This window comes from Pseudomonas sp. BF-B-15, from assembly GCF_019946675.1.
Taxonomy (GTDB): domain Bacteria; phylum Pseudomonadota; class Gammaproteobacteria; order Pseudomonadales; family Pseudomonadaceae; genus Aquipseudomonas; species Aquipseudomonas migulae.
Window position 1 is genome coordinate 1 of the sequence record NZ_JAGYFZ010000014.1, and the last position, 54,893, is coordinate 54,893.

Genomic DNA, 54,893 nt, shown 5'->3' on the forward strand with positions numbered 1-54,893 from the left:
GCCGGCTCCTACATTTGATCTTCACAGGTATTGAATCTGTAGTTCTGTTCCGGATTGCGGTGGTATTTGAGATGAGACCCAGACCGGACCTCCCCGCCAATCTTCTGCAAGCCCTGAACCCGTGGCGCAATGCTGCGAAATGGCACATCGCCTTCTCCGGTGGACTCGACTCCACGGTCCTTTTGCACCTTCTCGCCCATCTCGCCAAAACCGAACACCTCCCTGAGCTGAAAGCTATCCACATTCATCACGGCCTCCAGTCTGTGGCCGATGCGTGGCCGGAGCATTGCCAGTCAGTCTGTGATGCGCTGGGAATACCGCTACAGGTCGTTCACGTCCAGGTTCAGCCCGGCGCCAGCCTTGAGCGTGCAGCCCGTGACGCGCGCTATGGCGCGTTCATCGAGGCTACTCAAGCCAATGAAGTGCTGTTGACCGCCCAGCATCGTGATGATCAGGCGGAAACCCTGTTGTTCCGATTGCTGCGTGGGGCAGGGGTGAGAGGGCTGTCAGGGATGCCGCGCCAGCGTGTGTTGGGCAAAGGGCATCTGGCGCGACCCTTGCTCGATGTCACGCGAACAGAGTTGGAGGGTTACGCGAACCAGTACTCATTGAGCTGGATCGAGGATCCTTCCAATCAGGATCGACGTTTCTCGCGTAATTACTTGCGCAATCAGGTGTTCCCGGTGCTGACCGAGCGCTGGCCTCAAGCGATGGCGACTATGGCTCGCAGCGCCGCGCATCTGAGCGAAGCGCAGGAACTGCTCGATGAGTTGGCGCAAATCGATCTGGCCCAGGCCAGCTCCATCAGTGAATTCGATTGGCTGGGTGTGCCGTCACTTGAGCTTTCTACGCTTGCCAGCCTGTCCGCCGCTCGCCAGCGAAATGCAGTGAGTCACTGGCTCTCGGCATTGACCCGTTTACCGGATAGCGACCATTGGTCGGGTTGGGAAGATTTTCGTGATGCTGCCGCGGATGCCTCTCCGGTCTGGCGCTTGGCCGATGGGGAATTGCATCGGGCGAACGGGCGGATCTGGTGGTTGTCGGGCTGCTGGCTGCGAACGCCGCCGCCCGCGCCTGATTGGCCTTATCCCTCGAGATCACTGGCGTTGCCAGATAACGGCGTGCTCTCGCTCACCGGTCAAACCCCCGATGGCCCGCTGCATATCCGCTATCGTGAAGGGGGTGAGGTCATGAGTCTGCCCGAGCGCGGCCATCGTGATCTGAAGCGTTTGCTCAACGAACGTGGGGTCCCGGGCTTCGTCCGTGGCAGATTGCCGTTGCTCTATCAGGGCGAGCAATTGCTGGCGGTGGCGAGGCTGCAAGGTTTGAATGGCAGTGAGCAGGACGGCTGGAATTTGCATTGGCAGCCACCGAACGAAGATCAAGGTTTGAGCTGAAAGGGGCTTTCCGGTAGACTACGCTCCCTTCTTGATACAACTTCTGTGGATTCGCCTGAATTGCAGGAGTTGCCGATTACCAAGCAGTCTTTGCTGGGCGATTCCAAAAAATGTGTAGCGAGCAACGTACCGGTGTTTCATCTTCCGGTCTGTCCCAACGCGGCGGTTTTTTTGAAAGGTGCACTGTGATTAATGCAGGTGATCGGGGGCTTCGGCCTTCCTTCGCTTTCCCCGGCGGCTCGGACCGCTTTAACGCAGACTTCTAGGGTTTTTCATGACGCGCTACATATTCGTCACGGGCGGTGTTGTTTCTTCATTGGGGAAAGGCATTGCATCGGCTTCATTGGCGGCCATCCTGGAGGCGCGGGGACTTAAGGTCACCATGCTGAAGCTGGATCCGTACATCAACGTCGATCCGGGCACCATGAGCCCGTTCCAGCACGGTGAAGTGTTCGTCACCCACGACGGCGCCGAGACCGACCTGGACCTGGGTCACTACGAGCGGTTCATCCGCACGACCATGACCCAGAACAACAACTTCACCACCGGCCGTGTCTACGAACACGTCCTGCGCAAAGAGCGCCGTGGTGATTACCTGGGCGCGACCATCCAGGTCATTCCGCACATCACCGACGAAATCAAGCGCCGGATCATCAAGGGCGCCGGCGATGCCGACGTGGCCATGGTCGAGATCGGTGGCACCGTGGGTGACATCGAATCCCAACCGTTCCTCGAAGCCATCCGCCAGCTGCGTTTCGAAGTCGGCGCCAAGCGCGCGATGCTGATGCACCTGACACTGGTGCCGTACATCGCCACTGCCGGCGAAACCAAAACCAAGCCAACCCAGCACTCGGTCAAGGAGCTGCGCTCCATCGGCCTGCAACCTGACGTGCTGGTGTGCCGCTCCGATCACCCGATCGACATCTCCTCGCGTCGCAAGATCGCGCAATTCACCAACGTTGAAGAACGTGCGGTGATCGCGCTGGAAGACGCCGACACCATCTACAAGATCCCGGGCATCCTGCATTCGCAAGGCCTGGATGATTTTGTGGTCGAGCGTTTCGGCCTGCAATGCGGCGGTGCCGATCTGTCCGAGTGGGAAGCCGTGGTTGACGCCAAGCTCAATCCTGAGCACGAAGTCACCATCGCCATGGTCGGCAAGTACATGGAATTGCTGGACGCCTACAAGTCGCTGATCGAAGCGATGAGTCACGCCGGCATCAGCAACCGCACCAAGGTCAACCTGCGCTACATCGATTCCGAAGACATCGAAAACCAGGGCACCGCGCTGCTGGAAGGCGTCGACGCGATCCTGGTGCCTGGCGGCTTCGGTCTGCGCGGCGTGGAAGGCAAGATCACCGCCGTCCAGTACGCTCGCGAAAACAAGGTTCCGTACCTCGGCATCTGCCTGGGCATGCAAGTGGCGGTCATCGAGTTCGCTCGTAACGTCATGGGCTGGAAAGACGCCAACTCCACCGAGTTCGATCGTGCAAGCGGTCACCCGGTCGTAGGTCTGATCACCGAGTGGGAAGACGCCACCGGCGCCGTCGAAACCCGTACCGAAACCTCCGATCTGGGCGGCACCATGCGTCTTGGCGCGCAGGATTGCCTGCTGGAGCCGGGTTCCCTGGTTCACGGCTGCTACGGCAAGGACGTGATCGTCGAGCGTCACCGTCACCGCTACGAAGTGAACAACAACCTGCTGCCGAAAATCATGGAAGCCGGTCTGAAAATCTCCGGTCGCTCCGGTGATGGCGCGCTGGTTGAAGTGGTCGAAGCCCCGGATCATCCATGGTTCGTCGCTTGCCAGTTCCACCCTGAGTTCACCTCGACGCCACGCGACGGTCACCCGTTGTTCAGCGGCTTCGTCAAAGCAGCTTTGGCTCAACACCAGAAGAAGGCTTGAACCTTATGGCGCAGAAGATCATCCGCGTAGGCGATATCGAGATTGCCAACGACAAGCCAATGGTGCTTTTCGGTGGCATGAACGTGCTGGAAAGCCGCGACATGGCGATGCAGGTCTGCGAAGAGTACGTGAAGGTTACCGAGAAACTCGGTATCCCTTACGTGTTCAAGGCCAGCTTCGACAAGGCCAACCGTTCCTCCGTGACCTCTTACCGTGGCCCCGGCCTGGAAGAGGGCATGCGGATTTTCCAGGACATCAAGCAAGCCTTCGGCGTGCCGATCATCACCGACGTCCACGAGCCTGAACAGGCTGCGGTCGTCGCTGAAGTCTGCGACATCATCCAGCTGCCGGCCTTCCTGTCGCGCCAGACCGACCTCGTGGTCGCGATGGCCAAGACCGGCGCGGTGATCAACATCAAGAAAGCCCAGTTCCTCGCACCTCAGGAAATGAAACACATCCTGAACAAGTGCGTGGAAGCGGGTAACGATCAGTTGATCCTCTGCGAGCGTGGTTCGAGCTTCGGCTACAACAACCTGGTGGTCGACATGCTCGGCTTCGGCATCATGAAGCAGTTCGAGTACCCGGTGTTCTTCGACGTGACCCACGCGCTGCAAATGCCTGGCGGTCGTGCCGATTCCGCCGGCGGTCGTCGCGCCCAGGTCCTCGATCTGGCGAAAGCCGGGATCAGCCAGTCACTGGCCGGTCTGTTCCTCGAAGCACACCCGGACCCGGACAACGCCAAATGCGACGGCCCTTGCGCCTTGCGTCTGGACAAACTGGAGCCATTCCTGGCCCAGCTCAAAGCTTTGGACGAACTGGTGAAGAGTTTTCCGACGGTAGAAACCGCGTAATCCTCATTTCTCCGGTAAAGTACCGCACGATTTGTTGCTCAGGCCCTCGGGCCTGAGCCTTATCGTCCGCAAGTCTGCCCGTTGCACATCACTTGCCGGCGATAAAAGATTTCCTTCAGCTGCGTCGTTTTCGTCAACTTTGGAGTGTTTACAACAATGGCAAAAATCGTCGACATCAAAGGTCGTGAAGTTCTCGACTCCCGTGGCAACCCCACCGTGGAAGCGGACGTGCTTCTCGATAACGGCATCATCGGCAGTGCTTGCGCGCCGTCCGGTGCTTCCACTGGCTCGCGTGAAGCGCTCGAGCTGCGTGATGGCGACAAGAGCCGTTACCTGGGCAAAGGCGTTCTGAAAGCCGTCGCCAACATCAACGGTCCGATCCGCGACCTGTTGAAAGGTACAGATCCAAGCGACCAGAAAGCGCTGGATCACGCGATGATCAAGCTGGACGGTACTGAAAACAAAGGCTCCCTGGGCGCCAACGCGATCCTCGCCGTTTCCCTGGCTGCGGCCAAGGCAGCAGCTCAGGACCAGGACCTGCCGCTGTACGCACACATCGCCAACCTGAACGGCACCCCGGGCGTTTACTCGATGCCGGTTCCGATGATGAACATCATCAACGGTGGCGAGCACGCCGATAACAACGTCGACATCCAGGAATTCATGGTTCAGCCGGTTGGCGCCAAGTCTTTCTCGGAAGGTCTGCGCATGGGCACCGAGATTTTCCATCACCTCAAAGCTGTGTTGAAGGCTCGTGGCCTGAGCACTGCCGTCGGTGACGAAGGTGGTTTCGCACCGAACCTGGCTTCCAACGAAGACGCTTTGAAAGTGATCTCCGAAGCCGTGGCCAACGCCGGTTACAAGCTGGGCACCGACGTGACCCTGGCACTGGACTGCGCGGCCAGCGAGTTCTACGAAGACGGCAAGTACAACCTGTCCGGCGAAGGCCAGGTGTTCACCGCTGAAGGTTTCGCCGATTACCTGAAAGGCCTGACCGAGCGTTACCCGATCATCTCCATCGAAGATGGCCTGGACGAGTCCGACTGGGCTGGCTGGAAAATCCTCACCGACAAGATCGGCGAGAAAACCCAGCTGGTAGGCGACGACCTGTTCGTGACCAACACCAAGATCCTGAAAGAAGGCATCGATAAAAAGATCGCCAACTCGATCCTGATCAAGTTCAACCAGATCGGCACCCTGACAGAAACCCTGGAAGCCATCCAGATGGCCAAGGCCGCTGGTTACACCGCCGTGATCTCGCACCGCTCCGGCGAAACCGAAGATTCGACCATTGCCGACCTGGCTGTGGGCACTTCGGCTGGCCAGATCAAGACCGGCTCCCTGTGCCGTTCCGATCGCGTTTCCAAGTACAACCAACTGCTGCGTATCGAAGAGCAGTTGAACGGCAAAGCCAAGTACAACGGCCGCAGCGAGTTCCGCGGTTAAGCTGTAGAAGGTAAAAAGACACCGGATTGTGTCGGAAAAATCGCGACAGCGACGTTTTTGCCACTAATCTGATGCCTTAAGAGCACAAGCCTGGATTTTCCAGGCTTCGTGCTATCAGAAGCTTCAAAGTTTTGGCATGGCTGTCTTTTTTCACTGGATACCTGATATTCGATGCGCAGTCCCAATTGGTTGTTCCTCGTCTTGCTCTTGTTGCTGGCTGGCCTGCAATACCGCCTGTGGGTGGGTAATGGCAGTCTGGCGCAAGTGGCCGAGCTGACTCAGCAGATCGCGGATCAACATGCTGAGAACGAAGGCCTGCTGGAACGCAATCGGGTCATGGACGCCGAAGTCAGTGAATTGAAAAAAGGCATGGAGACCGTTGAAGAGCGGGCTCGCCACGAGTTGGGCATGGTCAAGGACGGTGAAACCCTTTACCAGTTGGCTCAATGAATTCCTCGTTACCGGCCTTCTGGGCCGTTATCCCTGCCGCGGGCATCGGTGCCCGTATGGCCGCAGACCGTCCCAAGCAATACTTGCACCTGGGCGGGCGCACTATTCTTGAACACAGCCTTGGCTGTTTCCTTGATCATCCTTCCCTGAAGGGGCTGGTGGTCAGTCTGGCTGTTGATGATCCTTATTGGCCCAACCTGGCATGCGCCAGCGATTCGCGTATTCAACGCGTTGACGGTGGCGCCGAGCGTTCCGGGTCGGTGCTCAATGCCTTGCTGCACTTGCATGCGTTGGGTGCGGACGATGAGGATTGGGTGTTGGTCCACGATGCTGCGCGACCGAATCTGAGCCGCGATGATCTGGACAAGTTGCTGGTTGAACTGGCTGACGATCCGGTCGGCGGGCTGCTGGCGGTTCCGGCACGCGATACCCTGAAGCGGGTCGACAAGCACGGTCGTGTCCTAGAAACCGTGGATCGCAGCGTGATCTGGCAGGCGTATACGCCGCAGATGTTTCGACTTGGCGCGTTGCATCGGGCGTTGGCGGACAGTCTGGTGGCGGATGCTGTTATCACTGATGAAGCGTCGGCGATGGAGTGGGCTGGTTCATCGCCACGCCTTATCGAAGGGCGTTCCGACAATCTCAAGGTCACACGTCCCGAAGATCTTGAATGGTTGAGACAACGCTGGGCCAATCGCCGCTAGAGTGCTTTCATCATTCTGAAACCGCGTCGCGTCCTTCGCGAGCAAGCCCGCTCCCACATTCGGTCGCATTCTTTTTCTGAAGGAACTCGGTGAACTGTGGGAGCGGGCTTGCCCGCGAAAGCGGTAGTCCAGACAGCAAATCCGGCAATGATTTACATCAGCTTCGGTACTCCGGTCTTTGTGCCAACCCTTCCTTCAAATAATCCACCAACTTGCGCACCTTCGGCGACAGATGCCGCTGCTGTGGATAAAGCGCCCAAACGGCAGTGTTCGGCGGCTGATGAGCCTCCAGCAGCGAAATCAAATCCCCGCTTTTCAGATGCTCCAGCACGTAGTAATCCGGCAACTGACAGAGCCCGACGCCCTGTAACGCCGCATCCAGCACCGCTTGCCCACTGTTGCAACGCCAGTTTCCCTGCACCCGCTGGGAAAATTCCCGCCCGTTCTGTTCCAGTTGCCACAGGTCCGAACTACCGATGAGGCAGTTGTGGCGGCTCAATTCCGACAAGCTATGTGGGCGACCATACCGTTCCAGGTAGGACGGCGACGCACACAAATACATGCGTCGCGGTGCCAGTCGCGTGGCGACCAGTCGTGAGTCCTGAAGGCGGCCGAGACGGATCGCCAGGTCCAGGCCTTCATGCACCAGATCGAGTTGCCGGTTGCTCAGTTCGATATCAATCCGCAGTTGCGGATAAAGCCCCATGAATCGCGTCACCAGCGGCACGATAAAGCGCTCGCCGTAGGCCACTGCGCAGGTCATGCGCAACATGCCTTTGGGCTCGCTGGTCAGGTCGCCGACGGCTCTGAGTGCCTCTTCACGACCGTCCTGCAACCGTTGGCAATGCTGCAAAAACGTTTGCCCGGCTTCGGTCAGCGTGACTCGCCGGGTGCTGCGGTACAGCAGGCGCGTCTGAAGGCGTTCTTCGAGGCGTACTATTTGGCGACTGATGTGGGAGGAAGACACCCCAAGGCGCTCCGCCGCCGCCGTAAACTGGCTGCACTCGGCCACGGCGACGAACTCGTCGATACCTTCCCAGCGGTTTTCGGACATTAACGATTATCCCTGTGTAGCAATAATGTTTTGCTTTTGTCCGGATTATTCACCGTAAGGCGCTGTATTACACTCACTGTCTCGTTTTATTCACTGGAGAACCAACATGATCAAGTCGCGCGCCGCCGTTGCCTTCGAGGCCAAGAAACCCCTCGAGATCGTTGAAGTCGATGTCGCCCTGCCCAAGGCCGGTGAAGTTCTGTTGCGTGTGGTTGCCTCCGGTGTCTGTCATACCGATGCCTACACCCTGTCGGGCGCAGACCCGGAAGGTATCTTCCCGTCGATCCTCGGCCACGAAGGTGGCGCGGTTGTTGAGGCGATTGGCGAGGGCGTGACCTCGGTCGCTGTCGGCGATCATGTGATCCCGCTGTACACCCCGGAATGCCGCCAGTGCAAATTCTGCCTGTCGGGCAAGACCAACCTGTGCCAGGCGATTCGTGCGACCCAGGGCAAAGGCCTGATGCCAGATGGCACCACGCGTTTTTCCTACAAGGGCCAGCCGATTTTCCACTACATGGGCACCTCGACGTTCTCCGAATACACCGTGCTGCCGGAAATTTCCGTCGCCAAGATTCCTAAAGAAGCGCCACTGGAAAAAGTCTGCCTGCTGGGCTGCGGTGTCACCACCGGCATTGGCGCGGTACTTAATACAGCCAAGGTAAAACCGGGTGATACCGTGGCGATTTTCGGTCTTGGCGGTATTGGTCTGTCGGCGGTCATTGGCGCGGTAAAAGCCAAGGCTGCGCGCATCATCGCCATCGACATCAACCCGGCCAAATTCGAGATCGCCAAACAGTTGGGTGCAACCGACTGCGTGAACCCGAAAGACTTCGACCGTCCGATCCAGGAAGTCATCGTCGACATGACCGATGGCGGCGTCGACTTTTCCTTCGAGTGCATCGGCAATGTCCAATTGATGCGCGCCGCACTTGAGTGCTGCCACAAAGGCTGGGGCGAGTCGGTGATCATCGGCGTCGCCGGTGCCGGTCAGGAAATCGCTACCCGCCCATTCCAGTTGGTCACCGGTCGCGTCTGGCGCGGTTCGGCGTTCGGCGGTGTGCGCGGTCGTACCGAGTTGCCGAGCTATGTCGAAATGGCCGAGACCGGCGAAATCCCGCTGGATACGTTCATCACCCACACCATGGGCCTGGAAGATATCAACAAGGCTTTCGACCTGATGCATGAAGGAAAAAGCATCCGTTCCGTCATTCATTTCTGAGGTCGGTCATGAGCCTGGAAAATATCTCCTGCCAGAAAAGCTTCGGCGGCTGGCACAAACGCTACCGGCATCGCTCCGACGTGCTCGGTTGCGACATGGTGTTTGCCGTGTATCTGCCGCCGCAAGCGGAGCAGGGCGGCAAACTGCCGGTGCTGTACTGGTTGTCCGGCCTGACCTGCACCGACGAAAACTTCATGCAAAAGGCCGGCGCCATGCGCATGGCCGCCGAGCTTGGGTTGATCATCGTTGCCCCGGACACCAGCCCGCGCGGTCCCGATGTGCCGGGTGATCCGGACGGTGCCTGGGACTTCGGCCTAGGCGCCGGGTTTTATCTGAATGCCACGCAGGAACCCTGGTCGCGGCACTATCGGATGCATGACTATGTCGTGCAGGAATTGCCGGCATTGGTCGAAGCCCATTTCCCGGCTTCGGACAAGCGCGGTATCAGCGGCCACTCCATGGGCGGTCACGGCGCGCTGGTCTGTGCGTTGCGCAATCCGGGGCGTTATCAGTCGGTGTCGGCGTTCTCGCCGATCAACAATCCGATGGATTGCCCATGGGGTCAGAAAGCCTTTTCCCGTTACCTGGGCGAAGACCGTTCGAAGTGGCGCGAGTGGGATGCCTGTGCGCTGATTGCCGAGGCTGACGAGAAGCTGCCGCTGTTGGTCGACCAAGGTGATCGAGATGATTTTCTCGCCACCCAGCTCAAGCCTGAAGCCCTGCAACAGGCGGCCAAACTGGCCGGTCATCCGCTGACGTTGCGCTTGCAACCGGGCTACGACCACAGCTATTTCTTCATCGCCAGCTTTATCGATGAACACTTGCAGCATCATGGACGTGCTCTAAGCGCCTAATGACTGACAAAGCAGGTAGAATCACGCCCTGACAAAAATCGGGGCGTTTTTTTATGCGTATTGGCCACGGCTATGATGTGCACCGTTTCGCTGAAGGCGATTTCATTACTCTGGGCGGCGTGCGCATTGCACACGGCTTCGGGCTGCTCGCTCATTCCGACGGTGACGTCCTGCTGCACGCCTTGAGCGATGCCTTGCTCGGCGCTGCTGCGCTGGGTGATATCGGCAAGCATTTCCCGGACACCGACCCGACATTCAAGGGTGCCGACAGCCGTGTGCTGTTGCGTCATGTCGTCGCACTGGTCCACGCCAAGGGCTGGAAAGTCGGCAACGTCGATAACACCATCGTCGCCCAGGCGCCGAAAATGGCCCCGCATATCGAATCGATGCGTGCGCTGATTGCCGCGGATCTTCAAGTTGAGTTGGATCAAGTGAACGTGAAAGCTACCACCACCGAAAAGCTCGGCTTTGTCGGTCGCGAAGAAGGTATTGCCGTGCACTCCGTTGCCTTGTTGCTGCGCGCATGAACGAACTGCAATTGCTTGGCCCGCGTGCCTATGGTGAAGCCCTCGGCACGGCTGTACTGAAAGCTACGGCGGAAGATTTCCAGGTCGATGAAGTCCTCAATATTCCGCTCAGCGGCGACGGCGAGCACCTGTGGATCTGGGTGGAAAAACGCGGCCTGAATACCGAAGAGGCAGCACGTCGAATCGCCAAGGCGGCGGGCGTGCCGTTGCGCACCGTCAGTTACGCCGGTCTCAAGGACCGTCAGGCGCTGACGCGTCAGTGGTTTAGCGTGCAACTGCCGGGCAAGGCCGACCCTGATCTGTCGGCGGCGGAAAACGATACGCTGAAAATCCTCAAGACCGGTCGGCACAAACGCAAGCTGCAACGCGGTGCCCACTCGGCCAACGGTTTTACTTTGCGCCTCACGCAATTCGCTGGCGACAAAGCGGCGATCGAAGCGCGTCTGCAACTGATCGCCAAACAAGGTATTCCGAATTATTTCGGCGCCCAGCGTTTCGGCTTTGACGGTGGCAACGTGGTCGATGCCCGTAGCTGGGCCGCGCGCAAGGCCTTGCCGGAGCAGCGCAACGTGCGTTCGCGTCTGCTTTCCACCGCCCGCAGTTTTCTGTTTAACCAAGTTTTGGCGGCACGCGTCGCTGATGGCACCTGGCAGCAAGCGCAGGTTGGCGATCTGTTGGCGTTTACCGACAGCCGCAGTTTTTTCCCGGCCGGTGAGGCCGAGTGCAGCGACCCGCGACTGGCGATTCTCGACCTGCACCCGACCGGCCCGCAGTGGGGTGAAGGTGACTCGCCGGCGATGGGCGCTGTCCATGAACTGGAGCAGGCAATCGCCGCCCGCGAAGCAGACCTTCGCGATTGGTTGATTAATGCCGGAATGAGCCACGAACGTCGCATCCTGCGGCTGCCCATTGGTGGGTTGACGTGGCATTATCCCGAGCCTGACATTCTGCAACTGGAATTCGTCCTGCCGGCCGGATGCTTTGCCACTGTATTGGTGCGCGAGCTTGTTGATCTGGTGCCGGTGGGGCAGACGGACAGCCCATGCGTATTCTGATTTCTAACGACGATGGGGTAACCGCACCCGGTCTCGCCGCGCTTTATGCTGCGCTGGCGGATTACACCGAATGCGTGGTTATCGCCCCGGACCAGGACAAAAGCGGCGCCAGCAGTTCGCTGACGCTCGATCGTCCGTTGCACCCGCAAACCCTGGCCAACGGCTTTATCAGCCTTAATGGCACACCGACCGATTGCGTGCATCTGGGCCTCAACGGCTTGCTGGAGCGCGAAGCGGACATGGTGGTTTCCGGCATTAACCTGGGCGCCAACCTGGGGGACGATGTGTTGTATTCCGGTACCGTGGCAGCGGCCCTCGAGGGGCGTTTCCTGAAGCGGCCATCGTTTGCCTTTTCGTTGGTCTCACGGCAGGTCGAGAACCTTCCCACAGCCGCTTACTTTGCGCGCAAACTGGTGGAAGCCCACGCTGACCTTGACCTGCCACCGCGCACGGTGCTGAACGTGAACATTCCCAATTTGCCGCTGGACCACATCCGCGGAATCCAGCTGACGCGCCTCGGCCATCGCGCCCGCGCCGCGGCACCGATGAAAGTGGTCGACCCGCGCGGCAAGTCCGGCTACTGGATCGCCGCCGCAGGGGACGCCGAAGACGGCGGCCCGGGCACCGACTTCCATGCGGTGATGCAAGGCTATGTATCCATCACGCCGCTGCAACTGGATCGCACCTTCAATGATGCTTTCGCAAGTCTCGACGGCTGGCTGGAGGGACTGCGCTGATGGCTCGTGAACAAGACCCGATGCATCGCGGTATCGGGATGACCTCGCAACGTACCCGCGAGCGCCTGATTCAGCGGTTGTACGAGGAAGGCATTTCCAACACCAAGGTGCTGGAAGTGATCCGCCTTACGCCACGACACCTGTTTGTCGACGAAGCGCTGGCGCACCGTGCCTACGAAGACACGGCGTTGCCGATCGGTAACAACCAGACGATCTCCCAGCCTTACATGGTGGCCCGCATGAGCGAGCTGCTGCTGGAAGCGGGGCCTCTGGACAAGGTAATGGAAATCGGCACGGGCTCGGGTTATCAGACCGCAATCCTGTCGCAACTGGTCGAGCGGGTTTTTTCCGTCGAACGCATCAAGGTTCTGCAGGACCGGGCCAAGGAACGCCTGGTTGATCTGAACTTGCGCAATGTGGTTTTCCGCTGGGGCGATGGTTGGGAAGGCTGGCCTGCGCTGGCGCCGTACAACGGCATTATCGTGACGGCGGTGGCGACCGATGTACCTCAGGCCTTGCTCGATCAGTTGGCACCTGGAGGGCGACTGGTCATACCGGTCGGTTCGGGTGAAGTGCAACAGTTGATGCTGATCATCCGCGAAGAACACGGGTTTTCCAGGCGTGTTCTGGGGGCGGTGCGTTTCGTTCCATTGCTCAACGGCCCCCTGGCCTGAGCATTTGTCCGGGCGCTGTGAATTCTCTTCGATTACCTCTGTCTTACAGCGGCGTCGATCGGTTAAACGGGTTTCATCGTCAGGTAGCAAACGTGTGCTTCGCTTCATTAAAGGTAAAGCCTGCACAGCCCGTTATACTGGTGACACTTCATGCCGGGAGCGCGGCAATTCAATATTTCAGCCACCACAAAGGGAGCGGCGGGTGAGTCTCACAGTCATTGCGCAGCGAATGGGTATAACGAGCTTTCAGCGCCTGGTGACTGGCCTAGTCTTGAGTACCTTGCTGGTCGGTTGTTCCAGCAACAAGTCGAGCGACGTACGCGTCGTCGATCGCAACAATGCCGTGGCCCAGCGTCCGGCAGTGACCACGGGTCAGTATGTGGTTCGACCTAAAGACACCTTGTTTTCCATCGCCTTCCGCTACGGCTGGGACTACAAAGCCCTCGCCGCACGCAACAACATTCCTGCGCCTTACACGATACATCCGGGTCAGACGATTCGCTTTGACGGTCGCACCGGTTCAACGCCTACGGCGGTGGCCAGCCCGGCCGATTCGACGCCTTCATCGTCGAGTAAAACCACAGTAATCCGGCGCCAGCCAAATGGCGCAACTACGACGACAACGGTGGTTGCACCGTCCGTCGCCAACAAGCCAGCACCCGCTCCGATGCCTCCCGCAGGCCCGGCCCCGACCGGCTGGGGGTGGCCTTCTAATGGCATTCTCATTGGAAAATTCTCTTCAAACGGTAGTTTGAATAAAGGAATTGATATCGCCGGGGATTTGGGACAGCCTGTTTTAGCTGCGTCTGATGGGACGGTGGTATACGCCGGGAGTGGCTTAAGGGGCTACGGCGAATTGGTCATCATCAAACACAGCGACACCTACGTCAGTGCCTACGGTCACAACCGCAGGCTGTTGGTTCGGGAGGGGCAGCAGGTCAAGGTCGGACAGACAATTGCCGAAATGGGGTCAACGGGTACAGACCGGGTGAAACTGCATTTTGAGATTCGCCGACAAGGTAAACCTGTAGATCCGCTGCAGTTCCTGCCACGTCGTTGATTTGTTACCAGCCTGTTCCGTCACGTAGAGGGAACAGGCTCCAGCGTTGCCAAGGATAAAGGCGCCGCTTGAGCCTGAGGTCGAACTCACCAAAGGACTATAACAATGGCTCTCAGTAAAGAAGTGCCGGAGTTTGACATCGACGATGAGGTTCTCCTGATGGAGACCGGCATCGGTACGGATTCGATGTCGAATGATGAAGGGGCTGCTCCACCTTCCGTTCGTGCCAAATCCAGACACTCCGCCTCGTTAAAGCAACACAAGTACATCGATTACACGCGTGCGCTCGATGCCACGCAGCTGTACCTCAATGAAATCGGCTTTTCCCCTCTGCTGTCCCCCGAAGAAGAAGTTCACTTTGCACGCTTGTCGCAAAGTGGCGATCCGGCCGGGCGCAAACGCATGATTGAAAGCAACCTGCGGCTGGTGGTGAAAATCGCCCGACGCTATGTCAATCGTGGCTTGTCGCTGCTGGACCTGATCGAAGAGGGCAACCTCGGACTGATTCGGGCGGTAGAAAAGTTCGACCCCGAACGTGGCTTCCGCTTTTCGACCTACGCAACCTGGTGGATTCGTCAGACCATCGAGCGCGCGATCATGAATCAGACCCGGACCATCCGGTTGCCGATCCATGTGGTCAAAGAGCTTAACGTGTACCTGAGGGCCGCACGGGAGCTGACGCAAAAACTCGATCATGAACCCTCACCCGAAGAAATCGCCAACCTGCTGGAAAAACCGGTGGGCGAGGTCAAGCGCATGCTGGGCCTGAACGAGCGGGTTTCTTCGGTCGATGTCTCACTGGGTCCGGATTCGGATAAAACCCTGCTGGACACCCTTACCGACGACCGTCCGACCGATCCATGCGAACTGCTGCAGGATGACGACCTGTCCCAGAGCATCGATCAATGGCTCTCGGAACTGACCGACAAGCAGCGCGAGGTGGTGATACGCCGCTTCGGTCTGCGCGGTCATGAGAGCAGCACACTGGAAGATGTAGGCCTGGAAATTGGCCTGACCCGGGAACGCGTCAGACAGATTCAGGTTGAAGGCCTGAAGCGTCTTCGGGAGATTCTGGAGAAAAATGGCCTGTCGAGTGAGTCGCTGTTCCAATAAGCAAATCGCTTGAGCGGCATGCAAAAAGCCCCGACTGTTTCGGGGCTTTTTGTTGTCTGGCTGATGCTCCTGCAATGACGATATGTTTGTAGTCTTGCGGTGTAAGTCTTGGCTTACTCTTGCGTAAGTGTTCGCTATTTTTACACCCTGGAAGACGACTACTGTTCGCCGATGATTTTTTTAATGCTTTGATTTTTATAGGTATTTATAAAAATCAGGAGCATGTGACAGCGGATTTTTGCCGCGGAGGGTGATTGCTCTTGCTCGGGAATTCTCTAGTATTCAGGTTGTGTCGACGGACAGACACGCCCTTCAAGGATGAGGGGAAAGGACATTGCAGGATGCGATTCATCAGGACGATGAAAAGGAACACAGGGAATAGGGAAAAAATGTGGGCGGGTCAAACCGCCCCTTTTTTTGTCTTTTTTTTGGTTTGGGTGCCACATTATTTTCGAGTTGTGCGTGGTCTCCCTTGTAGGAGCTGGCTTGCTAGCGATGGCGGCCTCTGGGCCGACCAATCTCTTGCTGGTGGTGTACATATCCATTCCTGCGGTAACGGCGGCTATTGGTTTCGCCCTTGCGGCGAGTCACTTGGAAGAGCCCCAAGTAACCAAGGGCTCTTGCCCCTTTCGTTCGGTGCCTCGCTAATGCTCGGCATGCCCTCGCTCCGGTCCTGCTCCGTGGGCCCGCCGCCATCGGCCATCCATGGCCGGGGGCGGCTAACCCGGCATCCATGCCGGGTTGCCCACTGCGCAGAACCTCCACTCGGCCTCTCGAGGGGGCGTGTACCTCAAGATCAAAAGCTGAAGGCGAGCTAACGCTCGGCCTGATGAGTGGTGAAAAGCAAAAGCAAACGCGATTCCCTGTAGGAGCGAGGCTTGCCCGCGAAAAACGACCGGACAACGCGTGCTGTCTGAATAGGCGCGGCGCACTTGAATCCATCGCCAGCAGGCTGGCTCCTACAGGAGTGGCGTGATCCCGGTTCTCTCACACGACACAGAATCTGTAGGAGCTGGCTTGCCAGCGATGGTCGTCAACGATAACGCGTGCTGCCTGGATAGACGCGGCGCACTTGAATCCATCGCCAGCAGGCTGGCTCCTACAGGAGTGGCGTGATCCCGGTTTTCTCACACGACACAGAATCTGTAGGAGCTGGCTTGCCAGCGATGGTCGTCAACGGTAACGCGTGCTGCCTGGATAGACGCGGCGCACTTGAATCCATCGCCAGCAGGCTGGCTCCTACAGGTTTTTGCGTTATCAACTTTTTGCCTGCACAAAAGCAAAAAGGCCCGCAAGGGGCCTTTTCGGGAACGCAGGGTCTATCAGCGTTCGAGGTCTTTGATCTTGCCTTTGACGCCATCCCACTCTTCGGCATCGGGCAGCGATTCTTTCTTCTCGGTGATGTTCGGCCAGATTTCGGCCAACTCAACGTTCAGCTGAATGAATTCCTGCATCTCTTCCGGGACTTCATCTTCGGAGAAGATGGCCACGGCAGGGCATTCTGGTTCGCACAGTGCGCAGTCGATGCACTCATCCGGGTGAATCACCAGGAAATTCGGGCCTTCGTAAAAGCAGTCCACCGGACAGACTTCTACGCAGTCGGTGTACTTGCACTTGATGCAGTTGTCGGTGACGACGAAGGTCATTTCTAATTTTCTCCTCAGGCGGCGGCAGCGGAGCCCCTTCACGTTGGGGTCGCCAGGTTTGGGAGCGATAGTCTGCAGGCCAGGCTATTAGCCTGCAGCATCCCAAACCGCGCGAGATTCTAACAGCTTGCAGGCAAGTGCGTTAGATCCGTGTCTTTAGTGTATAGAGCATTTCTAGTGCACGACGCGGTGTCAGGTCGTCCAGATCCAGTTTGGCCAGTTCTTCGAGTACCGGATGCGGCAGGCTGGCGAACATGTCGCTTTGCTGTGGCGCGGCCGATTTGCCTTTGGCAGCCTTGGGCACTTCATGCGGCAGCGCGGTGGCTTCCAGTCGACCCAGGTGCTCGCGAGCGCGCACGATCACTTCGCTTGGCACGCCGGCCAGTTGTGCAACGGCCAGGCCATAACTCTGGCTGGCAGGCCCAGGCAGCACGTGGTGCAGGAATACAATGCGCTCGTTGTGCTCAGTGGCATTGAGGTGCACGTTGGCCACCAGCGGTTGCGCTTCCGGTAGCACCGTCAGTTCAAAATAGTGCGTGGCGAACAGCGTGTAAGCCCGCAGCTGCGCCAATCGTTCAGCCGCCGCCCATGCCAGGGACAGGCCGTCGAAGGTGCTGGTGCCGCGACCGACTTCGTCCATCAGCACCAGGCTGCGCTCGGTGGCGTTGTGCAGAATGTTGGCGGTTTCGCTCATTTCGACCATGAAGGTCGAACGCCCACCGGCCAGATCATCGCTGGAACCGATCCGGGTAAAGATCCGGTCCACCAGCGACAATTCGCAACTGGCCGCCGGCACGAAGCTGCCGATGTGCGCCAGCAGTACGATCAACGCGGTCTGGCGCATGTAGGTGGATTTACCGCCCATGTTCGGACCGGTGATCACCAGCATGCGCGTGTTGTCGTCGAGGCTCAGGTCGTTGGCCACGAACGGCGTGGTCAGCACTTGCTCGACCACCGGGTGACGACCCTGGCTGATGCGCATGCACGGCTCGTCGACGAAGCGCGGGCAGTTCAGGTCGAGGTTCAGCGCGCGTTCGGCGAGGTTGCTCAGCACATCCAGCTCGGCCAGGGCAGCAGCGGTGTCTTGCAGCGGCGGCAATTGGCTGATCAAGTCTTCGAGCAGCGCTTCGTAGAGCATCTTCTCGCGGGCGAGGGCGCGGCTCTTGGCCGACAGCGCCTTGTCCTCGAACGCCTTCAGTTCCGGCGTGATAAAGCGCTCGGCGCCTTTGAGCGTCTGGCGACGGATATAGTCGGCCGGCGCCGATTCAGCCTGCTTGCTCGGCAGCTCGATAAAGTAGCCGTGAATGCGGTTGTAACCGACTTTCAGGTGCGACAGACCGGTACGGGCCTTCTCGCGTGCTTCCAGATCAATCAGGAACTGCCCGGCGTTTTCGCTGAGCGATTGCAGGTCATCGAGTTCGCTGTCGTAACCGGTTTTCAACACGCCGCCGTCACGGATCACCGCAGGCGGGTTGTCGATGATGGCTTTTTCCAGCAGGGCCGCCAGTTCCGGGTAGGTGCTGGTGGTTTTCGCCAGTTGAATAATGTGCGGCGCTTCCAGCTCGGCCATCGCCACTTGCAGCTCGGGCAATGCGCCGAGGGCATCGCGCAGACGCGCCAGGTCGCGAGGACGCGCATTACGCAAACCGATGCGCGCGAGAATCCGCTCGATGTCACCGATTTCCTTGAGCTGCGGTTGCAGCTTTTCGAAACGGTAACCGTCGAGCAGGCAGGTGATCGAGGTCTGGCGCGCCAGCAAAACGTTCAGGTCCCGCAGCGGACGATTCAACCAGCGGGTCAGCAAGCGGCTGCCCATGGCGGTCTGGCAGCGATCGACCACCGATTGCAGCGTGTTGTCGCGGCCACCGGCCAGGTTGGTGTCCAGTTCCAGGTTGCGACGGCTTGCGCCATCCAGCACCACGGTGTCGTCCAGGCGCTCATGGCGCAGGCTGCGCAAATGGGGCAGGGCGGTGCGCTGGGTTTCCTTGGCGTAGCTGAGCAGGCAGCCGGCAGCGCCGATGGCCAGGGTCAGGTTCTCGCAACCAAAACCTTTCAGGTCCTGGGTCGAAAACTGCTGGCACAGACTTTTCAGCGCCGAGTCGCGCTCGAAATCCCACGGCGCCCGACGACGAACCCCACGGCGTTTCTCTGCCGGCAAATCCTTCGGCCAGTCATCCGGGATCATCAACTCCACCGGATTGACCCGCTCCAGTTCCGCCAGCAGGTTTTCCCAGCCCTTGATCTCCAGCACGGAGAAATTGCCGCTGGTGATATCCAGCACCGCCAGACCGAACAGGCGCTCGTCACCCAGCACCGCCGCGATCAGGTTGTCCCGACGCTCATCCAGCAACGCTTCATCACTGACCGTACCCGGCGTGATGATCCGCACCACTTGCCGATCCACCGGGCCTTTGCTGGTCGCCGGGTCGCCGACCTGTTCACAGATCACCACCGATTCGCCGAGCTTCACCAGTTTCGCCAGGTAACCTTCCGCGGCGTGGTAAGGAATCCCACACATCGGAATCGCCTGACCGGCCGACTGCCCACGGGCGGTCAGGGTGATGTCCAGCAACTTGGCGGCCTTCTTCGCGTCTTCATAGAAGATCTCGTAGAAGTCACCCATGCGGTAGAACATCAACTGGTCGGGGTGCTGGTTCTTCAGGCGCCAGTACTGCTGCATCATTGGCGTGTGAGAGGACAGATCGGAGAGTGCTTTATTCATCGGATAATCAGGCAAATTCGTTGAAAGGTGTAGGGCAAAGGAGGGACATCGGCCCGGCTTTTCCGCGATGGGCGCAAGGTTACCATGGGCGGTCCGCCCGACGCAGGCAACTAAAGCTGTGCGATACATTTCTGCTGTCTATGCATGAATTATGCAATTCTGCATTTGCCTCGGTAAAAAAGATCAAGCACTATGCGCGTTATGCAAAAACGCAATGTTTCTTCCGTCTTAAGAGCGCTGCTCGATCAGCACGGGATCTCCCCCACGGAGCTTCACCGTCGCACCGGCGTGCCTCAATCCACTCTCTCGCGGATCCTCGGCGGGAAGATTGTCGATCCTTCGGATAAGCACATTTCGAAGATCGCCGAGTACTTCGCCGTGAGCACTGATCAGTTGCGTGGCCGCGCGGATGTCGCGCCTGCCGCCCATTCCGGTCGCGATGAATTGCATTCCGAACTCAAGGACATAAGCCTGTGGGACGACGATACGCCTGTCGATGACGACGAGGTGTCGGTCCCCTTTCTTCGCGAGGTTGAATTGGCTGCTGGATCAGGAAGATTCGTCATCGAAGAAAGCGAGCGCTCTAGCCTGCGCTTCGGCAAGCGCAGCTTGCGCCATAACGGTGTGCAGTTCGACCAGGCCAAATGCGTGACGGTGCGTGGTAACAGCATGCTGCCGGTACTGCGCGACGGCGCCACCGTGGGGGTCAATGCCGGCAAGTGCGGGATCGGCGATATCGTCGATGGCGACCTTTATGCGATCAACCACAACGGTCAACTGCGGGTTAAACAGCTTTATCGCCTGCCCACGGGGATTCGCCTGCGCAGCTTCAATCGCGATGAACATCCGGACGAGGACTACACCTTCCAGGAGATCCAGGAAGAGCAGATTGTCATCCTCGGCCACGTCTTCTGGTGGGGCATGTACGCCCGCTAACCTCATCGCTGTCAGATAAAACCCGTCATCGTGCGGGTTTTTTTTCGCCTGCTGAAAACCGCCAACGCCTTTGTCTGTGGGGCTTCCATGCGTCAGCGCATTTGTAATGCATAAATAAATGCATTTGTGCATTGACTGTATATGCATACATGCATATTCTTTGTCTCAAGCCGCTCAACAAAGCAGCTCGAAACGAAGTTCTTTAGTTCCACGACAAAGGCAGCGATGAACCGGCCTCAACGGTTCAGAGGGTTGGCAACTGACCCGGGTGTGCAGCGTAAAGCACCAGAAGCAGTTATCCGGCGGGCAGGGACCGCGGTCGGAAAAACAATCTGAATGGACCCGTACCGCGCCAGTAGCGCCGAAAGGTCAACGCGAAGGACCGCATTACTGAAAAGCCCGGCAAGCGCCGGGCTTTTTGGAATGCCTACCTCGTATGAGGTCGATCAACCTCATCCACAGAAAGGATTCGACACAAGCCAGGAGGCGTCGTGATGTTGAAAGATTGCAGATGTGGGCAGTGCAAAAGACTGCTCGCCCGGGTGGGTGAGTACACCGAGCTCCAGATCAAATGCTCCCGATGCGGAACATTGAATCACGTGAAGGCCGCGAGCCTTGAGCGATCGCCGTTGAGCGACAAAGAAGCGGCACATGCCGCAACTTCCCAATTGGCATAGAGCTGTTGGGTTAATCGTTCAGGAGAAACATATGCAACGTTTTACAGGTGTAGCCCAATCGTTCATGAATGCGTGCGAAGCGATCGCACCCGTTGCGGGTGTGGAGATGGAGGATCTGGTCAAGAAAACCTTCAATCGTCCAGCGCAGGCAGAGGAGATGTTCCAATTCAAATTGCTGATGGACGGGGGTTATTTCTCCAACGAAGGCGTTGGCCCGAAGGGCACGCCACTTTATCAACTGACGTGGAAGGGTTATGCGTTGCTGCAGGCTATGCGCCGTAACGAAAACGTTTGATAGCGGGTATGCGATGGGGGCAACTCACCGGCATTGCCTGAGTTCTGCGCCCGGTAACGTGGTTGAAGGGCAGGCTTGTCGATGGGCAGGCCTGCTATCCGAAGCAAAATCAGGACGATGGTCTTCGACAGGTAGCGTGGAAAGACACGCGCCCCCTATTTATGGTCTCGTATTCGCGGGACCTTTTCGTTACGCAATTCACCCCAGGAGGCGAGACATGACAAACGAGCAACAAGCGTTGCTGGACATGCCGATCTGGCTGGTCATCGTGCTCGCCCTGGTGGGCGGGGTAACCGGCGAAATGTGGCGTGCCGACAAGGAGGGCGCTCGCGGCTGGTCATTGCTGCGGCGTCTGGCCCTGCGTTCCGGGGCCTGCATGATTTGCGGGGTCTCGGCCATCATGCTGCTGTACGCCGCCGGCCTGTCTATCTGGGCGGCCGGCGCGTTCGGCTGCCTTACGGCGATGGCCGGCGCCGATGTCGCCATTGGCCTTTATGAGCGCTGGGCGGCCAAGCGGATCGGTGTGTGTGAAGTGCCGCCGCGTGATTCCCGCCCGGATCAATAAAGCCAGGTCCCTTTGCCGTTCCGGCATCCCCGGTCCGCTGCATGAACCCACGCAGCCGGACGCCTCGAAATTTGAATGGAAGCCACTTATGTCCCTCGACATCGATAAGCCGTCGCGTCTGTTTTTTGCCATTGCCGACGCGCTGCGTGCAGTTGGCCCGGGTTTGAAGGTCGGAGGCCGTCAGGACTTCGACGGCACGTTCGATCAGGCGTGGGTCCTGATCGCCATCGAACGCAATGCACCCGGCGACCGCGCCCTTGATGGGCGCATCGCCCATGTCTTGACGGTTTCGATGCAAATCATTGTGCCGCCGACGCTGAGTAATCCGGGATTGGCCGCTGTTGATCTGGCGAGTGTCCTCAAGGGATTGGCCACGGATAACCGTTGGGGCCTGCCGGGTAGTCAATGCGACCTGCCCATGAACATCGATGCCTTGCCGTCGACGCTCATCAGCGGTTCGCAGGAGTACCTCGCCTGGACCCTCTCCTTTACCCAGACGATTTACCTCGGCGCATTGCTGCTGGAGGACCCGCTGGGCATCCCGAAATTCGCCAAAACCTGGGAAGTCTCGAACATCGACGACCCGGACCAATACACCGCACTTGAGGACTGAGCCATGTTCGATGCGCTTTTACGTCAGCAGCTTGGCCCGATCATTGAGCGTCTGGCCGAGATGGAGGCCGAACTTGAAGACGTGCACCGGCGCACAGACAGCCTGTGTCGTATCGGCGTGTGCCAGGAAGTTGATGCGGCCAGCAATACCTGCCGGGTCAGCCACTCAGGATTGCTGACGCCCGCCATCCGTTTTTTCAACCCCAGCGCCGGGGCGCAAAGCGAGTCGCGGATCCCCTCGGTCGGCGAGCAATGCCTGTTGCTGAACCATGGCGGCGGCGAGGGCGGCGCTCAATCCGTGGCGTTGTTCGGGCTTAACGGTAATCGGTTTCCACCCGCCTCGACCCAGGCTTCGCTGACGCGTCGCCTTTATCTGGACGGTACGGAAAGCGGTTACGACGACGCCCTTCATGCCTTGCACTGGAAGAACGGCCCGGCGGCGTTCAATGGCTCTCGCGAAGCGCTCGAGTTGAATCTCGGGCCGGCGAGACTTGCGATCACGCCTGAGGCCATCGAACTGCAACTGGGCGCGGTCGGCTTGCGACTCGACGCTTCCGGTGTGCACCTGAGCGGCCCGGTGGTGGATCACCAGGGACGCGTCATCAGTACCGCATAAAGAGTTTCCCATGATCGGAATCGAAAGAAACACCGGGGCGGCGGTCGATGACTGGCCGCAGTTTGTACAGCGCGCAACCCGAGCGCTGACCACGCCGTTGGGTACCCGGCAGAAGCGTCCTTTGTATGGCTCGCTGATCCCGGAACTGCTGGGCCGCAACCTCGGCGACGACTTGCTGATGCTTGCCCAGAGCCACGCGGCACAAGCGTTCTACAACCCGCAGAACGGCATCGATGATTTCCAGCCGCAGGTCATTGTGGCCAGCCGGCAAGGCGCCGGGTTGGTCCTGCGATTCGCCGGCACCTGGCAAAACCGCAAACAGACCTTCGAGGTGGTGACATGAGCATGTTGATACCCGGCCAGAACCAGTTGGCCGAACCTTCGATCGTCACCGTCGAAGCGTTCGAGGATTTGCTCGCCGAATTCAAGACGTTTGTCGTCGAGTACGTTGGCGCCCGCGCTCCCGAGTCTGCGGCAAAGATCAAGGTCAGCCTCGAAAACGAAAGCGAGTTGCTGACCCTGGCCCTTGAGGCCTTTTGTGTGCGCCTGCAAATCCACGAACGCAAATACAACGCCCGCATCAAGCAGATGCTGGCCTGGTGGGCGACTGGCAGCAACCTCGATGCCCGCCTCGCGGACATGGGGCTTGAGCGTCAGTTGCTGGACCCTGGCGACCCGGCGGCATTCCCGCCGATTGCGCCCGTGTACGAAAGCGACGACGACGCCCGGTTGCGTTATTACCTGGCGCCACACGCACCGGCTGCCGGTTCACGCATGCAATATCGCCGCGAGGTCTTCACCCTCGGCGAGCGTCCTGTGGTGAAGGTGGACACTCATGCCCCGGGCGAGGTGACGGTCACGTACACCTTCGACCCGGACGGCTACGCGGCGCAGGTCAAGGACGGCAATGGACGCCGCACCGCGCCCGGTGAGGTGATGGTCACGGTGCTGGCACGGGAGGGCGATGGCACCGCGTCCGATGAACTGCTCGACGGCGTGCGCCGGCACTTCGCCCGGCCTGACGTCCGACCGGAAACGGATCGGGTCACGGTGCAAAGCGCCCATATCAAAAACTACAAAATCCGCGTCGTCGCCCGAATCAACGCCGGCCCTGATTCGGGGTTGACCAAGGTTGCCGCGCAACAGCAACTGCAAGCGTATGCCCAGAGCTGTCATCGACTGGAAGGGCGGATCGATCCGAGCTGGATCGACTACACGCTGCATAGTGCCGGCGCGGTTCAACTGGACATTCTCGAACCGGTCGAGCCGATTGTGACGACGGCGTTTGAAGCGCCTTACTGCACCGGGGTCGAGGTCGAGGTGCTCACGCTATGAGTGACCAGACGCCGCGCCCGAGCCTGTTGCCAGCCAACAGCTCACCGTTGGAAAAAGCCCTCGATATCGGCTTCGGTGCATTGCTTGACCGCATCGCGCCGCCGTTCCCCGAGCTGATGAACCCGACCTCGACGCCTCAGGTATTTCTGCCTTATCTCGCAGCGGATCGTGGTGTCAGCGAATGGAGCACCGAGGCCGCCGAGGCGGAAAAGCGTTTGACCGTTGAACTGGCCTGGCCCACCGCACGGCAGGCCGGGACACGCCAGGCCCTGGAAAACGCCGCGAAAGGATTGCGGCTAATGCCTGAGGTGCGTGCCTGGTACGAGCAGACACCGCCGGGCGCGCCCTACAGCTTTTCCGTCAGGGCATTTACCGAGCAACCCTACAGCGAAGAAATCGACGCTCGTCTCGACCGGCGTCTGGCGGACGCCAAAAGCGAGCGCGACGTTCTGTCGGTGTCCGTCGGCTTGAGCGCATTCGGCAGTCACGTCATTGGCGCGGCGACGGTGTGCGGCGAACTCACCACGGTTTATCCGATTGTCATCGAAGGGCTCGAAGCCTCGGGGCAGGCCTTCATGGCCGCCGGGCTCTACGCCGTTGAAACATCCACTATTTATCCTCAGGGGTCCTAAATGGCCGACTATTACACCCTGCTTACCAATGCGGGGATCGCCTACGAAACTGCCTGCAAGGCGGCAGGCGTGCCGATCAAACTGTCGCAGATTTCGGTCGGTGACGGCGGCGGCGCGGTTTACAACCCGGCGGCAACCGCCACGGCGCTTAAACGAGAAGTGTGGCGCGGGCCACTGAATGCCCTGTTCCAGGACGAGAAGAACCCGAGCTGGCTGCTCGCCGAAGTGACCATTCCGCCAGAAGAGGGCGGTTGGTATGTGCGTGAAGCCGGGCTCTGGACCGACACTGGCATCCTCTACGCCATCGTCAAATACCCGGAGTCGTTCAAACCGGTGCTGGCGACCTCGGGATCGGGCAAAGAGTTCTACATTCGCTCGATTTTCGAGACCAGCAACGCGTCGCTCGTGACGCTGTTGATCGACGACACCGTGGTCAAGGCGACGCGGGCGTGGGTGATGGGTTATCTCGCCGACGAACTGGCGAAGCTCGATGGCAAGCAATCCGTTCGCGTGGCCACCACGGAAAACATCGTGCTCAGTGGCGCGCAGCAAATCGATGGCGTCGCGGTGCTGTCCGGGCAGCGCGTGCTGGTGACGGCGCAAACGCTGGCGAAGGATAACGGCCTTTATGTGGCGGCCAACGGCGCCTGGGTGCGGGCGACGGATGCCAATGCCAGCGCCAAGGTAACGCCGGGCCTGACGGTGATGGTCGAGGAGGGCGCGGCGAATGGTGATTCGCTTTGGCACCTGGTGACGAACGGGCCGATCACGCTGGGGACTACGGCGCTGAGCTTTGAAATGCTGGCCGGTAGAACGGGGATTCAGGCAGGGACTTACAAGAGTCTGACGGTCGATAAGTACGGCCGCGCTATTGCGGGTGCTAATCCGGAAACGCTGGCTGGTTTTGGGATCAAGGACACTTACACCAAGCCTGAAATCGAAGCGCTGATTGCACAGGCTTCGGCACTACCCGTCGGGGCTGTTGTTGCCTTTCCAAAGACCGCAGTGCCAGCGGGCTTCCTTGAAATTGATGGCAGTGTGCAGAGCATCGCGACTTACCCGGATTTGTTCGCGTACCTGGGGACTTCGTTCAATCAGGGCAATGAAGGTACGGGCAATTTTCGTCTTCCCGAATCGCGCGGCGAGTTCCTGCGTGGTTGGGACCATGGTCGCGGGGTGGATGCTGGTCGGTCAATCGGTAGTTGGCAAAAAGGGACATTTCATAGTGTTGGTGCCGGGCCGATTGCTGACGTAATTGCGGACTATGACAATACGAGTGCTGCGCCAGGAGCTTCATTGGCGCACAAAAATTTTGGTCTGGATGATTGCCTGTTGTCGGACTACCCGACAGCAATGATGTCTGTCCAAAATCCGACAGCGATCGTTACCCCGACCAGAAACGATGCTAGCTATGGAGTCACTCGTCCACGCAACTTGGCGGTGATGTGGTGCATCAAGGCCTGGAACGCCCCAATCAACCAGGGGCAGGTTGACGTCGGTGAACTGGTCAAGGAAGTGCAAAAGCTGAAAGCCGCCGTTCCAGTGGGCGCGCTTGTGCCGTTCCCATCGGGCACCGTTCCTCCCGGCTACCTTGAGGCGGATAACAGCCTTTTTGTGGATTCTGTTTATCCCGAGCTGGCTGCGTATCTGGACAAAAAATATAACGTGGCAGGAGATCCCGTCGGATCTACCCGACTGCCTGAGACTCGCGGCGAGTTCCTGCGAGGCTGGGATCATGGACGCGGAATAGATTCCGGTCGCGCTATCGGCAGTTGGCAGAAAGGCACGATGGGGGTTGCTGACACTACAGGTTCCGCAGACGGACTCGTAATGGCCGGCCTAGGCGGTGTTGCTGCTTCTCCGATTTCAACTTATGGGCTTGATTCAATTGCAGTATCAGATTATCCATCGCAAGTTGTTGTGACCGGGTCTGGTGTAGTCACAGGCGCGCTGACCGGTGTTTTTGCGGGTTCTACAAGACCTCGCAACCTGGCGGTGATGTGGTGCATCAAAGCTTGGAACGCCCCGGTCAATCAGGGAACCATCGACGTGGCGGGCCTGGCGGCACAAGTGGGAGGCCTGGAAGCCAGACCACGCGGCGTAGGTGATGGCCAGACCTGGCAGAACGTCACCGCCAGTCGCGTGAGTGGCACCGTCTACACCAACACCACCGGTCGACCGATTCAGGTTCAAGTGGCAATCCAGTCCGGCTCGGTCACAGCCACCTGTGGTGGTGTAACTCTCACGACCACAGGCTTTCACGCCGCCTTCGTTGTCCCGGTCGGAACCACTTATTCCGTGACCCTCTCAAGCCCTGTCAATGCTGTCTGGTCGGAGCTGCGCCCATGAAGTATTTCCACAATCCACAGACCGGTAACGTCAATGCTTATGAAGATGACGCTCCCGCGCACTTTATCTCTGCCGGGTTGGTGCCTATGTCTGATGAAGAGGTTCAGGCGTACATCCAGAGCGCAACAGCGCCCACGACCACGAAAGCGGACGATGAGCGAAAGTGGCGCGATGCCGAACTGGTTTCGCTGATGTGGTTACGTGAGCGTCATCGCGATCAGCGTGAAATCGGAGGGCATACCACGCTGACCGCAGAGCAGTTCGGTGAGTTGCTCGTGTACATCCAGGCACTGCGCGACTGGCCTCAATCACCGGACTTCCCCGATACCCAGCATCGTTCGGTCGCTCCGTCCTGGATCGCCGAACACACCCAATAAACGCCCCGCACCGCCGGGGCGTTTTCTTATCCGCAACACAAACACACACAACACCCGACAGCCCCTTACCCAAGGGGCTTTTTCGTTTATGGAGAAACAGAAATGGCAGAACGCCAAACGTACACCGTGCTCCTCCCATTCCCTACCGGGGGTGGCCACTGGTCGAGCATCGGCCAGGAACTGCAACTGCTCGATGTGGAGGCCAGTGCGCTACGCAGCGCTGGTCGTCTGGAGCTGAAAAAAGCCGAGGCTGCCGATTCGGCCTCTACATCCACCGCAGCGAAAAAAGCTGCTGCCAAGAAGGCTGAATAACCATGGCTGAGGTTTTGAACTTCGAGCACAACGGCATTACCGTCAATGCCACCGAATCCCCCGAGGCCATGGGTGGCCTGGGTGACAACGTCATCGGTCTGATCGGCACCGCGCCGAAGGCGGACCCGTTGATTCCACGCAATGCGCCGTTCCGCATCAACAGCTTCACCACCCAGGCGCTGCTCGATCCGACCGGCACCGAGGCAGGCACGCTGTATCACGCGGTCTTCCAGATCCTGAAAGTGGTCAAGGTGCCGGTCTACGTGGTCATCGTCGAAGAAGGCGCGACCCCGGCGGACACGCTGAACAACGTCATCGGCGGTGTCGATCCGCTGACCGGCCGCAAGCTCGGCCTCGCGGCACTGGGCAGCGTGCCCGAGGACCTGACCATCATCGGCGCGCCGGGCTTCACCAGCACCAAAGCCGTGGCCGGTGAGTTCGCGTCTTTCGGCAAGCGCATCAAGGCCCGTGTGGTGCTCGACGGCAAGGATGCCGCGGTCGCCGACCAGGTGACTTACAGCCAGGAACTGGGCGGCGCGGAACTGGGTTTCGACCGCTGCCTGCTGGTGCACAACATGCCATCGGTGTACTCCAAGGCAGCGAAGAAAAACGTGTTCCTGTCGCCGTCGAGCCTGGCCATCGCGGCCCTGGCCAAGGTCAAGCAATGGGAGAGCCCGGGCAATCAGGTGACCTTTGCCGAGGACGTTTCGCGCGTCGTGGAATACAACATTCTCGACAAATCCACCGAAGGCGATCTGCTCAACCGCTACGGCGTCAGCTACTACGCCCGCACCATCCTCGGCGGCTTCTCGCTGCTGGGTAACCGTTCCATCACCGGCAAGTTCATCAGCTACGTCGGCCTGGAAGATGCGATCAGCCGCAAGCTGGTCAAGGCCGGCCAGAAAGCCATGGCCAAGAACCTCACCAAGTCGTTCATGGACCAGGAGGTCAAGCGCATCAACGACTGGCTGCAAACCCTGGTCGCCGACGAAACCATCCCCGGCGGCAGCGTGTACCTGCACCCGGAATTGAACAGCGTCGAGAAGTACAAGAACGGCACCTGGTACGTGGTCATCGACTACGGCCGCTACGCGCCGAACGAACACATGGTTTATCAACTCAATGCCCGCGATGAAATCATCGAGCAGTTCCTGGAGGACGTTCTCTAATGTTTACCAACCGCGTAAGACAGGCCATCGCGGCCACCCTGCAAGGTCTGCCGTTGTCGGCCACCGTGGAAGAGTTCACCCCGCCGAAGATCGAATTCGATATGGAAGCGATGGCGGGCGGGCGCTTCATCGCCGAAGAAATGATCAAGAGCGGCAAAGTGCTGGGCGCGACCCTCATTTTGCAAGGCGTCGGCGCCGAAGTGATGCTCTCCCTCGGCGTGAAGCTGGGCGACGACATTTTGTTGAACGTCCGTGAAGCCGGTCAGGATCAGGATGGCAACACCTGGTTCACCTACCACACCGTCGGCGGCAAGCTCAAATCGCTGACCGAGGCCAAGCTGAAGATGGGCGAAAAACCCCTCACCACACTTGAGCTGTCCTGCCGCACCTACAACCGCCTGGAAAACGGCATCCCGGTGATCGACATCGACGTGCGCACGCAGAAGTTCGTGCTCAACGGCGTCGACATTCTCGGCGACGCCCGTCGCGCGGTGCTGATCCCTTAAGTCGCACTGCGAGCACCGAACTGTGGGAGCGAGCCTGCTCGCGATTGCATTGTGTCAGTCGACATCACTTTTGAATGTGAACCCGCTATCGCCGGCAAGCCGGTCTCGCTCCCACAAGGAGCATTGCTCAATCCCTTTTCATGATTCATCAAGGAATTCATCACATGTCCTGGACGCCTCCCGTTCACGCCTTGTTGTCGCCGATCACCGCCGACGATCAGTCGGAGATCGAACAGATTCAACTCAAACCGTTGTACTACGCCGCACAGAAAGAGGCCCTTGCCCGTGCCGGCGATGATGAGGACGATCAGTTCTTCGAGCTGGCGCTGCTGGCCACCGGTTTGTCGGTCAAGGAACTCGATCAACTCAAACGCCCGGACTACGTGAGCATCGCGCAGTACGTGCATGAGATGTCGACCTTGCCGACGTCGCATTTCCTTGAACAAGCGGACGAGGGTGAACAACCGTCGGCCGATCCCGACGAAGTGAGCTTGCTGCAACCGCTCACCGTGGCGGGTCGAACCCTGACCACGCTGACCCTGGAAATGCCGGTGCTGCGTGCGACCAAGGCGATGAAAAAACTCAAGACCGCCAAGGAACGCGCCGAATTCATCACGGCCCATTGCACCGGCCTGATGCTGCCCGATCTGGCCAGTTTGACCGTGCCTGACTGGACGCAATTGCAGGTGCGAATCGACGATTTTTTAAACAAACCGGCGGCCTTCTTTCGGAGCGCGACATCGAAGTAATCCTCGATGTGGTGCCGCTCATTTATCCGATAAGTGAAGCGGACATTCTGGAATGGGACGTCGGCAAGGCCTTGCGCCGCTACGACATTGCGATCAATCGCCTTGGCGTCAAACAGGAGTAGAGGGGGATGGCAGACAGTCAATATTCACTGGCCAGTGTGACGGCCAATAGCGTTGGATCGCTAACAGTGGGCGCCGGCGTGGCAACTCTCGGATTGGCAGGTTTAATGGCCCCATTGGCGCAGCTCAACCAGGCACTGAACACAGTCAGCCTGGACATCCGATTACTGACCGCGGGGCAGAACAAGCTGGGTGAAGTGTTGATGTCGCTGACAGCGCTATTGTCTTCCACACGATCTGTACTCAAGTGGGGCGCAGAGGAGCCTGTCACGGACAGCGAGGCACAATCCAGTCTCCCTGGCATCGCGGCGAATGACGTGACCCACCACTTGGGCACCGTAAGCCTGAATGTCAGTGCAGCTGACTTCCGTGGGATTGTTCCCGGTAGCGGCGAGGCCGGAGGGGCCGCGGGCACGACGCCGAAACAAATCGCAACGGCGAGCCCGCGCGACAACAGCGCAGCCGATCATCTGAAGTCCGATAACGCGCCTGTTGCGACTTCGAACCTCGAAGGCAACGTCGCGAAAGCGCAATCCGCCCAAGACACGGGGACCCCTTCGAAAACCGGCAGCGATGCCTTGAGTGCAAGTTTCAGCAGATTGGGCCGCGCAGTGACTCCGGACATTTCCGGTCCGCTGACGTCGCTTTCCGTTCAAGTCGACAAGCTCGGTACGTTTGCCGAGAACAATTCCACGCTTTCCACCGTGTTGGCAGGCGCTGCGGTTACGTTGGGTTCTATCGCCTCTGTCGTGGGCGCTGCCGTTGCAACCGAAGCGCTGACCAACGTTGCCAAAAAAATTATCAAACGTGGTGCGCCGAAAATCCCGTTCGGCTTGGGCAAGCTGATCAGCGAGGACAATCGCGACGTCGATCAGGCCAAAAAAGATCCACCCCCGGAAAAACAAACGAAAGACAGTCTTGGGTACACAGGGGATCAGGCGCGTAAGCAATCCCGGGACGCCAAACGAGGCAAGGCCGGGGGGCGCAGCAGTGCCAAGGATCAATCGCCAATCGAGGTCACTGTGCAGCCTCGGACCGTCAGGCCTGTAATTGCCGAGGCTCAAAGTCTGGTGTCGTTCTCGGGCTCCGGGCAGGCCAGCCCGTTGCTCGGCAAAGTGGCCAAGGTCGGCACGTTGCTCCCTAAAAAAGCACCAAGGCGGAACGTACTCGGCGCCGGGGTCGATCTCGCGCAAGGTGTCGCCAATGGTGATACCAAAGCCATCGCTTCCTCCGCCGGGATGATGGCCGGTTCTTATGTTGGCGCCGCGCTAGGCACCCTGATATTGCCAGGCGTGGGCACGGCCATCGGAGGTTTTCTCGGCGGTATCACCGGATCCTGGCTGGGGGAAAAACTGGCCACACCTTCCGATCAGCTCGGTGCTCCTGATCAGGTCAGTAAAGAACTGACCAGCGCGCCGACACAAAACCAGCAGATCAATTACTCACCGTCGATTCAGGTCACCTGCACCGGTGGGGAGAGCTCCGAGCACATCCGGACGATCGTGGCGCAGCAGCTGCAAACGCAGTTCCACGGCGAGTTTGTTCCACTGATGTCCACCAACGCCCTCGCCACCCGACGTGGTGCGGCCCTGACCGATGGAGGCAGGTAATGCGCCAGCAAATGATCCTGGGCAGTTTCATTTTCGGCCTGTCCCGCAACTTCGCCTACCACAACATCGTGCACACATCGGACGGTGGCTGGGTGGAACTGGACATTGTGACCGGCAAGCCGAAATCCAGTCAGACCGGGCAGAAAGCCCAAACGATGAAGATTACAGGGACGTCGATGTACGCGGTGGCCATGGAGCGGCTCGATGAACTGCGCACGTTGCAGGAGCAGCGCAGGCCGGTGCCGTTGGTGGATGGCATCGGACGCAACTGGGGGCTTTGGCGAATCAACACGGTGACGGAAACCCAAAGCGTGATCATCGATGACGGCACGGCGATGGTCGTCGGTTGGGCAATAGACCTGTCGGAGTTCATCCATGCGTAGAGTTCGAAGTGTGGCCGGTGATTCGGTGAACCTGCTGCTGTACCGCGAACTGGGTCGCTGTGACGACGCCGTCGAAGAGGCACTGTGGCGGCTCAACCCCACGCTGGCAGAACAGGGGGCGGTATTACCTGCGGGTATCTGGGTAGTCCTGCCGGAAATTGACTCACAACCTGTGGTGACCACGCCGGTTTCCGCGTGGGATTAAGGAGGTTTCATGGCATTGGGTTTTACGCCAGAGGTAGAGATTTATGGGGCTAATAAGGACTTGATCAACAAGCGCCTGATCAGTTGGGAGCACATTGATGCCGCCGGTACCGAGTCCGATCAATTGACATTGACGCTCGATCTGGAAGGGCTTGAGGGGCTGCCGATCCTGGGCGGCAAGATTGGCCTGAAGGTCGGTTACGCGGAGTCCAGTCTGGTGGATAAGGGCCAGTTCACGGTGTCTCGCCTGACGCCGACGTTGTTCCCGCTGCGCTTGACGCTGGTGGCAACCGCAGCGCCGTTCAGTGCCGATGACAAGACCGGCTTCCTGCAGCGTCGATCGGCCAGTCATGGGCCGACCACCCTGGGTGCGCTGTTTCGCGAGATCGCTGAGCGGCATGGTTTTTCGCCACGGGTGGCACCCCAACTGGCACTGAAAAAAATCGACCACATCGATCAGTCCAACGAAAGTGACATGGCGTTTTTGACTCGCCTCGCCGGCATATACAAGGCCATCGCCAAACCGATGAATGAGCTGTATGTGCTGGCGCTCCCAAGTCAGACCAAGTCACTGTCGGGCAAGGTGTTGCCCCAGGTGAAACTGTCGGTGACCACCAACAATCGACCCGGCGATCGCGCCTTCATTTCCGCCACGCTCGATGACACCGTCCGGGCGAAAAACCAGGGCTGCAAGACGAGTTGGTGGGACGCGGCAGCGGGGGTGATGCGGGTGATTGAAACCGGTAGCCCGCCGTTCAAGGTCATCGGTCGGCTCTGCCAGAATGAAACGGAGGCCAGGGACGTCGGTGAGGGAGAAGTACGCAAATTGCTGCGTGAAAAGCTCAAGGTGAAAATCAGCTGTCCGGGCAATCCGGCGTTGTCCGCCGAGGGTGTCTTGTTGCTCGACCAGTCCTGGCCGGATTTCCTGCGCGGGTACTGGTCGATCGAAAAGGTCATTGCCAGCGGTGACAAATATCAAAGCTATCGCTGCATGATCGAGGCGAAGTGTCCGGATGCCACGTAGTAACGCAATCAAATGCACTGGCGCCGGTCTGGCGGATCAATGGCGAACGGAACATCACTCATGCCGCTTACTGTCCTGCAATTACAGCAAATACTTCCCAACGCCCGCAGCCAAGCGGGCGTTTTCATTTCTGCTCTCAATAGCGCCATGGATGGCCATGACATCAACACGCCCAAACGCAGCGCCGCTTTCCTTGCGCAAGTCGGTCACGAATCCGGGCAGTTGCACTATGTGCGCGAACTCGGCGGTGATCAGTATTTGAGCAAGTACGACACCGGCACCCTGGCCGCTCGTTTGGGTAATACTCCCGCGCTCGATGGCGACGGGCAAAAATATCGTGGGCGTGGACTCATCCAGGTCACTGGCCGTCATAACTACCGACAATGCAGCCTGGGGTTATTCGGCGACGAGCGATTATTGGCCTCGCCGGAGCTGCTCGAACAACCGCAATGGGCCGCCGAATCCGCCGCCTGGTTCTGGGGGCAAAACGGCCTCAACGAGCTGGCTGATCGTGACCAGTTCAACAGCATCACCCGCCGGATCAACGGGGGGTTGAACGGGTTGCAGGATCGTTTGCAACTCTGGGCGCGGGCGAGGGCGGTGTTATGCCAGCCTTCGGTTTGATCCCGGGGTCGTGGCGGGTGGTTGGCGTTGTTGTGTTGCTGGCTGTATTGGCTGGTGGCTCGGCAACGCTGGCCTGGCGATTTCAGGATGGGCGTTATGGGCGGCAACTGGCGGAACAGGCCAGGGCGCACGCCGAGATGCTCAACCAACTGACCCTGGCGGCCGCCACTCGACAACAGACCGAGCAGGATAAACGGCTGGCGCTGGAACAGCGGCTATCGGCCAGCGAACACACCCATTACCGAGCGCTGAGCGATGCCCAACGTGATCAAGGTCGCTTGCGCGATCGTCTTGCCACTGCTGATGTGCGGCTGTCAGTCCTCCTCGATGCCCATGACGCTGCCTCAGCCTGTGCAGTGCCAACCGCCGCCAGCACCGGCAGCGTGGATCATGGCGCCGTTCGAGCCCGACTTGACCCGGCGCATGCTCAACGAATTATCGCCATCACCGACGCCGGCGACCGTGCACTGATTGCGTTGCAGGCCTGTCAGGCCTATATCAGGGCGCTCGGTCGCTAACATTTTGATCGATCCTGTAACTTGCAAGCGTGATCCGCTCGTGTACGGTAGTCCCATTCCGCCCGCTCAGGAGATGACCGTGAAAGAAATCACCCAACTGGCCGCCGAACTGGGCAGACGCCTGCAGGTTCTCAATGCTCATGTCACCGCAGCCGAATCCTGTACCGGCGGCGGCATTTGCGAGGCGATCACCCGGATTCCGGGGAGTTCGGCGTGGTTCGAGGCCGGTTATGTGACGTACTCCAACCGGCAGAAGACCGAGCAACTGAATGTCCCGGTCGGGTTGTTTGCGACGGTGGGGGCGGTCAGTCGCGAAGTGGTCGAGGCCATGGTCCGTGGCGCCCAGGAAAAAAGCCGGGCGTATTTTGCCGTGGCGGTCAGCGGTGTGGCGGGGCCGGATGGCGGTTCGCCGAACAAGCCGGTCGGCACGGTCTGGCTGGCCTGGGGGGTGGGGGAGCGGGTGTTCAGCGAGGTGCAGCACTTCCCCGGCAACCGCGATGAGGTTCGCCGACAAACGGTGAAGGCCGCGCTAGAGGGGCTGCTGCGCCATGCCTCGGGAGAAATCTCAAATCAGGGGTAGGCGATCCTGAATCGCTGTGGAATAATACTGGCTACTTATACAGGTGTTGGCCGTCAGGCCTTATTGATTACGTGAGGACTTTAATGGACGACAACAAGAAGAAAGCCTTGGCTGCGGCCCTGGGTCAGATCGAACGTCAATTCGGCAAGGGTGCCGTAATGCGTATGGGCGATCAGGACCGTCAGGCGATCCCGGCTATTTCCACTGGCTCTCTGGGTCTGGACATCGCGCTCGGCATTGGCGGTCTGCCAAAAGGCCGTATCGTTGAAATCTACGGTCCTGAATCCTCCGGTAAAACCACGCTGACACTGTCGGTAATCGCCCAGGCTCAAAAAGCCGGCGCGACCTGCGCATTCGTCGACGCCGAACACGCCCTCGATCCTGAATACGCCGGCAAGCTTGGCGTCAACGTCGACGACCTGCTGGTTTCCCAGCCGGACACCGGTGAGCAGGCCCTGGAAATCACCGACATGCTGGTGCGTTCCAACGCGGTTGACGTGATCATCGTCGACTCCGTAGCCGCCCTGGTTCCAAAGGCCGAAATCGAAGGCGAAATGGGTGACATGCACGTGGGCCTGCAAGCCCGTCTGATGTCCCAGGCGCTGCGTAAAATCACCGGTAACATCAAGAACGCCAACTGCCTGGTGATCTTCATCAACCAGATCCGTATGAAAATCGGCGTGATGTTCGGCAGCCCGGAAACCACCACCGGTGGTAACGCGCTGAAGTTCTACGCTTCGGTTCGTCTGGACATCCGCCGTACTGGCGCGGTGAAAGAAGGTGATGAAGTCGTCGGTAGCGAAACCCGCGTCAAGGTTGTGAAGAACAAGGTCGCTTCGCCGTTCCGTCAGGCCGAGTTCCAGATTCTTTACGGCAAGGGCATCTACCTGAACGGTGAGATGATCGACCTGGGTGTTCTGCACGGTTTCGTCGAGAAGTCCGGTGCCTGGTATGCCTACGAAGGCACCAAGATCGGTCAGGGCAAGGCCAACTCGGCCAAGTTCCTGGCGGACAACCCGGAAATCGCGGCGAAACTTGAGAAGCAATTGCGTGACAAGTTGCTGTCTCCGTCATCGGTAGCGGAATCCAAAGCTTCTGCGGTCAAAGAGACTGAAGATGACCTGGCTGACGCTGATATCTGATTGATCCGATGACCGCCGTACTCGATACACTCGTCGCGGTGCGGCGAACCGCAATGGACCTGCTCGCGCGACGCGAGCACGGTCGAGTCGAGCTGACGCGTAAACTGCGTCAGCGCGGCGCTCTCCCTGAAATGATCGACACAGCACTCGACCGCCTGACGGAAGAGGGCCTGTTGTCCGAATCCCGTTACCTCGAAAGCTTCGTTTCCTACCGTTCCCGTTCCGGCTATGGCCCTTTGCGTATTCGCGAAGAGTTGAGCCAGCGTGGCCTGCAACGCAATGACATCGAACTCGCACTGCGTGAGAGCGGTATCAACTGGCAGGAACAACTGGAAGATACCTGGCGGCGCAAGTTTGCCGGGCATTTACCGATAGACGCACGGGAACGCGCCAAGCAGGGACGGTTTCTCGCTTATCGGGGATATTCCATGGAAATGATCAACCGCTTGTTCAGCGGTCGAGGAATGGATGATTAAACAAAAACGGCCCGCTATTTCGATAGCGGGCCGTTTTTTTTTGCCTCTTCATAAAGTTCCGAGAAACTCAGGCAACTCAATAACCTGTAGGAGCCGGCTTGCTGGCGATGGTCGTTAACGATGACGTGTGCTGTCTGAATCAACGCGTCGCACTTGAGTCCATCGCCAGCAAGCCGGCTCCTACGGGTGGGGCGAGTACGCTGCCGTGCTTTTCCTCACGTAACCTTTGACGGTTCCCGCGTGCGTTGTTGCGCCTGGGGTTTGGACTGCGCCCAGTTTTCCGGCAGGTTGATGTAGTCCACCAGTTCGCGCAGTCGTCCATGATCACGGGCGTTAAAGGTGAAGGCCAGGCGAGCGAGGTGGCTGAACTGCGGTTCGTCGTGCTCCTCGCCGCTGTAGGCATGCTGATGGAAGTGATCGCTCAGGCACAGGTCGGCGAACGCTTGTTGCATGTGCTCGAGCGCAGCATCACTGAGTTTGTGGTTCATGCGGATCACGAACTGATGCTTGAGCCAGCGGCTGGAGTGGAAGTTGCTGTAGAACTGATTGATCTGCTCCACTGCCTCCTCGGCGTTGTAGACCAGGCTCACCAGCTTCATGTCGGTCGGCAGGATGTAGCGGTTCTCCTCCAGTTGATTGCGGATGAAATCCAGTGCGCCTTGCCAGAACGTGCCACCTGGAGCGTCCAGCAGCACCACTGGTACCAGCGGGCTTTTACCGGTTTGAATCAGTGTCAGCACTTCCAGCGCTTCATCAAGGGTGCCGAAACCGCCAGGGCACAAAACCAGCGCATCGGCTTCCTTGACGAAGAACAATTTGCGGGTAAAGAAAAAGTGAAATGGCAGCAAGTTGGTGGTGCCGTTCACGGTGGGATTCGCATGCTGCTCGAAGGGCAGGGTGATGTTGAATCCCAGGCTGTGTTCAAGGCCGGCACCTTCGTGGGCGGCCGCCATGATGCCGCCGCCTGCGCCGGTGATCACCATCAGGTCGGAGCGCGCCAGTGCGGCGCCGAGTTCTCTGGCCAGACCATACAGCGGGTGTTCTATCGGTGTGCGGGCCGAGCCGAATACCGTGACTTTGCGCCGGCCCCGGAATTGTTCGAGCACACGGAAGGCGTGTTCGAGTTCGCGCAGGGCTTGCAGGGTGATCTTGGCATTCCAGCGGTTGTGATCGTCCTGGGCCATGCGCAGCACGGTCAGGATCATGTCGCGGTAGATCGGGATGTTCGGGCTGTTGGGTGAAACCAGGTTGAGTTGCTCTTCGACCTTGCTGATGAGGTCGTGGCCGCTTTCTTCGAAATGACGGCTGAGGAGGTCATTCGGTTGGTAAGGCATCAACTTCTCCTTCCGTACAGGCTCTGTTGTTCCTTTGGATGAAAGAAACATTCGCATCGGAAAACGCAAACCAGGCAGCCCCTTTTCTGCCCTGAAAAGTGAACGGGAACACTATGAATCTAGACCCTCTAGATGGTTTTCGCTGACTTGATCATTGCGCTGCAAAGTCTTTCCTGGCAACCGCTTATTGACGATTTGCAAGGTGATTTCACCGCTCGTCTGAACCTGCGCCAAGTGTCCGGCACTCTGATTTACTAAATTACAGACGTGACACGACAGCTTTGCGTCAAAGGCAGGGCGCACGGTACAAGCGGTTCAAGGATTTTGTCGCTCAAGCAAGGGCGAAGTGCAAGGAGGCGGGATGCTATGGCCAGAGTCATTCTGGAGATCGATACGCAACTGTATCGATTATTGAAGTCATCGGCCGAGACCAATCATTTGAGTCTCGAAGAGGAGTGTTGCCGGCGTCTGGAGGGAGCCGAGCGGCGTTCGCGCTATTTACAGGCGTTGTTGGCCGAACTGCGCGCCGAGGATGAACAGCGGCGCGCCAATTCCCATTGATTACTTTTTCTTTGCCGGCGGCGTGGCTTTCGGGCAATCCGATTCCTCGAAGCTGGCGGAGCCGACCGCGCGATTGGTTTTCACCTCGGTAAAGTCGTAACGCATGATCGCGCCCTTCTTCATCAGCTTGCGGAACCCCTCGTTTCTGCAGACGGAAGCGCCAAGCTGGAAGTACACCGCTTTCGGATCAGCCCGCATCTTGTTGGCGTGGCTGCTTTGCACGCTCAAGTGGTTGATCAGAACATTGCCTTCGGCGGTGTAGCCCTGGTCGAGAATGTCTTCGTTGATCGCCCGTGGCGTGCCGACGCTGCTTTGTGCGGCGACGTTTCGCAGCTCTCTGTTGAGATTCTGCTCACTCAAGGACGCAGCCTGAGCGCTGAAGGACGACGCCAGCAGGATGGCAGCGGTGGGAACGATAAGGCGCAGCATGAAACTCTCCTGGTTCGGTGACTGGTGGTTCGACCAGCCACAGGGCTGTGCGTTCATTGGCGGCGAATTATAGGGGAGCCCGTCTGGACGGTACAGGCTTGTGCCGGCCGCTCTGGTAAACTGCCGGCCTTTATCGCCCTGAGTGCCGTTCGTGTCGAGTTTTCCTGTCTGCCGGTGTTGCCCACGATGAACCACGCCCCCAACGCCGTAGCCCGCTTGCGCGACCAGCGCGAAGAGGAGGGCATCAAGCCGATTCAGGCCCGAGGCTGGAGGGCGACGCGTTGCCGTGCCTGCCGCGTGATCGAGAGCCATTGCCTGTGTGCCTGGCGTCCGCAGGTCGAGACCCGCTCGGGCGTGTGCCTGATCATGACCAACAAGGAAGTGTTCAAGCCGAGTAACACGGGGTGGCTGATCGCTGACGTAGTGCGCGACAACCATGCGTTCATCTGGTCGCGCACGGAAACCGATCCGCAGTTGCTGGCGTTGCTCGCCGACCCGCAATGGCAGCCGTATCTGGTGTTTCCGGGCGAGTACGTCGAGCCTGAGCGTGTGACCAACACCGTCGAGGTGGATAGCAGCAAGCGACCGCTGTTCATTCTGCTGGACGCGACCTGGACCGAAGCCCGTAAGATTTTTCGCAAAAGCCCGTACTTTGAATCATTGCCGATCCTGAGCCTGCTGCCCGAGAAGCTGTCGCGCTATCGTCTGCGCCGGTCGACTCGCAGCGAGCATTTGTGCACGGCGGAAGTGGCGGCGTTGTGCCTCGATCTGGCGGGCGATGTCGACGCCGCGTCGGCACTGGACGCTTATTTCGACGTGTTCAGCCAACATTACCTCGATGCCAAGCATCAGCTGGAAATGAACGTTGCAACACCGGCACATGCCGAGCTGATGCCTTTCGTACCGAAAGCGGCCGTCGTCACGGCCTGATTGTCGCCCATACTGCAAAGAACTGTAGCGGCCAGGCACCTTGACCACCCCGGTTTCGCTGGGCATGCTTGGCGCCGATTGGGGCGCGGCTGTAGTTTCAGACGCCGTATTCTTTACGTGATTGCCACGTCGTTGGCGTTGAACGTGCCCTGTTGGTGCAGCTCCGTGGCTGCGCCTTGAGCTGTTAGAAGAACAGGATCATTTGAAAAATGGCCACATACGAAATCCTGATTGCCGATGACCACCCTCTTTTTCGTAGCGCCTTGCATCAAGCGTTGACCCTGGGCCTTGGCCCGGAAGTCCGTCTGGTGGAAGTGGCGAGCATCGCCGAGCTGGAAACCCGCCTCGACGAAAAATCCGACTGGGACCTGGTGTTGCTGGACCTGAACATGCCGGGCGCCTACGGTTTTTCCGGGCTGGTGCTGCTGCGTGGTCAGTACCCGCAAATTCCGGTGGTGATGGTGTCGGCCCAGGAAGAAGCCTCGATCATGGTCAAGTCCCGTGAGTTCGGTGCCAGCGGTTTCATTCCTAAATCGAGTGACCTGAGCGTGATCCAGAAAGCCGTGCGTTCGGTACTGGATGGCGATGTGTTCTGGCCGCCTCAGGCGTTCGAAGCAGTCAGCGTTTCCGATGAAGCCAAGGCCGCCAGTGAAGGCCTCGCCAGCCTGACACCGCAGCAGTTCCGGGTGCTGACCATGGTCTGCGAAGGCCTGCTGAACAAACAGATTGCCTACGAACTGAGCGTGTCCGAAGCGACGATCAAAGCCCACGTCACGGCGATTTTCCGTAAGCTGAATGTACGGACCCGAACCCAGGCGGCGTTGCTCCTGCAACAACTTGAGTCAATTTCAAGCCACTGAAGGTTGGCGTCTTCACGCTTTTTTGACTTTGGTTGATCTAGCTTTCCCACTCCTTTTTGGTCAGTTGCCACTTTTATGTCCCCTTTCAAAGGCCAGACCGGCCTGAAACGCATCCTTAACGCCTCCGGTTACTCGCTGGACGGCCTGCGCGCAGCCTTCACCGGCGAAGCGGCTTTTCGGCAACTGGTGTTGCTCAATGTCATCCTGATTCCGATTTCGTTCTTTTTGAACGTCAGCCGCGTCGAGCAGGCGCTGTTGATAGCCGTCTGCTTGTTGGCGTTGATCGTCGAGTTGCTCAATTCAGCGGTGGAAGCGGCCATCGACCGCATTTCCCTGGAACTGCACCCACTGTCCAAGAACGCCAAGGACATGGGCAGCGCCGCGCAGCTGGTGGCGTTGACCATGATCGCGCTGGTGTGGGCGGTGATCCTGCTTTAAGCGATGGTGGGCAGCACGATCTCGTCGCTGCGCTGAACCCCGGCGGTGAAAGCGCGGCACAGGTCGAGGAATTCGCGCATCGCCGGCGTCTGAAATTTCTGTTTGTGCCAGATGAAATAGAACTGCCGCGCCAGATCGAGATCCGGCGTCTCCACCGGCACCAGGCTGCCGCGGCGAAACGCGTCGCGCAGTGCCAGCCGTGAAATGCAGCCAATCCCCAATCCTGATTCCACCGCGCGCTTGATCGCTTCGGTGTGTTCCAGCTCCAGGCGGATATTCAACGCGCTGCGATGATGACGCATGGCCTGGTCAAAGGTCAGGCGCGTGCCCGAGCCTTGCTCACGCAGAATCCACGCCTCGTGGCTCAGTTCTTCCATGGTCGCCGTGCCGCGCAGGGCCAGCGGATGCTGCGGCGCGCAGAACACCACCAGCTCATCCTCGACCCAACTCTGCACTTCGATGTCCGGATGGCTGCAGTCGCCTTCGATTAGACCCAGATCAATTTCATAATGGGCAACTTGTTGCACGATGTTGGCAGTGTTTTGCACGTGCAGCTTCACCTGGCTTTCCGGGTGGCGCTGCATGAAGCTGCCGATCAGCAGCGTGGCCAGGTAGTTGCCGATCGTGAGGGTCGCGCCGACCGCCAGCGAGCCGAAACCGGATTTGCCGTTGAGCAGGTCTTCGATTTCCTTGGCCTGGTCGAGCAACGCCACCGCTTGCGGCAACAATTGCTTGCCGAGGGCGTTGAGGCTCAGCCGTTTACCGGCGCGGTCGAACAGCTGGCAGCTGGACTGGCGCTCCAGTTCGGTGATTGAAGTGCTTGCCGCCGATTGCGACAGGTTGAGCAGGCCCGCAGCACGGGATACGCTTTCCTGCTGGGCGACGGCGACGAAGACTTGAAGTTGACGGAGAGTAAATCGCATATCGATATAACCGATAACCCTTATCTTAATAATCCATTTAACAGATATTGTCGCTGCCATTAGAATGCGATGCAATTGCGCAGACCACAGGCGCAGGCAAAATCTCCAGGAGTCCCACGTACATGAGCAACATGAACCACGAGCGTGTCCTCAGTGTTCACCACTGGAACGACACTCTGTTCAGCTTCAAGTGCACCCGCGATCCGGGCCTGCGCTTCGAGAACGGTCAGTTCGTGATGATCGGCCTGCAACAGCCCAACGGCCGGCCGCTCATGCGCGCTTACTCGATTGCCAGCCCGAACTGGGAAGAGCATCTCGAGTTCTTCAGCATCAAGGTGCCTGATGGCCCGCTGACTTCCCAGTTGCAGCACCTGAAGGAAGGCGACGAGATCATCATCAGCAAGAAGCCTACCGGCACGCTGGTACTGGACGACTTGAAGCCTGGCAAACATTTGTACCTGCTCAGCACCGGTACCGGTCTGGCGCCGTTCATGAGCGTCATCCAGGACCCGGAAACCTACGAGCGTTTCGAAAAAGTGATCCTGTGCCACGGCGTACGTTACGTCAACGAAGTCGCCTACCGCGAATTCATCACCGAGCACCTGCCGCAGAACGAGTTCTTCGGCGAGGCCCTGCGTGACAAGTTGATCTACTACCCGACCGTGACCCGCGAGCCGTTCGAGAACGAAGGTCGCCTGACCGACCTGATGCGCAGCGGCAAGCTGTTCAGCGACATCGGCCTGCCACCGATCAACCCGCAGGACGACCGCGCCATGCTGTGCGGCAGCCCGAGCATGCTCGACGAAACCAGCGAAGTGCTGAACAGCTTCGGCCTGAAAGTTTCGCCGCGGATGCGCGAGCCGGGTGATTACCTGATCGAACGTGCGTTCGTCGAGAAGTGACCGAAGGTCACCTGTAGGAGCCGGCTTGCTGGCGATGGTCGTTAACGATGACGCGTTTCTCCCAGGATAAACGCGCTGAGTTCCAGTCCATCGCCAGCAAGCCGGCTCCTACATTAATCGCGTAGCGCATGGAAAAGCCCGCATGACCCGAGAAGGTCATGCGGGCTTTTTCGTTTCTGGCGTTTAAACCTGTGCGGGAATGACCTCAAGGACGCAGATCGAATCCGGCGTCGGATAGTGCCACCGCACATCCACATCCCAGAATTGCGCGCCATATTCCCGCTCAGGCGCGGGCGTCTGATAAGCCGGCCGCGGATCTTGCGCCAAGCACTGCTCAACCAGCTCTACCAAAGGCTCTTCAAGACGCTGAGCGTGCCCATGCGCCTGTTGCAACGCCGAGTCCGTCCACTGCACGGGAATCAGCTGCGGCGCAGCGCTGGCGATGCTATTGGACGCCGTGTCGATGATGTCGGCATAAGGCACGTAAGGTTTGATGTCGAGAATCGGTGTGCCATCCAGCAAGTCGATGCCGGATATCCACAGGCGATTGGCCTCGACCTTGTCCAGCTTCACCACGGATTGGCCGATGCCGTTGGGCCGGTGCGTCGCGCGGGTGGCGAACACGCCCATGGATTTGTTGCCGCCGAGGCGAGGCGGGCGGACTTTCAGGCGTGGCTTTTCTTCCAGGGCCTGATGGAACAGGAACAGCAGCCAGACGTGGCTGACCTGCTCCAGACCCTGCACGGCGTCGCCCTGATCGAACGGCGCCACCAGTTCCAGCACGCCGCGAGCGGCGGGTGCCAGTTGCGGCTGGCGCGGGATGGCGAACTTCTCCTTGAAACAGGAGCGCACGAAGCCGATGGGGGAAACGCTGTAGGTCATTGGTTTAGGGTCGAAGCAGGATTGAGGCGGGCATGATAACCCGATCGACATACATTCAGCGGTGCTTGTGCCGGCCCCATCGCGAGCAGGCTCACTCCCACAGTGGATCTCGGTCTGCCACAGATTCTGTGGACACAGAAAATCCTTGTGGGAGTGAGCCTGCTCGCGATAGCTGCACCACTAATCTAAAGGCTAAACCCACCATCCAACGGAATAATATTCCCGGTCATGTAAGCCCCCGCCGTACTCGCCAGACTGATCGCCAATGCCGCCATCTCTTCCTCCCGGCCCCAGCGCTTCATCGGAATCAACGCCGTATCCTCCGCCAACGCCTGCTCATCATTACCGATGTGCTGGGTCATCTTGCTTGGAAAGCGCCCCGGTGCGATCACATTGACGTTGATGTGCTGGCTCACCAGTTCCCGCGCCAGAATCCGCGACAATTGATGCAGGGCCGCCTTGCTCGGCCCGTAGGCATAAGCCTGTTCGCCGAAGGAAGAAATCCCCGCCACCGAGCCGATGTTGATGATCCGCGCCGGATTGGCTTCTGACCCGGCCTTGCGCAGTAGCGGCAAGAATTGCTGGATGCAGTTGAACACCGATGTCACGTTGAGCTGCATGACCTTTTCCCAGCCCTTGACCGGGTAGCTTTCCAGCGGCGCACCCCAGGTGGTGCCGGCGTTGTTCACCAGGATATCCAGATGGGTGATCTGCTCGGCCAACCCCGTGGCCAGTTGCAGTACACCTTCTTCAGTGGCCAGGTTGGCGGCCACCGCGTGGCACGTTCCGAAGGCGCTCAACTCGTCAGCCGTTTGCTGACACGCTTCGGCATCGCGCGCGCAGACGTACACGGTGGCGCCGGCCTCGACATAGGCCTTGGCGATCATTTTGCCGATACCACGGGTGCCGCCGGTCACCAGAGCGGTGCGGCCTTGCAGGGAAAAGTACGGGTGCATGGCGAATCCTGAGAGCTGAGGGTGCATACACCCTAGTCGTCAGCCGCTGGAAGCGGAGCCACTATTTTTGCGCGGAATGGGGATTCATACAGCCAGACCTGCCACCCCGACCTGTAGGAGCCGGCTTGCTGGCGATGGCGTCCTTAAGATCGCTATCGCCAGCAAGCCGGCTCCTACAGGTGAGGGTGGTGGCCCATAGGCCGTCGTCGCTTATTGCGGGCGAACGCGCAGGGTCAGGCCCTTGAGGAAGTTGCGCAGCAACTGGTCGCCGCACGGGCGATAATTGGTGTGGCCGAACTTGCGGAACAGCGCGCTCAGCTCAGGCTTGGACACCGGGAACTCGGCGGCCTTGAGGATCGCGTGCATGTCGTCTTCTTTCAGCTCGAAGGCCACGCGCAGTTTTTTCAGGATGATGTTGTTGGTCACCGGCACTTCGATTGGCTGCGGCGGACGGCTTTCGTCCTTGCCGCGCTTGAAGATCACTAGGCCGTCGAGGAAGTGCGCCATGACTTCGTCCGGGCAGCGTACGAAGCCTTCCTCGTCCTCTTCTTTCTTGTCGAGGTAGGTCAGCAGGGCTTCCAGGGACACGTCCATGCCGCCGAGCTTGATGATCTCGATGACTTTCTTGTCGCTGATGTCGAGCATGTAGCGCACGCTGCGCAGTACGTCGTTATGAATCATGGTGTGCAATCCTGATAGTCGGCAGTGGGCGCCGCATAAACCGCGGCGCCAGAATGTGTGGCGGCGTGAAAAGTCTTAGAACTTCTCTTTGCCGGACAGGTAGCGCCATTGGCCCAACGGCACTTTGCCAATGGACACGCCGCCGATGCGGATGCGGCGGATGGCGACGACCTTCAGGCCGACGGCCTGGCAGAACAGGGCAATCACGCCCGGTTGTGGGTTCTTCATCGCAAAACGCAGGCGGTTTTCGTTCTGCCAGCTGGCCTTGACCGGCGGCAGTTCCTTGCCCTTGTAGGTGAGGCCATGGTTCAGGCGGTTGAGGCCGTGAGCCACCATCTCGCCTTCAACCTCGACCACATACTCTTGCTCGATTTTCGCGGAGTCGGCGGTGAGTTTGCGCAGGATCTTCCAGTCCTGGGTGAACACCAGCAGACCGCTGGCGTTGGCCTGCAGGTCGGTGCTGGCGGTCAGACGCTGGAAATGGCCCTTGAGCGGACGTTTGCTGAAGCGATGTTCTTCGCTCAGGGTTTCGGCGCTGATGGTGGCCATGGCCGTATCCGCGTCCATGCCTGCCGGCACGTTGAACAGGATGGTCACCGGCTCTGGTGCGGTGGCCTTGGCCTGCGGGTCGAGCTCGACTTTCTGGGTGTCGACCTTGAACTGCGGCTCGTCGATGACTTCGCCGTCCACGGTGACCCAGCCGCCCTCGATGAACAGCTCAGCCTCCCGACGGGAACAGCCGACGAGTTCGATGAGGCGTTTGGAGAGACGTATCGGGTCAGTCATGACAGGGCCGTAACAAAAAAGGGGTGGGCATTGTACCTGCTGGGCGCCGGTTAATCCCGGCTCCATTTACGCCGTACAGCTATTTGTAGGAGCTGGCTTGCCAGCGATGGAGGTCGGAACACCGCGTTTATCCAGAAAGGACGCGTTATCGTTCGGGTCCATCGCCGGCAAGCCGGCTCCTACACAGGTCAGCCGTTGCTCGACTGTTGCCGGGTTTGGCGCAGCCGCATATGCAACAACGGATAAGGCTGCCCCATACCGTCATGCTCGGTGCGGCCGATCACCTCAAAGCCCTGTTTGAAGTAGAACCCCAGCGCCTGCGGGTTCTGTTCATTGACGTCCAGCTCATCGGCGTTCAGGTGTTCCATGGCATAACGCAGCAACTGCTTGCCCAGGCCCTGGCCACGGTGGGCCGGGTCGATGAAGAGCATTTCGACTTTGCCCGCTGCCACGCCGGCGAACCCGGTGATGCGCTGGCGCGAGTCTTTGGTGCAGATCAGCATCACCGCGTCGAGGTAGCGGGTCAGTACCAGATTCTTCAGCAGTTCGATGTAACTGTCCGGCAGAAAGTCATGGGTGGCGCGCACCGAGTCTTCCCAGACCCGAGTCAGTTCCTGGTAGTCGCTCTGTTTCGGCGTGTGGATGACCGAATGTTGGCGCATGGCCGAATGCCCCTTTTGCAGTGGATGGCGCGAGTCCTTTCTCCCACAAAACGATAGACGTAAAAAAGCCCCGCATCTCGTCAAGAGAGCAGGGCTTTTCGTATTTTTTGCGTTTAGATCTGTTCAGCCCACAGGTCGTATTCGTCGGCGTCGGTGACCTTGCACCAGACTTTGTCGCCCGGTTTCAGGTTGCTGCCGTTGTCGATGAACACGTTGCCGTCGATTTCCGGGGCGTCGAAGAAGCAACGGCCAACCGCGCCTTGCTCGTCGACTTCATCGACCAGCACTTCGATTTCACGGCCGACGCGCATTTGCAGGCGCGCCGAGCTGATGGCTTGCTGGTGCGCCATGAAGCGGTCCCAACGGTCTTGCTTGACGTCGTCCGGGACGATGTCCAGGTCCAGGTCGTTGGCCGGAGCGCCTTCGACCGGCGAGTACTGGAAGCAGCCGACGCGGTCGAGCTGGGCTTCGGTCAGCCAGTTCAGCAGGTACTGGAAGTCTTCTTCGGTTTCGCCCGGGAAGCCGACGATGAAGGTCGAACGGATGATCAGGTCCGGGCAGATCTCGCGCCAGTTCTTGATGCGCGCCAGGGTCTTGTCTTCGAACGCCGGGCGTTTCATCGACTTCAGGACTTTGGGGCTGGCGTGCTGGAACGGGATGTCCAGGTACGGCAGGATCTTGCCGGCGGCCATCAGCGGGATCAGCTCGTCGACGTGCGGGTACGGGTAAACGTAGTGCAAGCGAACCCAGACGCCGAGGGTGCTCAGGGCTTCGCAGAGTTCGGTCATGCGGGTTTTCACCGGCGCGCCGTTCCAGAAACCGGTGCGGTACTTCACGTCGACGCCGTAGGCGCTGGTGTCTTGCGAGATCACCAACAGCTCTTTGACGCCGGCCTTGACCAGGCGCTGGGCCTCGTCGAGGACGTCACCGACCGGGCGGCTGACCAGCTTGCCGCGCATCGACGGGATGATGCAGAAGCTGCAGCTGTGGTTGCAGCCTTCGGAAATCTTCAGGTACGCGTAGTGGCGCGGGGTCAGCTTGATGCCTTGCGGCGGCACCAGGTCGATCAGCGGGTTGTGATCCTGACGCGGCGGCACGACGTCGTGCACGGCGTTGACCACTTGCTCGTACTGCTGCGGACCGGTCACGGCCAGCACGCTCGGGTGCACGTTGCGGATGTTGCCTTCTTCGACGCCCATGCAGCCGGTCACGATGACCTTGCCGTTTTCCTTGATGGCTTCGCCGATCACTTCCAAAGATTCAGCCTTGGCCGAGTCGATGAAACCGCAGGTGTTGACCACCACGACATCGGCGTCCTGATAAGTGGACACAACGTCATAACCTTCCATGCGCAGCTGGGTAAGGATGCGCTCGGAGTCGACCAGTGCTTTGGGGCAACCCAGGGATACGAAGCCAACCTTTGGATTGGCCGGCGCAGGAGTGGTGGACATGTCTAACCTCGGTATTTGTGACGCCTCCAGCCGAAGACGGCAAGGCGACAGACGGGCGCTTGTTGCGCCTCTGATCAAAAAGTGCGCAATTCTAGCGATGAGACGTTCACTTGACCAGCTTTATGAAGGGAAATACGACGAGTGCTGCGCTATGCTTCGCGCCGTTAAGCTTTACCGATTTTTTACAGTCAACAAAACGTCTGTAACGTCATGTAAAACAGCGCATGCTGCGTGACAAAGCATAGTGCTTCTTCCAAGAAGTCCGGTCTGGGTAGTAGGAGTGTTGGATGGGTCAGGCAAGTAGTCAGGCGGCGGGTGCCGAGCATTCGGCGGCAAAGCCGATCGGCATGCTGGTGGCGGCGGTCGGGGTGGTTTACGGCGATATCGGCACGAGCCCGCTGTATACCCTCAAAGAAGTGTTTTCCGGTGGTTACGGCGTACCGGTCAACCATGACGGCGTGTTGGGCATCCTGGCGCTGATCTTCTGGTCGCTGATCTGGGTCGTCTCGATCAAGTACATGATGTTTGTCCTGCGCGCCGACAACCAGGGCGAAGGCGGGATCATGGCGTTGACCGCGCTGGCGCGGCGGGCAGCGGCAGGGCACAAGAAGTTGCGCACGTTGCTGGTGGTCTGCGGGCTGATCGGCGCGGCGCTGTTCTATGGCGACAGCATGATCACTCCGGCGATCTCCGTGCTTTCGGCGATTGAAGGTCTCGGGCTGGCCTTCGAAGGCATCGACCATTGGGTGGTGCCGCTGTCGTTGATCGTGCTGGTGGCGCTGTTTTTGATCCAGAGCCACGGCACCGCGCGAATCGGCATCCTGTTCGGGCCGATCATGGTCACCTGGTTCCTGGTCCTGGGCGCACTGGGCGTCTACGGCATCATGCAGCATCCGGAAGTGTTGCAAGCGATGAACCCGGTCTGGGGCGTGCGCTTCTTCATCGTTCACCCGGGCATGGGCGTGGCGATCCTCGGCGCGGTGGTGCTGGCGTTGACCGGTGCCGAAGCGCTGTACGCCGACATGGGCCACTTCGGACGCAAGCCGATTGCCCGCGCCTGGTTCATCCTCGTGCTGCCGGCGCTGGTGCTGAACTACTTCGGCCAGGGCGCCTTGCTGCTCGGTGACCCGGAAGCGGCGCGCAACCCGTTCTATCTGTTGGCGCCAAGCTGGGCGTTGATTCCCCTGGTCGGCCTGTCGACCCTGGCCACGGTGATTGCTTCGCAAGCGGTGATTTCCGGCGCGTTCTCCCTGACCCGTCAGGCGATCCAGCTCGGCTACATTCCGCGCATGCACATCCAGCACACCTCCAGCGCCGAGCAAGGCCAGATCTACATCGGTGCGGTGAACTGGGCGCTGATGGTCGGCGTTGTGCTGCTGGTACTGGGCTTCGAATCTTCCGGCGCCCTGGCCTCGGCTTACGGCGTTGCGGTGACCGGGACCATGTTGATGACCAGCATTCTGGTGTCGGCAGTGATACTGCTGCTATGGAAATGGCCACCGGTCCTTGCGGTGCCGGTCCTGTTGGGATTTTTGCTGGTCGATGGCGTGTACTTCGCCGCCAACGTGCCGAAAATCGTACAGGGCGGGGCCTTCCCGGTGATCGCCGGTATTGCGCTGTTCGTGCTGATGACGACCTGGAAGCGCGGCAAACAACTGTTGGTGGAGCGCATGGACGAAGGCGGGCTGCCGCTGCCGATTTTCATCAGCAGTATCGCCGTGCAACCGCCGCATCGCGTCCAGGGCACCGCCGTGTTCCTCACCGCGCGGCCAGACGCCGTACCCCACGCGTTGTTGCACAACTTGCTGCATAACCAGGTGCTGCACGAGCAAGTGGTGCTGCTGACGGTGGTGTACGAAGACATCCCGCGAGTACCGACGACGCGGCGCTTCGAGGTGGAATCCCACGGCGAAGGGTTCTTCCGGGTGATCCTGCACTTTGGCTTTATCGACGAGCCGGACGTGCCGCAAGCGCTGAAGCTGTGCCATCTCGATGACCTCGACTTCAGCCCGATGCGCACCACCTACTTCCTCAGCCGCGAGACGGTCATCGCCTCCAAACTTGAGGGGATGGCGCGCTGGCGCGAGGCGTTGTTTGCGTTCATGTTGAAGAATGCGAATGGCAATTTGCGGTTCTTTAATCTGCCGCTGAACCGGGTGATTGAGTTGGGGACGCAGGTCGAGATGTAACCCCGCGACATCAAAAAGCCCCCGTTGCCGTGAAGGCAGCGGGGGCTTTTTATTGCCCTACGCCTGACGCTGGCTAACAACGATCCCCTGTGGGAGCGAGCCTGCTCGCGATGGCGGACTAACATGCACCATTAATGTTGCCTGACAGATCGCTATCGCGAGCAAGCTTGCTCCTACAGGGACCGTGTTGCTGGTTTTTTGTGAGTGTGCCCCGTCGCTTTTAGTTGCGCTCAGGTCATTGTTTTTTGGATTCGGTTTTTGTCCAGGCAGGCCGCTCCAGCACCTTCACTGCATCATCAACCACGGCCTTGCTCATCGCCGTCAAATAATGCGCGGCCCAGGCGTGTCGGTCGGTGTCTCGGGCGTAGGCAGCATCTTTGGTCAGCTCCTTGGCCAGGTACAGGAAATCGGACGCCATGGCTAACGCATCGCTGAGAGGAACGTCTCGCGTGACATGGAATAGGGGTTGGTTTGAGCAGTAGAGGACGGGGGTGAGGCCGATGGTTTTTAGTTCTGAGGGGGCAGGTGAATCTGTTTTGCTCATGGTGTATCTCCTAAGCTGAGGAGCCGCCACGTTCGTTTCCAAGCGAATGGGTGGCAGCTGTGCGCAGGTTGGAAAACCGGGAGCCTAGGAAACCGGCACGTCCGAAGACGTCCCACGCACAACCGCCATGACACAGAATTGCAGCCGTAAATGTCTGCGGTCATGTTGGGCACGTTGTTGCCTACGCTCGACGGGTTTCCAAGCCCGATCGCTGAATGGTCAGCGACGTCCGGAGACTATCCCGTCAAAGAAAAGCGCAACAAGGCATCAAAGTGCCCAAAAAACACGATTCGGAGTTTGCCTACAAGGTCTGCGGGCGTCATCCGATATTGCGTCACCTTAAGTAAACGAAACTAAACATCCGGCAGAGCTACACGGCCGCGGAGCTGCGGGATCAGTCTTCGGTGAAGTAGTCCGAGTCAATGTGCTTGATCTCATAAACCTGCTTCACGCTACAGCCCAAATTGTTCTCGACCATCAGGCGAGCCAGTTCCACACCATCGATCAGCACCACTTTGATATCCAGGCCGAGCGCAGCATCGCGCGCGCCAACGGAGAAATCGGAAGTGGTGATGAACACGCCCTTGCGGGCACGCTGACGGGTGAGGGCGCCGATGAACTTGTCGATCTCCGGCCGGTGAACCGTGTTGCTCCAGCGTTTGGCTTGCAGGTAAATCACATCCAGGCCGAGCTTGTCTTCCTTGATGATGCCGTCGATGCCATCGTCATTGGTCTGTTGAGTCGCGCGACCGGCCTCTTTACGTGAGCCGCCATACCCCATGGCGATCATCAGATCGACCACCAGTTGTTCGAAGAACGTCGGCGAAGCACCGCGCACTTGCGCGAGCAGCTCATCAGCTAACGATTGCATCAAGGCCTGATGGGCTTGAGCGAGTTGCTCATCCGGGGTGATGTCTTCGACGGGCTCGATTTGGGTGCCGGGGGCATCGTTGCTTGGTCGCGCGCCATGGAACGCACCGAATTCTGGATAGCGTTTGAGCCAGCTAATGCTGATCCGTTGCGGTCCGGATACCAGTACTTCGCGGCCACGCTCGGTAATTTGCACGAGGCCTTTGCTCGGGATGCTCAGCAAACCTGCCTTGTTCAGGTAGGTACGAGCCCAACCGATACGGTTGTTAATGACTGTCTGCTGTCCTGACGGCAGCATTTCATGGCGTTCGGCTTCGCTCAGTTGGAACTGCTCGGTGACCTGCTCACGCAGGGTTTTGAGGCTGATAGGCAGGCCATCAGCGACCATGGCCAATACGGGACGCATGACGGATTGGAAATCGGGTATGGCCATGATTGCTTCCTTGCTTGAGTTCAGGCCGAGGCCTTGCGGCTACGTTTTACTTTGGGGGCTGCGGCGCGCTGGGCTTTTATGCGTTCGAGCAGCACGTTAGCGGGTTCGTCGTTCGGGTCTTGGGGGACGAGTTCTCCGCGGAAGGCTTTGGCCAGGATGCTTTGGGTCAGGTGGTCGATACGGGTTTTGGCTGAGGCAACTTTGGCTTCCAGTTGGTCCGCGAAGGCGAAGAGTTGTTCGACTTGGCGGATCACATCAGTTTGTATACTTAAACTAGGATAAGTAACAACAAAGTCCTTAAGGTCCTGACCTGAAATTCCTTTTTGGCCTGACGTTGATTTCACAAGTTCCATAACCCGCTGTCGTGTGGAAGGGGCCGAAAAAAATATTTCTAAGTACTCGGGGAGAACGATGTTTGTATTGCAGCGAACTCGAATAAGTTTGTCTGGGTACACTAGTGTCGCATGCGATACTTCCCTAACAAGACCACACACTCCCACCAGCTCAAGAGTGCCATTGTACCGAGTGAACAAAAGGTCGCCAGCTTTCAGTGAATAGCGATTTCTTTCAGAATCATCGCATTCTAGAAAGCGAACTTCTGCTTGGTCTACTGAACCTGCTCGAACCGAGCTTATGCGGAGGATCGGAATTCCTTTTCCAGCCTCATTTGGTTTGGCAGACAGCCCGTTTCGCATTTCGCGGATTAGATTTCCCAGGGGAGTTTTGGCGCTTTGGTTCTCTAGTTCGCTACGCCCTCTCGATTCCTCCGCCAAATGCCCGGACACCGCAGCGGCAAGGACAGATTGGCGGAAGCGTTTGAGCAGCTTGGGGATAGCGTCGATGCGGGCTTTGAGGGTGTCGACTTGAGTCAGCAGTTCGTCGAGTTTTTGGGCGATGCGTGTTTGTTCAGCTGACGGTGGTAAAGGAAAATCGAAAGACTCAAGTTTCTCGGAGTCAACGCTTTGGACTGTTGTGCCGGCTTTGCTGCATTCCGATAGGATTTGTGAACCGTAGTATTTCAGCATGTAAAAAGTAAACTTCGGTGAAACTCCTTGGGTGGGGCGTAATACTTTTATGTCCTGGTTTACTGTAACTCGAGCGCCGGTCAACGCGACAGGGAATGTATGCTGAAGAATACCACTGCGCGTCACCATCAATACTGAGTCTTTTGGATAGAGCGTCATACCAGCAGCAACTAAAGCGATATCAGAGATTTTGTCCTCAGAAGTTTCCAGCAACGACTTCTTCATGTCCTTTGGAGATACCCAAGGAACATCGGGACTCGACCAAAATGCTGGATTGGCTTTTGAAGGGGTCTTGCCACCCGACAAGCCGCGAGTGTCTTTCAGTGAAAAGTGTGTCCATCCAATTGGCAACTCACTCATCACCAGCCTCCTGAGCTACGGTCAACCCCATCACTTCTGCGATCAACTGCTTCTGCGCCGCCACTTCATCCCCAGCACCCATTGCCTTCATCAGCTCTTCCAACTCATGCAGGGCTTCGGTCAGCTCGGCCATTGCCTCGCCTGCCAGTACTTCCGGTGCGGGCAAGTCGTTGGCATCAACGCTATCTGCATCCTTGAGCCAACTGATATCCAGCGAATCGCCACGCTGCTCAATCTGCTCGCGGGTAAAAACACGGAAGCGGCTAAGCTCGCCAATGCCTTCAACATTCTCCGCACGCGGGCTTTTGCCATTGGCATCGCCCCCATAGGCATCTTCAAAAGGCTTGAGGTGGGCTGCGCCAAACGGTGTGCGCTTGCCAAAGCTAGGCATATTGCTGCGGAGGTCATAGATCCATACACGCTGCGTGCAACCTTGATCCTGACGAGGGTT

At 58.9% G+C, this 54,893-nt stretch carries 61 protein-coding genes (1 of these 61 running past the window's edge); 45 read left to right on the top strand and 16 right to left on the bottom strand.

The window, feature by feature from the left end:
- Positions 1-71 precede the first annotated feature (71 nt).
- From tilS to ispD, 6 genes are all read left to right on the top strand, one after another.
- The gene (tilS, locus tag KGA97_RS06745) at positions 72-1,397 is read left to right on the top strand and encodes a tRNA lysidine(34) synthetase TilS (protein WP_223480445.1); all 1,326 of its coding nucleotides are present in this window, start codon (positions 72-74) and stop codon (positions 1,395-1,397) included.
- Between the two features lie 274 nt (positions 1,398-1,671).
- Positions 1,672-3,303, top strand: coding sequence for a CTP synthase (locus tag KGA97_RS06750; protein ID WP_008028989.1), 1,632 nt, complete (start codon positions 1,672-1,674; stop codon positions 3,301-3,303).
- 5 nt (positions 3,304-3,308) lie between these two features.
- Complete coding sequence (gene kdsA, locus KGA97_RS06755; RefSeq protein ID WP_008028990.1) at positions 3,309-4,154, top strand: 3-deoxy-8-phosphooctulonate synthase; 846 nt, start codon at positions 3,309-3,311, stop codon at positions 4,152-4,154.
- 156 nt (positions 4,155-4,310) lie between these two features.
- Positions 4,311-5,600 carry a phosphopyruvate hydratase gene (gene eno, locus KGA97_RS06760; protein ID WP_008039408.1) on the top strand — a complete coding sequence of 430 codons (1,290 nt, stop codon included), beginning with the start codon at positions 4,311-4,313 and terminating at the stop codon, positions 5,598-5,600.
- A gap of 171 nt (positions 5,601-5,771) precedes the next feature.
- Positions 5,772-6,050, top strand: coding sequence for a cell division protein FtsB (ftsB, locus tag KGA97_RS06765; RefSeq protein ID WP_008028992.1), 279 nt, complete (start codon positions 5,772-5,774; stop codon positions 6,048-6,050).
- Positions 6,047-6,754, top strand: a complete 708-nt coding sequence (ispD, locus tag KGA97_RS06770) for a 2-C-methyl-D-erythritol 4-phosphate cytidylyltransferase (RefSeq protein ID WP_223480446.1) — start codon at positions 6,047-6,049, stop codon at positions 6,752-6,754. Before ftsB ends, ispD begins: the two co-directional genes overlap by 4 nt.
- 157 nt (positions 6,755-6,911) lie before the next feature.
- Here ispD and KGA97_RS06775 read toward each other — a convergent pair whose 3' ends face one another.
- Complete coding sequence (locus KGA97_RS06775; protein WP_223480447.1) at positions 6,912-7,808, bottom strand: LysR substrate-binding domain-containing protein; 897 nt, start codon at positions 7,806-7,808, stop codon at positions 6,912-6,914.
- A 106-nt stretch (positions 7,809-7,914) separates the two neighbouring features.
- Between KGA97_RS06775 and KGA97_RS06780 the strand changes: the two genes are divergently transcribed.
- The 8 genes from KGA97_RS06780 to rpoS all read left to right on the top strand — a co-directional run bounded on the left by KGA97_RS06780 (position 7,915) and on the right by rpoS (position 15,047).
- The gene (locus tag KGA97_RS06780; protein WP_008029001.1) at positions 7,915-9,027 is read left to right on the top strand and encodes an S-(hydroxymethyl)glutathione dehydrogenase/class III alcohol dehydrogenase; all 1,113 of its coding nucleotides are present in this window, start codon (positions 7,915-7,917) and stop codon (positions 9,025-9,027) included.
- An 8-nt stretch (positions 9,028-9,035) separates the two neighbouring features.
- Positions 9,036-9,881 (top strand): S-formylglutathione hydrolase, encoded by an 846-nt coding sequence (gene fghA / locus KGA97_RS06785; protein WP_008029003.1) that lies wholly within the window; start codon positions 9,036-9,038, stop codon positions 9,879-9,881.
- A 53-nt stretch (positions 9,882-9,934) separates the two neighbouring features.
- Positions 9,935-10,408 (top strand): 2-C-methyl-D-erythritol 2,4-cyclodiphosphate synthase, encoded by a 474-nt coding sequence (gene ispF, locus KGA97_RS06790; protein WP_008029005.1) that lies wholly within the window; start codon positions 9,935-9,937, stop codon positions 10,406-10,408.
- A complete protein-coding gene (gene truD / locus KGA97_RS06795) occupies positions 10,405-11,463 on the top strand; it encodes a tRNA pseudouridine(13) synthase TruD (protein WP_192417915.1) in 1,059 nt (352 codons plus the stop codon). The genes ispF and truD overlap by 4 nt, the downstream gene beginning before the upstream one ends.
- Positions 11,451-12,200, top strand: a complete 750-nt coding sequence (gene surE / locus KGA97_RS06800; RefSeq protein WP_008029009.1) for a 5'/3'-nucleotidase SurE — start codon at positions 11,451-11,453, stop codon at positions 12,198-12,200. The genes truD and surE overlap by 13 nt, the downstream gene beginning before the upstream one ends.
- A 38-nt stretch (positions 12,201-12,238) precedes the next feature.
- Complete coding sequence (locus tag KGA97_RS06805) at positions 12,239-12,874, top strand: protein-L-isoaspartate(D-aspartate) O-methyltransferase (RefSeq protein ID WP_177318174.1); 636 nt, start codon at positions 12,239-12,241, stop codon at positions 12,872-12,874.
- A 202-nt stretch (positions 12,875-13,076) separates the two neighbouring features.
- The gene (locus KGA97_RS06810; RefSeq protein WP_223435447.1) at positions 13,077-13,934 is read left to right on the top strand and encodes a peptidoglycan DD-metalloendopeptidase family protein; all 858 of its coding nucleotides are present in this window, start codon (positions 13,077-13,079) and stop codon (positions 13,932-13,934) included.
- Positions 13,935-14,039: 105 nt separating this feature from the next.
- The gene (rpoS, locus tag KGA97_RS06815) at positions 14,040-15,047 is read left to right on the top strand and encodes an RNA polymerase sigma factor RpoS (RefSeq protein WP_008029016.1); all 1,008 of its coding nucleotides are present in this window, start codon (positions 14,040-14,042) and stop codon (positions 15,045-15,047) included.
- 1,322 nt (positions 15,048-16,369) lie between these two features.
- On the opposite strand, the gene fdxA is transcribed toward rpoS, so the two are convergent.
- The gene (fdxA, locus tag KGA97_RS06820) at positions 16,370-16,693 is read right to left on the bottom strand and encodes a ferredoxin FdxA (RefSeq protein WP_007908827.1); all 324 of its coding nucleotides are present in this window, start codon (positions 16,691-16,693) and stop codon (positions 16,370-16,372) included.
- Between the two features lie 142 nt (positions 16,694-16,835).
- Positions 16,836-19,415, bottom strand: a complete 2,580-nt coding sequence (gene mutS / locus KGA97_RS06825; protein WP_008029969.1) for a DNA mismatch repair protein MutS — start codon at positions 19,413-19,415, stop codon at positions 16,836-16,838.
- Positions 19,416-19,616: 201 nt separating this feature from the next.
- Between mutS and KGA97_RS06830 the strand changes: the two genes are divergently transcribed.
- From KGA97_RS06830 to recX, 24 genes are all read left to right on the top strand, one after another.
- Entirely contained in the window at positions 19,617-20,351 is a 735-nt protein-coding gene (locus KGA97_RS06830) for an XRE family transcriptional regulator (RefSeq protein WP_223480472.1), read from the top strand.
- Positions 20,352-20,845: 494 nt separating this feature from the next.
- Positions 20,846-21,028: a Com family DNA-binding transcriptional regulator gene (locus KGA97_RS06835; protein ID WP_008039326.1), complete on the top strand. Its 183-nt coding sequence runs from the start codon at positions 20,846-20,848 to the stop codon at positions 21,026-21,028.
- A 31-nt stretch (positions 21,029-21,059) separates the two neighbouring features.
- Positions 21,060-21,323 carry a hypothetical protein gene (locus tag KGA97_RS06840; RefSeq protein WP_008039325.1) on the top strand — a complete coding sequence of 88 codons (264 nt, stop codon included), beginning with the start codon at positions 21,060-21,062 and terminating at the stop codon, positions 21,321-21,323.
- A gap of 217 nt (positions 21,324-21,540) precedes the next feature.
- Positions 21,541-21,888 (top strand): phage holin family protein, encoded by a 348-nt coding sequence (locus KGA97_RS06845; RefSeq protein ID WP_008039324.1) that lies wholly within the window; start codon positions 21,541-21,543, stop codon positions 21,886-21,888.
- Between the two features lie 88 nt (positions 21,889-21,976).
- Complete coding sequence (locus KGA97_RS06850; RefSeq protein ID WP_223480448.1) at positions 21,977-22,501, top strand: hypothetical protein; 525 nt, start codon at positions 21,977-21,979, stop codon at positions 22,499-22,501.
- A 3-nt stretch (positions 22,502-22,504) separates the two neighbouring features.
- Positions 22,505-23,116, top strand: coding sequence for a phage baseplate assembly protein V (locus KGA97_RS06855; protein WP_223435436.1), 612 nt, complete (start codon positions 22,505-22,507; stop codon positions 23,114-23,116).
- Positions 23,117-23,126: 10 nt separating this feature from the next.
- On the top strand, positions 23,127-23,459 hold the full coding sequence (locus KGA97_RS06860) for a hypothetical protein (protein WP_008029983.1): 333 nt from the start codon (positions 23,127-23,129) through the stop codon (positions 23,457-23,459).
- Positions 23,456-24,451 (top strand): baseplate J/gp47 family protein, encoded by a 996-nt coding sequence (locus tag KGA97_RS06865; RefSeq protein ID WP_223480449.1) that lies wholly within the window; start codon positions 23,456-23,458, stop codon positions 24,449-24,451. Before KGA97_RS06860 ends, KGA97_RS06865 begins: the two co-directional genes overlap by 4 nt.
- The gene (locus tag KGA97_RS06870) at positions 24,448-25,083 is read left to right on the top strand and encodes a phage tail protein I (protein ID WP_223480450.1); all 636 of its coding nucleotides are present in this window, start codon (positions 24,448-24,450) and stop codon (positions 25,081-25,083) included. Before KGA97_RS06865 ends, KGA97_RS06870 begins: the two co-directional genes overlap by 4 nt.
- On the top strand, positions 25,084-27,432 hold the full coding sequence (locus KGA97_RS06875; protein WP_223480451.1) for a phage tail protein: 2,349 nt from the start codon (positions 25,084-25,086) through the stop codon (positions 27,430-27,432).
- Positions 27,429-27,809, top strand: a complete 381-nt coding sequence (locus KGA97_RS06880) for a phage tail assembly chaperone (protein WP_223480452.1) — start codon at positions 27,429-27,431, stop codon at positions 27,807-27,809. Before KGA97_RS06875 ends, KGA97_RS06880 begins: the two co-directional genes overlap by 4 nt.
- A gap of 102 nt (positions 27,810-27,911) precedes the next feature.
- Positions 27,912-28,121 carry a hypothetical protein gene (locus KGA97_RS06885; RefSeq protein ID WP_008039310.1) on the top strand — a complete coding sequence of 70 codons (210 nt, stop codon included), beginning with the start codon at positions 27,912-27,914 and terminating at the stop codon, positions 28,119-28,121.
- A gap of 2 nt (positions 28,122-28,123) precedes the next feature.
- Positions 28,124-29,290 carry a hypothetical protein gene (locus KGA97_RS06890; protein WP_008029994.1) on the top strand — a complete coding sequence of 389 codons (1,167 nt, stop codon included), beginning with the start codon at positions 28,124-28,126 and terminating at the stop codon, positions 29,288-29,290.
- Positions 29,290-29,796, top strand: coding sequence for a phage major tail tube protein (locus tag KGA97_RS06895; protein WP_008039308.1), 507 nt, complete (start codon positions 29,290-29,292; stop codon positions 29,794-29,796). The genes KGA97_RS06890 and KGA97_RS06895 overlap by 1 nt, the downstream gene beginning before the upstream one ends.
- A gap of 164 nt (positions 29,797-29,960) precedes the next feature.
- Positions 29,961-30,545 (top strand): phage tail assembly protein, encoded by a 585-nt coding sequence (locus tag KGA97_RS06900; protein ID WP_223480453.1) that lies wholly within the window; start codon positions 29,961-29,963, stop codon positions 30,543-30,545.
- Positions 30,546-30,673: 128 nt separating this feature from the next.
- Positions 30,674-32,275, top strand: coding sequence for a glycine zipper domain-containing protein (locus KGA97_RS06905; RefSeq protein WP_223480454.1), 1,602 nt, complete (start codon positions 30,674-30,676; stop codon positions 32,273-32,275).
- Positions 32,275-32,658, top strand: a complete 384-nt coding sequence (locus KGA97_RS06910; RefSeq protein WP_192228512.1) for a phage tail protein — start codon at positions 32,275-32,277, stop codon at positions 32,656-32,658. Before KGA97_RS06905 ends, KGA97_RS06910 begins: the two co-directional genes overlap by 1 nt.
- Positions 32,651-32,863, top strand: coding sequence for a tail protein X (locus KGA97_RS06915; RefSeq protein ID WP_008030003.1), 213 nt, complete (start codon positions 32,651-32,653; stop codon positions 32,861-32,863). Before KGA97_RS06910 ends, KGA97_RS06915 begins: the two co-directional genes overlap by 8 nt.
- Positions 32,864-32,872: 9 nt before the next feature.
- On the top strand, positions 32,873-33,886 hold the full coding sequence (locus KGA97_RS06920) for a phage late control D family protein (protein WP_223480455.1): 1,014 nt from the start codon (positions 32,873-32,875) through the stop codon (positions 33,884-33,886).
- Positions 33,887-33,946: 60 nt separating this feature from the next.
- On the top strand, positions 33,947-34,510 hold the full coding sequence (locus tag KGA97_RS06925) for a glycoside hydrolase family 19 protein (protein ID WP_207285795.1): 564 nt from the start codon (positions 33,947-33,949) through the stop codon (positions 34,508-34,510).
- A complete protein-coding gene (locus KGA97_RS06930) occupies positions 34,492-35,028 on the top strand; it encodes a lysis system i-spanin subunit Rz (protein WP_223453218.1) in 537 nt (178 codons plus the stop codon). Before KGA97_RS06925 ends, KGA97_RS06930 begins: the two co-directional genes overlap by 19 nt.
- A gap of 79 nt (positions 35,029-35,107) precedes the next feature.
- A complete protein-coding gene (locus tag KGA97_RS06935; RefSeq protein WP_192228516.1) occupies positions 35,108-35,608 on the top strand; it encodes a CinA family protein in 501 nt (166 codons plus the stop codon).
- A gap of 83 nt (positions 35,609-35,691) precedes the next feature.
- A complete protein-coding gene (recA, locus tag KGA97_RS06940; protein WP_008030012.1) occupies positions 35,692-36,750 on the top strand; it encodes a recombinase RecA in 1,059 nt (352 codons plus the stop codon).
- Positions 36,751-36,758: 8 nt separating this feature from the next.
- Positions 36,759-37,226, top strand: a complete 468-nt coding sequence (recX, locus tag KGA97_RS06945; RefSeq protein ID WP_192228517.1) for a recombination regulator RecX — start codon at positions 36,759-36,761, stop codon at positions 37,224-37,226.
- Positions 37,227-37,441: 215 nt separating this feature from the next.
- Here the strand turns inward: recX and KGA97_RS06950 are convergent, their stop codons facing one another.
- Complete coding sequence (locus KGA97_RS06950) at positions 37,442-38,560, bottom strand: TIGR00730 family Rossman fold protein (RefSeq protein ID WP_008039292.1); 1,119 nt, start codon at positions 38,558-38,560, stop codon at positions 37,442-37,444.
- Positions 38,561-38,692: 132 nt separating this feature from the next.
- Here KGA97_RS06950 and KGA97_RS29440 point away from each other — a divergent pair, with 132 nt between their 5' ends.
- Together KGA97_RS29440 and KGA97_RS06955 are read left to right on the top strand one after the other, a co-directional pair.
- Positions 38,693-38,818, top strand: a complete 126-nt coding sequence (locus KGA97_RS29440; protein WP_259331695.1) for a hypothetical protein — start codon at positions 38,693-38,695, stop codon at positions 38,816-38,818.
- Between the two features lie 108 nt (positions 38,819-38,926).
- Positions 38,927-39,121, top strand: coding sequence for a hypothetical protein (locus tag KGA97_RS06955; protein WP_008030018.1), 195 nt, complete (start codon positions 38,927-38,929; stop codon positions 39,119-39,121).
- Here the strand turns inward: KGA97_RS06955 and KGA97_RS06960 are convergent, their stop codons facing one another.
- The gene (locus KGA97_RS06960; protein WP_008030019.1) at positions 39,122-39,550 is read right to left on the bottom strand and encodes a PA3611 family quorum-sensing-regulated virulence factor; all 429 of its coding nucleotides are present in this window, start codon (positions 39,548-39,550) and stop codon (positions 39,122-39,124) included.
- A 186-nt stretch (positions 39,551-39,736) separates the two neighbouring features.
- Here KGA97_RS06960 and KGA97_RS06965 point away from each other — a divergent pair, with 186 nt between their 5' ends.
- The 3 genes from KGA97_RS06965 to KGA97_RS06975 all read left to right on the top strand — a co-directional run bounded on the left by KGA97_RS06965 (position 39,737) and on the right by KGA97_RS06975 (position 41,778).
- Positions 39,737-40,480 carry a tRNA-uridine aminocarboxypropyltransferase gene (locus KGA97_RS06965; protein ID WP_008039290.1) on the top strand — a complete coding sequence of 248 codons (744 nt, stop codon included), beginning with the start codon at positions 39,737-39,739 and terminating at the stop codon, positions 40,478-40,480.
- A gap of 209 nt (positions 40,481-40,689) precedes the next feature.
- Positions 40,690-41,340, top strand: coding sequence for a response regulator transcription factor ErdR (erdR, locus tag KGA97_RS06970; RefSeq protein ID WP_192228519.1), 651 nt, complete (start codon positions 40,690-40,692; stop codon positions 41,338-41,340).
- A 75-nt stretch (positions 41,341-41,415) separates the two neighbouring features.
- The gene (locus tag KGA97_RS06975; RefSeq protein ID WP_008030027.1) at positions 41,416-41,778 is read left to right on the top strand and encodes a diacylglycerol kinase; all 363 of its coding nucleotides are present in this window, start codon (positions 41,416-41,418) and stop codon (positions 41,776-41,778) included.
- Here the strand turns inward: KGA97_RS06975 and KGA97_RS06980 are convergent.
- Entirely contained in the window at positions 41,775-42,701 is a 927-nt protein-coding gene (locus KGA97_RS06980; RefSeq protein ID WP_008030029.1) for a LysR family transcriptional regulator, read from the bottom strand. The genes KGA97_RS06975 and KGA97_RS06980 overlap by 4 nt on opposite strands.
- Before the next feature lie 122 nt (positions 42,702-42,823).
- Here KGA97_RS06980 and fpr point away from each other — a divergent pair, with 122 nt between their 5' ends.
- Entirely contained in the window at positions 42,824-43,603 is a 780-nt protein-coding gene (gene fpr / locus KGA97_RS06985; RefSeq protein ID WP_003443014.1) for a ferredoxin-NADP reductase, read from the top strand.
- A 183-nt stretch (positions 43,604-43,786) separates the two neighbouring features.
- On the opposite strand, the gene tsaA is transcribed toward fpr, so the two are convergent.
- The 6 genes from tsaA to rimO form a co-directional block, all read right to left on the bottom strand.
- On the bottom strand, positions 43,787-44,485 hold the full coding sequence (gene tsaA, locus KGA97_RS06990; RefSeq protein WP_008039281.1) for a tRNA (N6-threonylcarbamoyladenosine(37)-N6)-methyltransferase TrmO: 699 nt from the start codon (positions 44,483-44,485) through the stop codon (positions 43,787-43,789).
- Between the two features lie 185 nt (positions 44,486-44,670).
- Entirely contained in the window at positions 44,671-45,441 is a 771-nt protein-coding gene (locus KGA97_RS06995) for an SDR family oxidoreductase (RefSeq protein WP_223480456.1), read from the bottom strand.
- Between the two features lie 210 nt (positions 45,442-45,651).
- On the bottom strand, positions 45,652-46,122 hold the full coding sequence (locus tag KGA97_RS07000; protein WP_008030033.1) for a DUF1456 family protein: 471 nt from the start codon (positions 46,120-46,122) through the stop codon (positions 45,652-45,654).
- Positions 46,123-46,197: 75 nt separating this feature from the next.
- The gene (locus tag KGA97_RS07005) at positions 46,198-46,908 is read right to left on the bottom strand and encodes an rRNA pseudouridine synthase (protein WP_223480457.1); all 711 of its coding nucleotides are present in this window, start codon (positions 46,906-46,908) and stop codon (positions 46,198-46,200) included.
- Positions 46,909-47,096: 188 nt separating this feature from the next.
- Positions 47,097-47,570, bottom strand: a complete 474-nt coding sequence (locus KGA97_RS07010; protein WP_008030037.1) for a GNAT family N-acetyltransferase — start codon at positions 47,568-47,570, stop codon at positions 47,097-47,099.
- A gap of 113 nt (positions 47,571-47,683) precedes the next feature.
- A complete protein-coding gene (gene rimO / locus KGA97_RS07015; protein ID WP_008030039.1) occupies positions 47,684-49,021 on the bottom strand; it encodes a 30S ribosomal protein S12 methylthiotransferase RimO in 1,338 nt (445 codons plus the stop codon).
- Between the two features lie 287 nt (positions 49,022-49,308).
- Between rimO and KGA97_RS07020 the strand changes: the two genes are divergently transcribed.
- Positions 49,309-51,210 carry a potassium transporter Kup gene (locus tag KGA97_RS07020; RefSeq protein WP_008030040.1) on the top strand — a complete coding sequence of 634 codons (1,902 nt, stop codon included), beginning with the start codon at positions 49,309-49,311 and terminating at the stop codon, positions 51,208-51,210.
- 235 nt (positions 51,211-51,445) lie between these two features.
- On the opposite strand, the gene KGA97_RS07025 is transcribed toward KGA97_RS07020, so the two are convergent.
- The 4 genes from KGA97_RS07025 to KGA97_RS07040 all read right to left on the bottom strand — a co-directional run.
- On the bottom strand, positions 51,446-51,754 hold the full coding sequence (locus tag KGA97_RS07025) for a DUF3077 domain-containing protein (RefSeq protein WP_223480458.1): 309 nt from the start codon (positions 51,752-51,754) through the stop codon (positions 51,446-51,448).
- Between the two features lie 394 nt (positions 51,755-52,148).
- Complete coding sequence (locus tag KGA97_RS07030; protein WP_223480459.1) at positions 52,149-53,057, bottom strand: restriction endonuclease; 909 nt, start codon at positions 53,055-53,057, stop codon at positions 52,149-52,151.
- Positions 53,058-53,077: 20 nt separating this feature from the next.
- The gene (locus KGA97_RS07035; RefSeq protein ID WP_223480460.1) at positions 53,078-54,442 is read right to left on the bottom strand and encodes a restriction endonuclease subunit S; all 1,365 of its coding nucleotides are present in this window, start codon (positions 54,440-54,442) and stop codon (positions 53,078-53,080) included.
- Positions 54,435-54,893: the 3' portion of an N-6 DNA methylase gene (locus KGA97_RS07040; RefSeq protein WP_223480461.1), read on the bottom strand. Its footprint extends 1,089 nt past the window's final position; 459 of the gene's 1,548 nt are visible here — the last part of the coding sequence; the start codon falls outside the window, past its right edge — the gene reads right to left on this strand; the stop codon is at positions 54,435-54,437. The genes KGA97_RS07035 and KGA97_RS07040 overlap by 8 nt, the downstream gene beginning before the upstream one ends.

What these genes read in the sequence shown, in the direction of transcription:
- tilS (WP_223480445.1), top strand. Translation starts at nt 72, where the DNA reads ATGAGACCCAGACCGGACCTCCCCGCCAATCTTCTGCAAGCCCTGAAC.
- KGA97_RS06750 (WP_008028989.1), top strand. Translation starts at nt 1,672, where the DNA reads ATGACGCGCTACATATTCGTCACGGGCGGTGTTGTTTCTTCATTGGGG.
- kdsA (WP_008028990.1), top strand. Translation starts at nt 3,309, where the DNA reads ATGGCGCAGAAGATCATCCGCGTAGGCGATATCGAGATTGCCAACGAC.
- eno (WP_008039408.1), top strand. Translation starts at nt 4,311, where the DNA reads ATGGCAAAAATCGTCGACATCAAAGGTCGTGAAGTTCTCGACTCCCGT.
- ftsB (WP_008028992.1), top strand. Translation starts at nt 5,772, where the DNA reads ATGCGCAGTCCCAATTGGTTGTTCCTCGTCTTGCTCTTGTTGCTGGCT.
- ispD (WP_223480446.1), top strand. Translation starts at nt 6,047, where the DNA reads ATGAATTCCTCGTTACCGGCCTTCTGGGCCGTTATCCCTGCCGCGGGC.
- KGA97_RS06775 (WP_223480447.1), bottom strand. Translation starts at nt 7,808, where the DNA reads ATGTCCGAAAACCGCTGGGAAGGTATCGACGAGTTCGTCGCCGTGGCC.
- KGA97_RS06780 (WP_008029001.1), top strand. Translation starts at nt 7,915, where the DNA reads ATGATCAAGTCGCGCGCCGCCGTTGCCTTCGAGGCCAAGAAACCCCTC.
- fghA (WP_008029003.1), top strand. Translation starts at nt 9,036, where the DNA reads ATGAGCCTGGAAAATATCTCCTGCCAGAAAAGCTTCGGCGGCTGGCAC.
- ispF (WP_008029005.1), top strand. Translation starts at nt 9,935, where the DNA reads ATGCGTATTGGCCACGGCTATGATGTGCACCGTTTCGCTGAAGGCGAT.
- truD (WP_192417915.1), top strand. Translation starts at nt 10,405, where the DNA reads ATGAACGAACTGCAATTGCTTGGCCCGCGTGCCTATGGTGAAGCCCTC.
- surE (WP_008029009.1), top strand. Translation starts at nt 11,451, where the DNA reads ATGCGTATTCTGATTTCTAACGACGATGGGGTAACCGCACCCGGTCTC.
- KGA97_RS06805 (WP_177318174.1), top strand. Translation starts at nt 12,239, where the DNA reads ATGACCTCGCAACGTACCCGCGAGCGCCTGATTCAGCGGTTGTACGAG.
- rpoS (WP_008029016.1), top strand. Translation starts at nt 14,040, where the DNA reads ATGGCTCTCAGTAAAGAAGTGCCGGAGTTTGACATCGACGATGAGGTT.
- fdxA (WP_007908827.1), bottom strand. Translation starts at nt 16,693, where the DNA reads ATGACCTTCGTCGTCACCGACAACTGCATCAAGTGCAAGTACACCGAC.
- mutS (WP_008029969.1), bottom strand. Translation starts at nt 19,415, where the DNA reads ATGAATAAAGCACTCTCCGATCTGTCCTCTCACACGCCAATGATGCAG.
- KGA97_RS06830 (WP_223480472.1), top strand. Translation starts at nt 19,617, where the DNA reads ATGCAAAAACGCAATGTTTCTTCCGTCTTAAGAGCGCTGCTCGATCAG.
- KGA97_RS06835 (WP_008039326.1), top strand. Translation starts at nt 20,846, where the DNA reads ATGTTGAAAGATTGCAGATGTGGGCAGTGCAAAAGACTGCTCGCCCGG.
- KGA97_RS06840 (WP_008039325.1), top strand. Translation starts at nt 21,060, where the DNA reads ATGCAACGTTTTACAGGTGTAGCCCAATCGTTCATGAATGCGTGCGAA.
- KGA97_RS06845 (WP_008039324.1), top strand. Translation starts at nt 21,541, where the DNA reads ATGACAAACGAGCAACAAGCGTTGCTGGACATGCCGATCTGGCTGGTC.
- KGA97_RS06850 (WP_223480448.1), top strand. Translation starts at nt 21,977, where the DNA reads ATGTCCCTCGACATCGATAAGCCGTCGCGTCTGTTTTTTGCCATTGCC.
- KGA97_RS06855 (WP_223435436.1), top strand. Translation starts at nt 22,505, where the DNA reads ATGTTCGATGCGCTTTTACGTCAGCAGCTTGGCCCGATCATTGAGCGT.
- KGA97_RS06860 (WP_008029983.1), top strand. Translation starts at nt 23,127, where the DNA reads ATGATCGGAATCGAAAGAAACACCGGGGCGGCGGTCGATGACTGGCCG.
- KGA97_RS06865 (WP_223480449.1), top strand. Translation starts at nt 23,456, where the DNA reads ATGAGCATGTTGATACCCGGCCAGAACCAGTTGGCCGAACCTTCGATC.
- KGA97_RS06870 (WP_223480450.1), top strand. Translation starts at nt 24,448, where the DNA reads ATGAGTGACCAGACGCCGCGCCCGAGCCTGTTGCCAGCCAACAGCTCA.
- KGA97_RS06875 (WP_223480451.1), top strand. Translation starts at nt 25,084, where the DNA reads ATGGCCGACTATTACACCCTGCTTACCAATGCGGGGATCGCCTACGAA.
- KGA97_RS06880 (WP_223480452.1), top strand. Translation starts at nt 27,429, where the DNA reads ATGAAGTATTTCCACAATCCACAGACCGGTAACGTCAATGCTTATGAA.
- KGA97_RS06885 (WP_008039310.1), top strand. Translation starts at nt 27,912, where the DNA reads ATGGCAGAACGCCAAACGTACACCGTGCTCCTCCCATTCCCTACCGGG.
- KGA97_RS06890 (WP_008029994.1), top strand. Translation starts at nt 28,124, where the DNA reads ATGGCTGAGGTTTTGAACTTCGAGCACAACGGCATTACCGTCAATGCC.
- KGA97_RS06895 (WP_008039308.1), top strand. Translation starts at nt 29,290, where the DNA reads ATGTTTACCAACCGCGTAAGACAGGCCATCGCGGCCACCCTGCAAGGT.
- KGA97_RS06900 (WP_223480453.1), top strand. Translation starts at nt 29,961, where the DNA reads ATGTCCTGGACGCCTCCCGTTCACGCCTTGTTGTCGCCGATCACCGCC.
- KGA97_RS06905 (WP_223480454.1), top strand. Translation starts at nt 30,674, where the DNA reads ATGGCAGACAGTCAATATTCACTGGCCAGTGTGACGGCCAATAGCGTT.
- KGA97_RS06910 (WP_192228512.1), top strand. Translation starts at nt 32,275, where the DNA reads ATGCGCCAGCAAATGATCCTGGGCAGTTTCATTTTCGGCCTGTCCCGC.
- KGA97_RS06915 (WP_008030003.1), top strand. Translation starts at nt 32,651, where the DNA reads ATGCGTAGAGTTCGAAGTGTGGCCGGTGATTCGGTGAACCTGCTGCTG.
- KGA97_RS06920 (WP_223480455.1), top strand. Translation starts at nt 32,873, where the DNA reads ATGGCATTGGGTTTTACGCCAGAGGTAGAGATTTATGGGGCTAATAAG.
- KGA97_RS06925 (WP_207285795.1), top strand. Translation starts at nt 33,947, where the DNA reads ATGCCGCTTACTGTCCTGCAATTACAGCAAATACTTCCCAACGCCCGC.
- KGA97_RS06930 (WP_223453218.1), top strand. Translation starts at nt 34,492, where the DNA reads ATGCCAGCCTTCGGTTTGATCCCGGGGTCGTGGCGGGTGGTTGGCGTT.
- recA (WP_008030012.1), top strand. Translation starts at nt 35,692, where the DNA reads ATGGACGACAACAAGAAGAAAGCCTTGGCTGCGGCCCTGGGTCAGATC.
- recX (WP_192228517.1), top strand. Translation starts at nt 36,759, where the DNA reads ATGACCGCCGTACTCGATACACTCGTCGCGGTGCGGCGAACCGCAATG.
- KGA97_RS06950 (WP_008039292.1), bottom strand. Translation starts at nt 38,560, where the DNA reads ATGCCTTACCAACCGAATGACCTCCTCAGCCGTCATTTCGAAGAAAGC.
- KGA97_RS29440 (WP_259331695.1), top strand. Translation starts at nt 38,693, where the DNA reads ATGGTTTTCGCTGACTTGATCATTGCGCTGCAAAGTCTTTCCTGGCAA.
- KGA97_RS06955 (WP_008030018.1), top strand. Translation starts at nt 38,927, where the DNA reads ATGGCCAGAGTCATTCTGGAGATCGATACGCAACTGTATCGATTATTG.
- KGA97_RS06960 (WP_008030019.1), bottom strand. Translation starts at nt 39,550, where the DNA reads ATGCTGCGCCTTATCGTTCCCACCGCTGCCATCCTGCTGGCGTCGTCC.
- KGA97_RS06965 (WP_008039290.1), top strand. Translation starts at nt 39,737, where the DNA reads ATGAACCACGCCCCCAACGCCGTAGCCCGCTTGCGCGACCAGCGCGAA.
- erdR (WP_192228519.1), top strand. Translation starts at nt 40,690, where the DNA reads ATGGCCACATACGAAATCCTGATTGCCGATGACCACCCTCTTTTTCGT.
- KGA97_RS06975 (WP_008030027.1), top strand. Translation starts at nt 41,416, where the DNA reads ATGTCCCCTTTCAAAGGCCAGACCGGCCTGAAACGCATCCTTAACGCC.
- KGA97_RS06980 (WP_008030029.1), bottom strand. Translation starts at nt 42,701, where the DNA reads ATGCGATTTACTCTCCGTCAACTTCAAGTCTTCGTCGCCGTCGCCCAG.
- fpr (WP_003443014.1), top strand. Translation starts at nt 42,824, where the DNA reads ATGAGCAACATGAACCACGAGCGTGTCCTCAGTGTTCACCACTGGAAC.
- tsaA (WP_008039281.1), bottom strand. Translation starts at nt 44,485, where the DNA reads ATGACCTACAGCGTTTCCCCCATCGGCTTCGTGCGCTCCTGTTTCAAG.
- KGA97_RS06995 (WP_223480456.1), bottom strand. Translation starts at nt 45,441, where the DNA reads ATGCACCCGTACTTTTCCCTGCAAGGCCGCACCGCTCTGGTGACCGGC.
- KGA97_RS07000 (WP_008030033.1), bottom strand. Translation starts at nt 46,122, where the DNA reads ATGATTCATAACGACGTACTGCGCAGCGTGCGCTACATGCTCGACATC.
- KGA97_RS07005 (WP_223480457.1), bottom strand. Translation starts at nt 46,908, where the DNA reads ATGACTGACCCGATACGTCTCTCCAAACGCCTCATCGAACTCGTCGGC.
- KGA97_RS07010 (WP_008030037.1), bottom strand. Translation starts at nt 47,570, where the DNA reads ATGCGCCAACATTCGGTCATCCACACGCCGAAACAGAGCGACTACCAG.
- rimO (WP_008030039.1), bottom strand. Translation starts at nt 49,021, where the DNA reads ATGTCCACCACTCCTGCGCCGGCCAATCCAAAGGTTGGCTTCGTATCC.
- KGA97_RS07020 (WP_008030040.1), top strand. Translation starts at nt 49,309, where the DNA reads ATGGGTCAGGCAAGTAGTCAGGCGGCGGGTGCCGAGCATTCGGCGGCA.
- KGA97_RS07025 (WP_223480458.1), bottom strand. Translation starts at nt 51,754, where the DNA reads ATGAGCAAAACAGATTCACCTGCCCCCTCAGAACTAAAAACCATCGGC.
- KGA97_RS07030 (WP_223480459.1), bottom strand. Translation starts at nt 53,057, where the DNA reads ATGGCCATACCCGATTTCCAATCCGTCATGCGTCCCGTATTGGCCATG.
- KGA97_RS07035 (WP_223480460.1), bottom strand. Translation starts at nt 54,442, where the DNA reads ATGAGTGAGTTGCCAATTGGATGGACACACTTTTCACTGAAAGACACT.